Origin of the sequence: Streptomyces rhizosphaerihabitans (assembly GCF_025399795.1) — a bacterium.
GTDB lineage: Bacteria > Actinomycetota > Actinomycetes > Streptomycetales > Streptomycetaceae > Streptomyces > Streptomyces rhizosphaerihabitans.
The window spans coordinates 1-57,671 of record NZ_JAODTZ010000052.1 but is presented as its reverse complement, the minus strand read 5'-3'; the positions used below and the strand labels follow the sequence as shown (position 1 = coordinate 57,671).

The 57,671-nt window shown below is 70.9% G+C and carries 47 protein-coding genes and 1 pseudogene (1 of these 48 running past the window's edge); 31 read left to right on the top strand and 17 right to left on the bottom strand.

Annotation, left to right across the window (positions count from 1 at the left end; all coding sequences use genetic code 11):
• A protein-coding gene (locus N4G66_RS36310; protein ID WP_261708568.1) for an ATP-dependent helicase crosses the window boundary here: on the bottom strand, positions 1–3,693 show its 5' portion. 1,374 nt of this gene lie to the left of the window's left edge; only the first 3,693 of its 5,067 coding nucleotides appear in the window; the start codon lies at positions 3,691–3,693; the stop codon falls past the left edge of the window.
• Between the two features lie 251 nt (positions 3,694–3,944).
• On the opposite strand from N4G66_RS36310, the gene N4G66_RS36305 reads away from it, so the two are divergent.
• From N4G66_RS36305 to N4G66_RS36295, 3 genes are read left to right on the top strand one after another with little or no spacing between them, the layout of a single operon-like run.
• Positions 3,945–4,937, top strand: coding sequence for an AraC family transcriptional regulator (locus N4G66_RS36305; RefSeq protein ID WP_261708567.1), 993 nt, complete (start codon positions 3,945–3,947; stop codon positions 4,935–4,937).
• Complete coding sequence (locus N4G66_RS36300) at positions 4,838–5,629, top strand: AzlC family ABC transporter permease (RefSeq protein ID WP_261708586.1); 792 nt, start codon at positions 4,838–4,840, stop codon at positions 5,627–5,629. Before N4G66_RS36305 ends, N4G66_RS36300 begins: the two co-directional genes overlap by 100 nt.
• Positions 5,626–5,934, top strand: a complete 309-nt coding sequence (locus N4G66_RS36295) for an AzlD domain-containing protein (RefSeq protein ID WP_261708566.1) — start codon at positions 5,626–5,628, stop codon at positions 5,932–5,934. Before N4G66_RS36300 ends, N4G66_RS36295 begins: the two co-directional genes overlap by 4 nt.
• 103 nt (positions 5,935–6,037) lie before the next feature.
• Here the strand turns inward: N4G66_RS36295 and N4G66_RS36290 are convergent, their stop codons facing one another.
• Positions 6,038–6,982 (bottom strand): hypothetical protein, encoded by a 945-nt coding sequence (locus tag N4G66_RS36290; RefSeq protein WP_261708565.1) that lies wholly within the window; start codon positions 6,980–6,982, stop codon positions 6,038–6,040.
• Between the two features lie 80 nt (positions 6,983–7,062).
• Between N4G66_RS36290 and N4G66_RS36285 the strand changes: the two genes are divergently transcribed.
• Positions 7,063–7,257: a DUF3046 domain-containing protein gene (locus N4G66_RS36285; RefSeq protein WP_261708564.1), complete on the top strand. Its 195-nt coding sequence runs from the start codon at positions 7,063–7,065 to the stop codon at positions 7,255–7,257.
• 61 nt (positions 7,258–7,318) lie between these two features.
• Positions 7,319–8,530, top strand: coding sequence for an AI-2E family transporter (locus N4G66_RS36280; RefSeq protein ID WP_261708563.1), 1,212 nt, complete (start codon positions 7,319–7,321; stop codon positions 8,528–8,530).
• 19 nt (positions 8,531–8,549) lie between these two features.
• Here the strand turns inward: N4G66_RS36280 and N4G66_RS36275 are convergent, their stop codons facing one another.
• Entirely contained in the window at positions 8,550–9,338 is a 789-nt protein-coding gene (locus tag N4G66_RS36275; protein ID WP_261708562.1) for a hypothetical protein, read from the bottom strand.
• 391 nt (positions 9,339–9,729) lie between these two features.
• On the opposite strand from N4G66_RS36275, the gene recA reads away from it, so the two are divergent.
• On the top strand, positions 9,730–10,854 hold the full coding sequence (recA, locus tag N4G66_RS36270) for a recombinase RecA (RefSeq protein WP_261708561.1): 1,125 nt from the start codon (positions 9,730–9,732) through the stop codon (positions 10,852–10,854).
• A gap of 3 nt (positions 10,855–10,857) precedes the next feature.
• Entirely contained in the window at positions 10,858–11,790 is a 933-nt protein-coding gene (gene recX, locus N4G66_RS36265; RefSeq protein ID WP_261708560.1) for a recombination regulator RecX, read from the top strand.
• Between the two features lie 207 nt (positions 11,791–11,997).
• Here the strand turns inward: recX and N4G66_RS36260 are convergent, their stop codons facing one another.
• From N4G66_RS36260 to N4G66_RS36230, 8 genes are all read right to left on the bottom strand, one after another.
• On the bottom strand, positions 11,998–12,408 hold the full coding sequence (locus N4G66_RS36260) for a rhodanese-like domain-containing protein (RefSeq protein ID WP_261708559.1): 411 nt from the start codon (positions 12,406–12,408) through the stop codon (positions 11,998–12,000).
• Positions 12,405–12,968, bottom strand: a complete 564-nt coding sequence (locus tag N4G66_RS36255) for a cysteine dioxygenase (protein ID WP_261708558.1) — start codon at positions 12,966–12,968, stop codon at positions 12,405–12,407. The genes N4G66_RS36260 and N4G66_RS36255 overlap by 4 nt, the downstream gene beginning before the upstream one ends.
• A gap of 76 nt (positions 12,969–13,044) precedes the next feature.
• Positions 13,045–13,116: a putative leader peptide gene (locus N4G66_RS46050; protein ID WP_355987938.1), complete on the bottom strand. Its 72-nt coding sequence runs from the start codon at positions 13,114–13,116 to the stop codon at positions 13,045–13,047.
• A gap of 185 nt (positions 13,117–13,301) precedes the next feature.
• Positions 13,302–15,059 (bottom strand): FAD-dependent monooxygenase, encoded by a 1,758-nt coding sequence (locus N4G66_RS36250; RefSeq protein ID WP_261708557.1) that lies wholly within the window; start codon positions 15,057–15,059, stop codon positions 13,302–13,304.
• Between the two features lie 198 nt (positions 15,060–15,257).
• Positions 15,258–16,151 (bottom strand): amino acid ABC transporter permease, encoded by an 894-nt coding sequence (locus tag N4G66_RS36245; protein ID WP_261708556.1) that lies wholly within the window; start codon positions 16,149–16,151, stop codon positions 15,258–15,260.
• The gene (locus N4G66_RS36240; RefSeq protein WP_261708585.1) at positions 16,148–16,816 is read right to left on the bottom strand and encodes an amino acid ABC transporter permease; all 669 of its coding nucleotides are present in this window, start codon (positions 16,814–16,816) and stop codon (positions 16,148–16,150) included. The genes N4G66_RS36245 and N4G66_RS36240 overlap by 4 nt, the downstream gene beginning before the upstream one ends.
• Positions 16,817–17,003: 187 nt before the next feature.
• Positions 17,004–17,846, bottom strand: a complete 843-nt coding sequence (locus tag N4G66_RS36235; RefSeq protein ID WP_261708555.1) for a glutamate ABC transporter substrate-binding protein — start codon at positions 17,844–17,846, stop codon at positions 17,004–17,006.
• A gap of 104 nt (positions 17,847–17,950) precedes the next feature.
• Positions 17,951–18,727, bottom strand: a complete 777-nt coding sequence (locus N4G66_RS36230) for an amino acid ABC transporter ATP-binding protein (RefSeq protein ID WP_261708554.1) — start codon at positions 18,725–18,727, stop codon at positions 17,951–17,953.
• A gap of 281 nt (positions 18,728–19,008) precedes the next feature.
• Here N4G66_RS36230 and N4G66_RS36225 point away from each other — a divergent pair, with 281 nt between their 5' ends.
• Together N4G66_RS36225 and N4G66_RS36220 are read left to right on the top strand one after the other, a co-directional pair.
• Positions 19,009–19,695 (top strand): response regulator transcription factor, encoded by a 687-nt coding sequence (locus tag N4G66_RS36225; protein ID WP_261708553.1) that lies wholly within the window; start codon positions 19,009–19,011, stop codon positions 19,693–19,695.
• Between the two features lie 9 nt (positions 19,696–19,704).
• Entirely contained in the window at positions 19,705–21,111 is a 1,407-nt protein-coding gene (locus tag N4G66_RS36220) for a HAMP domain-containing sensor histidine kinase (protein WP_261708552.1), read from the top strand.
• A gap of 159 nt (positions 21,112–21,270) precedes the next feature.
• Here the strand turns inward: N4G66_RS36220 and N4G66_RS36215 are convergent, their stop codons facing one another.
• Complete coding sequence (locus tag N4G66_RS36215) at positions 21,271–22,269, bottom strand: TAXI family TRAP transporter solute-binding subunit (protein ID WP_261708551.1); 999 nt, start codon at positions 22,267–22,269, stop codon at positions 21,271–21,273.
• Positions 22,270–22,351: 82 nt separating this feature from the next.
• Here N4G66_RS36215 and N4G66_RS36210 point away from each other — a divergent pair, with 82 nt between their 5' ends.
• From N4G66_RS36210 to N4G66_RS36195, 4 genes are all read left to right on the top strand, one after another.
• Complete coding sequence (locus N4G66_RS36210; protein WP_261708550.1) at positions 22,352–22,816, top strand: pyrophosphohydrolase domain-containing protein; 465 nt, start codon at positions 22,352–22,354, stop codon at positions 22,814–22,816.
• A gap of 80 nt (positions 22,817–22,896) precedes the next feature.
• On the top strand, positions 22,897–23,775 hold the full coding sequence (locus N4G66_RS36205) for an alpha/beta fold hydrolase (RefSeq protein WP_261708549.1): 879 nt from the start codon (positions 22,897–22,899) through the stop codon (positions 23,773–23,775).
• 124 nt (positions 23,776–23,899) lie between these two features.
• Complete coding sequence (gene miaB / locus N4G66_RS36200) at positions 23,900–25,426, top strand: tRNA (N6-isopentenyl adenosine(37)-C2)-methylthiotransferase MiaB (protein WP_261708548.1); 1,527 nt, start codon at positions 23,900–23,902, stop codon at positions 25,424–25,426.
• A gap of 127 nt (positions 25,427–25,553) precedes the next feature.
• Complete coding sequence (locus N4G66_RS36195; RefSeq protein WP_261708547.1) at positions 25,554–26,345, top strand: class III extradiol dioxygenase subunit B-like domain-containing protein; 792 nt, start codon at positions 25,554–25,556, stop codon at positions 26,343–26,345.
• A gap of 168 nt (positions 26,346–26,513) precedes the next feature.
• Here the strand turns inward: N4G66_RS36195 and N4G66_RS36190 are convergent, their stop codons facing one another.
• Together N4G66_RS36190 and N4G66_RS36185 are read right to left on the bottom strand one after the other, a co-directional pair.
• Positions 26,514–26,777: an antitoxin gene (locus N4G66_RS36190; RefSeq protein ID WP_261708546.1), complete on the bottom strand. Its 264-nt coding sequence runs from the start codon at positions 26,775–26,777 to the stop codon at positions 26,514–26,516.
• Between the two features lie 24 nt (positions 26,778–26,801).
• Complete coding sequence (locus tag N4G66_RS36185) at positions 26,802–27,092, bottom strand: hypothetical protein (protein ID WP_261708545.1); 291 nt, start codon at positions 27,090–27,092, stop codon at positions 26,802–26,804.
• Between the two features lie 181 nt (positions 27,093–27,273).
• Here N4G66_RS36185 and miaA point away from each other — a divergent pair, with 181 nt between their 5' ends.
• The 6 genes from miaA to hflX all read left to right on the top strand — a co-directional run bounded on the left by miaA (position 27,274) and on the right by hflX (position 36,320).
• On the top strand, positions 27,274–28,212 hold the full coding sequence (gene miaA, locus N4G66_RS36180) for a tRNA (adenosine(37)-N6)-dimethylallyltransferase MiaA (RefSeq protein WP_261708544.1): 939 nt from the start codon (positions 27,274–27,276) through the stop codon (positions 28,210–28,212).
• A 107-nt stretch (positions 28,213–28,319) separates the two neighbouring features.
• Positions 28,320–28,859: a hypothetical protein gene (locus N4G66_RS36175; protein ID WP_261708584.1), complete on the top strand. Its 540-nt coding sequence runs from the start codon at positions 28,320–28,322 to the stop codon at positions 28,857–28,859.
• A gap of 371 nt (positions 28,860–29,230) precedes the next feature.
• Positions 29,231–30,100 carry a diaminopimelate epimerase gene (dapF, locus tag N4G66_RS36170; protein WP_261708543.1) on the top strand — a complete coding sequence of 290 codons (870 nt, stop codon included), beginning with the start codon at positions 29,231–29,233 and terminating at the stop codon, positions 30,098–30,100.
• 429 nt (positions 30,101–30,529) lie between these two features.
• A complete protein-coding gene (locus tag N4G66_RS36165; RefSeq protein ID WP_261708542.1) occupies positions 30,530–32,722 on the top strand; it encodes a RelA/SpoT family protein in 2,193 nt (730 codons plus the stop codon).
• A 327-nt stretch (positions 32,723–33,049) separates the two neighbouring features.
• On the top strand, positions 33,050–34,555 hold the full coding sequence (locus N4G66_RS36160) for a M1 family metallopeptidase (protein ID WP_261708541.1): 1,506 nt from the start codon (positions 33,050–33,052) through the stop codon (positions 34,553–34,555).
• 268 nt (positions 34,556–34,823) lie between these two features.
• Positions 34,824–36,320: a GTPase HflX gene (gene hflX, locus N4G66_RS36155; protein ID WP_261708540.1), complete on the top strand. Its 1,497-nt coding sequence runs from the start codon at positions 34,824–34,826 to the stop codon at positions 36,318–36,320.
• A 475-nt stretch (positions 36,321–36,795) separates the two neighbouring features.
• Here hflX and N4G66_RS36150 read toward each other — a convergent pair whose 3' ends face one another.
• Positions 36,796–38,025: a trypsin-like serine peptidase gene (locus N4G66_RS36150; protein ID WP_261708539.1), complete on the bottom strand. Its 1,230-nt coding sequence runs from the start codon at positions 38,023–38,025 to the stop codon at positions 36,796–36,798.
• Between the two features lie 447 nt (positions 38,026–38,472).
• Between N4G66_RS36150 and N4G66_RS36145 the strand changes: the two genes are divergently transcribed.
• The 5 genes and pseudogenes from N4G66_RS36145 to N4G66_RS36125 all read left to right on the top strand — a co-directional run bounded on the left by N4G66_RS36145 (position 38,473) and on the right by N4G66_RS36125 (position 45,690).
• Positions 38,473–39,945 carry a diaminobutyrate--2-oxoglutarate transaminase family protein gene (locus N4G66_RS36145; RefSeq protein ID WP_391858945.1) on the top strand — a complete coding sequence of 491 codons (1,473 nt, stop codon included), beginning with the start codon at positions 38,473–38,475 and terminating at the stop codon, positions 39,943–39,945.
• Between the two features lie 336 nt (positions 39,946–40,281).
• On the top strand, positions 40,282–42,294 hold the full coding sequence (locus N4G66_RS36140) for an IucA/IucC family protein (protein WP_261708538.1): 2,013 nt from the start codon (positions 40,282–40,284) through the stop codon (positions 42,292–42,294).
• A gap of 58 nt (positions 42,295–42,352) precedes the next feature.
• Positions 42,353–43,168, top strand: coding sequence for a GNAT family N-acetyltransferase (locus N4G66_RS36135; protein WP_261708537.1), 816 nt, complete (start codon positions 42,353–42,355; stop codon positions 43,166–43,168).
• A 166-nt stretch (positions 43,169–43,334) separates the two neighbouring features.
• Positions 43,335–43,583 (top strand): annotated as a pseudogene (locus N4G66_RS36130) (IucA/IucC family C-terminal-domain containing protein); the annotation flags it as partial.
• A gap of 88 nt (positions 43,584–43,671) precedes the next feature.
• Complete coding sequence (locus N4G66_RS36125) at positions 43,672–45,690, top strand: ATP-dependent DNA helicase (protein WP_261708536.1); 2,019 nt, start codon at positions 43,672–43,674, stop codon at positions 45,688–45,690.
• Between the two features lie 511 nt (positions 45,691–46,201).
• On the opposite strand, the gene lexA is transcribed toward N4G66_RS36125, so the two are convergent.
• Entirely contained in the window at positions 46,202–46,978 is a 777-nt protein-coding gene (gene lexA / locus N4G66_RS36120) for a transcriptional repressor LexA (protein WP_261708535.1), read from the bottom strand.
• Between the two features lie 518 nt (positions 46,979–47,496).
• Between lexA and nrdR the strand changes: the two genes are divergently transcribed.
• The 3 genes from nrdR to N4G66_RS36105 all read left to right on the top strand — a co-directional run bounded on the left by nrdR (position 47,497) and on the right by N4G66_RS36105 (position 52,036).
• On the top strand, positions 47,497–48,048 hold the full coding sequence (nrdR, locus tag N4G66_RS36115) for a transcriptional regulator NrdR (protein WP_261708534.1): 552 nt from the start codon (positions 47,497–47,499) through the stop codon (positions 48,046–48,048).
• 161 nt (positions 48,049–48,209) lie between these two features.
• Positions 48,210–51,107, top strand: a complete 2,898-nt coding sequence (locus N4G66_RS36110; RefSeq protein ID WP_261708533.1) for a vitamin B12-dependent ribonucleotide reductase — start codon at positions 48,210–48,212, stop codon at positions 51,105–51,107.
• Between the two features lie 251 nt (positions 51,108–51,358).
• Positions 51,359–52,036, top strand: coding sequence for a DUF6215 domain-containing protein (locus N4G66_RS36105; protein WP_261708532.1), 678 nt, complete (start codon positions 51,359–51,361; stop codon positions 52,034–52,036).
• Positions 52,037–52,180: 144 nt separating this feature from the next.
• Here N4G66_RS36105 and N4G66_RS36100 read toward each other — a convergent pair whose 3' ends face one another.
• A complete protein-coding gene (locus N4G66_RS36100; protein ID WP_261708531.1) occupies positions 52,181–52,714 on the bottom strand; it encodes a TerD family protein in 534 nt (177 codons plus the stop codon).
• A gap of 154 nt (positions 52,715–52,868) precedes the next feature.
• Between N4G66_RS36100 and N4G66_RS36095 the strand changes: the two genes are divergently transcribed.
• The 4 genes from N4G66_RS36095 to N4G66_RS36080 all read left to right on the top strand — a co-directional run bounded on the left by N4G66_RS36095 (position 52,869) and on the right by N4G66_RS36080 (position 57,537).
• Positions 52,869–53,474, top strand: a complete 606-nt coding sequence (locus N4G66_RS36095; RefSeq protein ID WP_261708530.1) for a YdbC family protein — start codon at positions 52,869–52,871, stop codon at positions 53,472–53,474.
• 106 nt (positions 53,475–53,580) lie between these two features.
• Complete coding sequence (locus tag N4G66_RS36090) at positions 53,581–54,240, top strand: histidine phosphatase family protein (RefSeq protein ID WP_261708529.1); 660 nt, start codon at positions 53,581–53,583, stop codon at positions 54,238–54,240.
• 12 nt (positions 54,241–54,252) lie between these two features.
• The gene (locus N4G66_RS36085) at positions 54,253–55,182 is read left to right on the top strand and encodes an ADP-ribosylglycohydrolase family protein (RefSeq protein WP_261708528.1); all 930 of its coding nucleotides are present in this window, start codon (positions 54,253–54,255) and stop codon (positions 55,180–55,182) included.
• 891 nt (positions 55,183–56,073) lie between these two features.
• Entirely contained in the window at positions 56,074–57,537 is a 1,464-nt protein-coding gene (locus tag N4G66_RS36080) for a DUF4153 domain-containing protein (RefSeq protein ID WP_261708582.1), read from the top strand.
• The last annotated feature ends 134 nt before the right edge of the window (positions 57,538–57,671 follow it).

Below are 57,671 nucleotides of genomic sequence, written 5' to 3'. Positions count from 1 at the left end.
GTAGCCCCCGGAGAGGGTGCCGAGGACCGACTGATGCAGCGCGGTCGGCTCCAGGGGGTGTGCGTCCGGAAGGAGCAGGGGGGCGGCGTCCGCCAGATACAGCGAGACCCAGCCGTCCTTGCCCGGCAGCGAACCCGCCCCGGCCCAGACCACCTCCCCGGCGGCCGTGAGCTCGTCGAGCAGCGCGGGCGTGTACCCGGCGACCCGGGACGGCAGCACGAGCTTCTCCAACGCGGACGCCGGCACGGACGCGCCCTGCAACTGTTCGACGGCGCGCACCAGTCCGTCGATGCCGCGCAGCCCGTGACCGCTGCCCACGTGCTGCCACTGCGGCAGGAACTGGGCGAGCGCGGCGGGCGGGACCGGCTCGAGTTCATGACGCAGGGCCGCGAGCGAACGGCGACGCAGCCTGCGCAGCACCGCCGCGTCGCACCACTCCTGGCCGATGCCCGCCGGATGGAACTCCCCCTGGACAACCCGGCCGCTCGCGGCGAGCCGGTGCAGCGCGCCGTCGGTGACGGCCGTACCGAGACCGAAACGGGCTGCGGCCGTCGTCGAGGTGAACGGCCCGTGGGTGCGCGCGTACCGGGCGAGGAGATCGCCGAGCGGATCCTTGACCGGTTCGGTGAAGGCTTCCGGTACGCCGACGGGCAACGCCGTGCCGAGCGCGTCGCGCAGCCGGCCGGCGTCCTCGATGGCCGCCCAGTGGTCGGCTCCGCCGATCCGGACCTGGATGGCGCGGCGGGCGGCGGCCAGCTCCTTCGCCCACTGCGGCTCGGCGCCCCGCTCGGCCAACTCGGCCTCCGTGAGCGGCCCCAGCAGACGCAGCAGGTCGGCGACACCCTCCACGTCCTTGATGCGGCGGTCTTCGGTGAGCCACTGGAGTTCGCGCTCCAGCTCGGTCAGGACGTCGGCGTCCAGGAGTTCGCGCAGTTCGGCCTGGCCCAGGAGCTCGGCCAGCAGACGCGAGTCCAGCGACAGCGCGGCGGCCCGCCGCTCGGCGAGGGGTGAGTCGCCCTCGTACAGGAACTGGGCGACGTATCCGAAGAGCAGGGAGCGGGCGAAGGGGGAGGGCTCGGGTGTGGTGACCTCGACGAGTCGCACCTTGCGGGACTCGATGTCGCCCATCAGTTCCGTGAGGCCGGGGACGTCGAAGACGTCCTGGAGGCATTCGCGCACGGCTTCCAGGACGATCGGGAACGAACCGAACTCGCTTGCCACCTGGAGCAGTTGGGCGGCGCGCTGCCGCTGCTGCCACAGGGGGGTGCGCTTGCCGGGGCTGCGGCGCGGCAGGAGCAGGGCGCGGGCGGCGCACTCGCGGAAGCGGGCGGCGAACAGGGCCGAACTCCCGACCTGGTCCGTGACGATCTGGTTGACCTCGCCCTTGTCGAAGGCGACGTCCGCCGCGCCGACCGGCGCCTGCTCCGCGTCCCACTCCGTGCCCGCTTTCGTGGGCGCCTGGTCGAGCAGGTCCAGGCTCATCAGGTCGGCGTCGGGCAGCCGCAGCACGATGCCGTCGTCGGCGTGCATGACCTGGACGTCCATGCCGTACCGCTCGGAGAGCTTGGCCCCCAGGGCGAGGGCCCAGGGGGCGTGGACCTGGGCGCCGAAGGGTGAATGCACGACGACACGCCAGTCGCCCAGCTCGTCGCGGAAGCGCTCGACGACGATCGTGCGGTCGTCCGGGATGTGGCCGCACGCCTCGCGTTGTTCTTTCAGGTACGCGAGTACGTTGTCGGCGGCCCAGGCGTCCAGGCCCGCGGCGAGCAGGCGCAGTCGGGCGTCGTCCTCGGGGAGCGAGCCGACCTCGCGGAGGAACGCGCCCACCGCGCGGCCCAGTTCGAGCGGACGCCCGAGCTGGTCGCCCTTCCAGAAGGGCAGTCTGCCGGGGACGCCGGGTGCCGGGGAGACCAGGACCCGGTCCCGGGTGATGTCCTCGATGCGCCAGGAGCTGGTGCCGAGGGTGAAGACATCGCCCACCCGGGACTCGTAGACCATCTCCTCGTCGAGCTCGCCGACCCGGCCGCCGCCCTTCTTGGGGTCGGCTCCCGCGAGGAAGACCCCGAAGAGCCCGCGGTCGGGGATCGTGCCCCCGGAGGTGACGGCGAGACGCTGGGCGCCGGGGCGACCGGTCACCGTACCCGCGACGCGGTCCCACACCACGCGGGGCCTCAGCTCAGCGAAGGCGTCCGACGGATAGCGGCCGGCGAGCATGTCGAGCACGGCGGTGAACGCCGACTCCGGGAGCGAGGCGAAGGGGGCCGCCCGGCGGACCGTGGTGAGCAGGTCGTCGACCTGCCAGGTGTCGAGCGCGGTCATGGCGACGAGCTGCTGGGCCAGCACGTCCAGCGGATTGGCGGGAACCCGCAGGGACTCGATGGAGCCGGTGCGCATCCGCTCGGTGACCACGGCCGCCTGCACCAGGTCACCCCGGTACTTCGGGAAGACGACACCGGTGGAGACCGCTCCGACCTGGTGACCGGCGCGGCCCACGCGCTGGAGTCCCGACGCCACGGACGGCGGTGACTCGACCTGGATGACGAGGTCGACCGCGCCCATGTCGATGCCCAGTTCGAGGCTGGAGGTGGCGACCACGGCGGGGAGACGGCCCGCCTTCAGGTCTTCCTCGACTTGCGCCCGCTGCTCCTTGGAGACGGAACCGTGGTGGGCACGCGCGATCACCGGCGGCGCCCCCTGAGCCGCGCCCGAGCCGCCCATCAGTTCGGCCGGCGCATGCGCCTCCTCCAGGGGTTCGCCGGTCGCCCTCTCGTACGCGATCTCGTTCAGCCGGTTGCACAGACGCTCCGCCAGGCGACGCGAGTTGGCGAACACGATCGTCGAGCGGTGGGACTGGACGAGGTCGGCGATCCGCTCCTCGACGTGCGGCCAGATGGAGGGCTTCTCCGCGCCCTCCTTCCCGTCGGCGGCCGGGGATCCGCCCAGCTCGCCCAGATCCTCCACCGGGACGACCACGGAGAGGTCGAACTCCTTGCCGGACGGCGGCTGGACGATCTCCACCTTGCGCTGCGGCGAGAGATAGCGCGCCACCTCGTCCACGGGACGCACCGTCGCGGAGAGCCCGATACGCCGGGCGGGCTTCGGCAGCAGCTCGTCGAGGCGCTCCAGGGTGAGCGCGAGATGGGCGCCGCGCTTGGTGCCCGCGACCGCGTGCACCTCGTCCAGGATCACCGTCTCGATACCCGTCAGCGCGTCGCGCGTGGCCGAGGTCAGCATCAGGAACAGCGACTCGGGGGTCGTGATCAGGATGTCCGGCGGGCGGGTGGCCAGCGCCCGGCGCTCGGCGGGCGGGGTGTCGCCGGAGCGGATGCCCACCTTCACCTCCGGCTCCGGCAGCCCGAGCCGCACGGACTCCTGCCGGATGCCGGTCAACGGGCTGCGCAGATTCCGCTCCACGTCGACCGCGAGCGCCTTGAGCGGTGACACGTACAGAACCCGGCAGCGCTTCCTCGGGTCCGCCGGCGGTGGTGCCGAGGCCAGCTGGTCGAGCGCGGCGAGGAACGCGGCCAGTGTCTTGCCGGAACCGGTGGGGGCTACGACCAGCACGTCCGAGCCCGCACCGATGGCCGCCCATGCCCCGGCCTGGGCCGCGGTGGGCGCGGGAAAGGCCCCCGTGAACCAGCCGCGGGTCGCGGGGGAGAAGCCGTCGAGGGCTCGGTGTGCGGAGCTGACCATGCGTCCATCCTGCACCCGCCCACTGACAATCACTCTGACCTGCGAGAAAGCCTCGGCGGAGCCGCGCAGGGCTGTGCAGGGCTGTGCGGAGCCGCGCAGGGCTGTGCGAAGTCGGGCAGGGCCACGCGGCTCCGCCGAGGCGTGCGGAGGCCGTGCGGAGCAGAGCCGGACAGGGAGGCAGGGCGGCGGGGTGGGACGGTGCGGGGCGGGCGTCGGAGGTGGGTCCTGGAGCGGTGGCGGAGAATGAGGACGTGGCAGGTTCGGGGCAGGAGCGGGCACGGCACTGGCAGTACGCGGAGCTGCCCGGTGTCGATCTGCTGCGGGCCCGCTACGTCGAGAAGATCTTCGTTCGGCACACCCACGAGAACTTCGTCATCGCCGCCGTCACCGAGGGCGTCGAGGTCTTCCACCACGGCGGCGTCGACCAGTACGCGGGTCCCGGCTCCCTGGCACTCGTCAACCCCGACACTCCGCACACCGGGCGCGCGGGCGTTCCCGAAGGCTGGAGGTACGGCGCCGTGTACCCCTCGCCGGACATGGTGGCCGAGATCGCCGCCGAGACCACCACCCTTCGCGGCACCCCCGGATTCACCCGTCCGGTACTGGACGACCCCTACGCGGCGGGCCTGGTCAACCAGGTGCTCAGGGCCGCGGAGGAGGGCAACGCACTGGCCGCCGACACCCTGCTGCGGGTGGCCGTGACCCGGCTGCTGCGGTTGAACGGAGGGCCGCTGCCGCAGCGGGCCGTGCGCACCGCGGGCGCCAGGCTCGCCGCACGCGCGCGTGGCGTACTGGAGGAGCGGATGGCCGAGCCACCGACCCTTGAGCGGCTCGCCGTCGACCTCGGCACCAGCTCGTTCGCGCTGCTGCGCGCGTTCCGGGACGCCTACGGCATGCCACCCCACACCTGGCTGACCGACGCGCGGGTACGCCGGGCACGCCACCTTCTGGACGCCGGTTCCGCGCCCGCCGAGGTGGCCGTCGCCGTCGGCTTCACCGACCAGCCGCACCTCAACCGCCATTTCGGCCGGATCGTGGGCGTCCCTCCGGGCGCCTACCAGCGGGAGCGCAAGAACGTACAAGACGCCGAGGGGGGACTCCTCGTACCGTCCGGTGCGTGGCACAACAGACAGCTCTCGCAGACATACGCAGTGAAGAAGGCGGAAAACCCGACGCCGCCGTCGTCCGCGACGCCCTTGGAGTCGGGGTCGCCGTCGGACTGTCCGGTTTCGCCTTCGGGGTGACCTCGGCAGGCAGCGGGCTCACCCTGCTCCAGACCTGCGCCCTCAGCCTCCTGGTGTTCACCGGGGCGTCGCAGTTCGCGCTCGTGGGCGCCCTCGCGGCCGGGGGCAACCCGCTCACCGCGGCCGCGGGCGCGTTCTTCCTCGGGGTCCGCAACGCCTTCTACGGGCTGCGTCTGTCCCAGCTCCTCGCCCTCCCGCGCGCGGTGCGCCCGTTCGCCGCGCAGTGGGTGATCGACGAGACCACGGCCGTCGCGCTCTCCCAGCCCACCCGACGCAGCGTCCGGATCGGCTTCACCGTCACCGGCCTGTCCCTCTACCTGTTGTGGAACCTCACCACCCTGCTCGGCGCGGCCGGGGCCGAGGCCATCGGCGACACCGACGCGTGGGGCCTGGACGCGGCCGGGCCCGCCGTGTTCCTGGCTCTGCTCGCACCGATGCTGAAGACCACCACGGAACGTGCGGTCGCGGGAATCGCCGTCCTTCTGGGGCTCGGTCTGCTGCCCGTGCTGCCCGCCGGCGTTCCCGTGCTGGTGGCCGCCCTGGCCGCCCCCGCCGTGCTCTACGTGACAGGGCGCCGCGGCACGAAGACCGCCGACGACGTCTTTGTTGGAGTGGCGAACGAGGCACCGGCCGGTGCGGTGAACGAGACACCGGCCGACGCGCAGAACGACGTGTCAGGGGAAGACCGTTGAACATCTGGATCGCCATCGGCGCCACCGCCGTCGGCTGCTACGCCCTCAAACTCATCGGCCTGCTGATCCCCGCGGGCGTACTGGAGCGGCCGCTCGTGCAGCGCCTCGCCGCTCTGCTGCCCGTCGCGCTCCTCGCCGCCCTCACGGCCCAGCAGACCTTCGCCGACGGGCGCGTCCTCGTCGTCGACGCGAAGGCCGCCGGGCTCGCCGCGGCGGCCGTCGCACTGATCCTGCGTGCCCCGTTCCTGTTGGTGGTCGCCGCGGCCGTGGTGGTGACGGCCGGGGTCCGCGCGATGACGGGCTGACACCCCGGCACGCGGGGCCGACACCCGGACACACCGGCAAGCCACCCGACAGGCCCCCCGGACACGCCGGTCTGGCGTCCAGGCGCCAGGGTCGGCGGTCGCCTCAGTTGATGGACCGGCCGTACGCCCGCAGCGTACGCAGCGCCTCGATCGTCACCATGGGACGGCACTCCAGGGCGGTGCCCGGTGCCCACTGACGCCATCGGATCGGCCAGCCGCCGTCCTCCCGCTGCTCGTGCGCGAGGTGGTCCAGCGAGCGCGTCATCTCCTCGTCGGTGAACCACGCGCGCGCGAGCGAGTCCGGGGTCCGCGCGTAGTCGTGGGGGAAGTGGCGCTCCCCCGGCGCGTAACCCGGCGGGACGGGGTACGCCTCCAGGCGGTCGGGGTCCAGCGCGGCGAGCCGCTGCTCACGGACGAGGCGGCCCAGCCGGTCGGCGCTCGCCTCCGCCCGCGGGCGGTCGGCCGCGGAGTCCAGGAAGGCGACCGCCGCCTCCACCTCGTACGGATGGGACTTCTCCAGGGACTCGACCGCCTGCCAGCAGAAGTCGGTGGCCCGGAACAGCCAGGCGTTCCACACCGCGTTGCGGTGCAGCAGGCCGACCACCGGGCCGGTGGCGAGGAGTTCGCTCGGCGGGTCGTCGACGATCGGCACGAACGGGGCCGTCGGATACCCGCGCTGGCTGGGACGGATGGCGGGCAGGGCGCCGTCCGCAGCCGACACGGAGGTCAGATAGCGGCACACCCGCTCCACGCGCTGTCCGCCACAGCGGCCGATCGAGTCGAGCACACGCAGCGCGTGCCCGGTGTGCAGCGGCTGGCTGACGGGGCCGCGCAGATCCGGTTCGAGCGCGTGACCGTACCCCTCGTCGTCGTTGCGGTAGGCGGCCAGCGCGGTCTCCACCGCGTCGGCGCCGCCGCCCAGGAAGTGGTAGGCGAAGCGGCGCTGTTCCAGTACGCGCGCGGTGAGCCAGACGAAGTGCTCGGCGCGCGCGAGTGGGGAGTACGCGGGGGGCGTCTGGGGGAGTGGAGATGCTCCGGTTTCGGCCATGGGTCAGACCGTAGGACGGAAAGCGGTCTCGGCACGCGGTCCCGGCTCGGGCCCACTCTCAGGGGCGGGATACTGGGGTCATGCGGTTGACGGTCTTCTGGCAGCGAATGGCTGATCACTTCGGCGCGGGGTACGCCGAGACGTTCGCGCGCGATCATGTGATGACGGAACTGGGCGGGCGCACCGTCCACGAGGCGCTGAACGCGGGCTGGGAGGCCAAGGACGTGTGGCGCGTGGTGTGCGCGACCATGGACGTTCCGTACGAAAACCACTGACGGGGACAGAAGTCCGGGGGCACGTGGACCCGGTGTCGGTGGCGTGGGCCAGACTTGCCGGGTGGCCCCGACAGACGAGAACACGCAGGTCGATCAGCAGGCATCACCGTTCGGCACGACGCCACCCGCCCCACCGGGCGGGGACGCCGCCGGGCAGGGCGCGCGCATGCCGCGCTGGCTGCCGCGTGCCATGGTGCTCGCCCTCACGCTCATAGCCGTGTTCCAGCTGGGCAGTTGGGCGTTCCACCAGCTCACCGGCCTGCTGATCAACATCCTGATCTCGTTCTTCCTGGCGCTCGCGATAGAACCCGCGGTCAGCTGGATGGCATCACGGGGTGTGCGCAGAGGGCTGGCCGCCTTCCTTGTCTTCCTGGGCTCGTTGATCATGATCGCCGGGTTCGTCACCCTGCTCGGCTCGATGCTCGCGGGCCAGATCATCAAGATGATCGAGGGCTTCCCCGACTACCTCGACTCGGTCATCAACTGGGTCAACACGCACTTCCACACCGACCTGAGGCGGGTCGACATCCAGGAAGGCCTGCTCCACTCCGATTGGCTGCGGAAGTACGTGCAGAACAGCGCCACCGGCGTCCTGGACGTGTCCGGGCAGGTGCTGGGCGGCCTCTTCCAGCTGCTGACGGTCGCGCTGTTCTCGTTCTACTTCGCCGCCGACGGACCGCGGCTGCGGCGCGCGCTGTGCTCGGTGCTGCCGCCGGCCCGGCAGGCCGAGGTGCTGCGCGCCTGGGAGATAGCCGTCGACAAGACCGGCGGCTATCTGTACTCACGTGGTCTGATGGCGCTGATCTCGGGCGTGGCGCACTACATCCTGCTGGAGGCGCTGGGCGTGCCCTACGCGCCCGTGCTCGGCGTGTGGGTGGGGCTGGTCTCGCAGTTCATCCCGACCATCGGTACCTATCTCGCGGGCGCCCTGCCGATGCTGATCGCGTTCACGATCGACCCCTGGTACGCGCTGTGGGTGCTCGTCTTCGTCGTGGTCTACCAGCAGTTCGAGAACTATGTGCTCCAGCCCAAACTGACCTCCAGGACGGTGGACATCCACCCCGCGGTCGCCTTCGGGTCCGTCATCGCGGGCACCGCGCTCCTCGGGGCCGTCGGCGCGCTGATCGCCATCCCCGCCGTCGCCACCCTGCAGGCGTTCCTGGGGGCGTATGTGAAGCGCTACGACGTCACGGACGACCCGCGGGTGCACGGGCACCGTACGCGCAGCTCGGCCGGCCTCCTCGCGCGCGTGCGGCGGCAGTTCGGCCGGTGAGCGGGTGCCCGCCGCGCGTTCACCAGGTGAGGGCGGCGTGGACACCGGCGACGACGACGGCCGTCGCGTAGCAGCCGACCGCTCCCTGTACGACCCGCTGTCTGACCGTTTCGCTCCAGTCGGTGCGCGACAGCAGCCAGGCCAGCGCGGGCAGCACCAGGACGGCGTGCAGGCTCACTCCGTGCAGCGGCTTGAGCGGAGCCGTCGAGTGGTACGCGGCCTCCTGGTGGCCGGTCCGGGTGAGGACGACCCCGCGCGCGATCATCGCGGCGCCCGAGGCCAGTGCGACGAGCAGGATCGCGAACCCCGAGCGCACGGCGAGCGGCATGCCGAGGGGGCCCGTGGGCCGCCTCCGGAACGAGGCGACGGCGAACAGGGTCAGCACCACGACCAGAACCCCGCCACCCACTGCGAGCGTCATGGACACAGCCGTGTCGAAGCCGGTCTCCATGTTGAGATGCGAGGGCACCCGGCGCCATGCCTGGAGGGTGATCCCGCCGACCTCCACCACACAGTCCGCGGCGAACACGACGAGCAGCGCGGTGCGCCACCTCGCCTCGACCCGCACGTACGACGTGACCCAGGTGATCGCGATCAGGGTCAGTCCGAAGGAAAGCCCGAAGGTGACGGGCTTGCGCCAGGAGACGGGACCGTCCCACGGGCCGCCGTCGACGGCGAAGACCAGCAGATGCAGACAGCCCGAGAGGACGAGCAGGGCGCCCGTCGCGCGGCAGAGCCGCTCGGCCGGCCGGAGCGAGGGCTTCGGCGGTATCAGCGGTATCAGGGGACGGGACCTCGTCGTTCGCATGGCCCACAGCCTGCCGTGCGGGCCGGGTGGAGTCGTCGTACGGCCGAAGACACCGGCGGTACGCCCGGGAGAGTAGCCCAGGTCCCGGGGCAGGTGCCGGGTACGGGAGAGGCGCCGAGGCGGGTGCGGGGCCTCTCCCGGTGGGATCTTCGGGGCGTTGTCGGAGCGTGAACGTAGTCTCGGAGGTGTCGCGTGGTGCGCTTGACACGAAAATCGAACATCCATTCTCATGGAAGTTCCGGCGGAGCTCTCGACGGGGAATTCGGCACGGTTTCGACGGAGATGTGCCCGAGTTATCCACAGGCCGGACGGGCGTCGGGGCGCATTGTCAGTGGCAGGCGTTAGCGTCTTTGACGTGAAGCGATCGACTCAAGCAAACCGGGTGGAACCCATGGCAGGAACCGACCGCGAGAAGGCGCTCGACGCCGCGCTCGCGCAGATTGAACGGCAGTTCGGTAAGGGTGCAGTGATGCGCCTGGGCGAGCGGCCGAATGAGCCCATCGAGGTCATCCCCACCGGGTCGACCGCGCTCGACGTCGCCCTCGGTGTCGGCGGCCTGCCGCGCGGCCGAGTGGTGGAGGTGTACGGCCCGGAGTCCTCCGGTAAGACGACCCTGACCCTGCACGCGGTGGCGAACGCGCAGAAGGCCGGCGGCCAGGTGGCGTTCATCGACGCCGAGCACGCCCTCGACCCCGAGTACGCGAAGAAGCTCGGCGTCGACATCGACAACCTGATCCTGTCGCAGCCGGACAATGGCGAGCAGGCCCTGGAGATCGTGGACATGCTGGTCCGCTCCGGTGCCCTCGACCTCATCGTCATCGACTCCGTCGCCGCCCTGGTGCCGCGCGCGGAGATCGAGGGTGAGATGGGCGACTCGCACGTGGGTCTGCAGGCCCGTCTGATGAGCCAGGCGCTCCGCAAGATCACCGGCGCGCTGAGCCAGTCCCAGACCACCGCGATCTTCATCAACCAGCTCCGCGAGAAGATCGGCGTGATGTTCGGCTCCCCGGAGACCACCACGGGTGGCCGGGCGCTGAAGTTCTACGCCTCGGTGCGACTCGACATCCGCCGCATCGAGACGCTGAAGGACGGCACGGACGCGGTCGGCAACCGCACGCGCGTCAAGGTCGTCAAGAACAAGGTCGCGCCGCCCTTCAAGCAGGCCGAGTTCGACATCCTCTACGGGCAGGGCATCAGCCGCGAGGGCGGCCTGATCGACATGGGTGTCGAGCACGGCTTCGTCCGCAAGGCCGGCGCCTGGTACACGTACGAGGGCGACCAGCTCGGCCAAGGCAAGGAGAACGCGCGCAACTTCCTGAAGGACAACCCCGATCTCGCCAACGAGATCGAGAAGAAGATCCTGGAGAAGCTGGGCGTCGGGGTGAAGCCCGTGGCGCCCACCGCCGAGCCGGGCGCGGACGCGGCGGTCTCGGCTGCCCCGGACGACGCCGCGAAGACGGTGCCCGCTCCGGCCGCCAAGACCACCAAGGCCAGGGCCACGGCGGCAAAGAGCTAGTCCATGACACGACGAACCGACTGGGCCGAGTACGCCTACCCCCTCATCCCAGAGGGGCAGGGGCAGGAGTACGGCGGGGGAGACGGCGGCCCGGCCGGAGACGGTGACAGGTCGTACGGCGGTGCCGGGGGGTACGGCGGTCAGCCGTACGGCACCGACGACGGGCTCCACAGAGCCGACGGTTTCCACGGCGTCGGTCCGGACGACGGTGGTCCGGACGGTGGCGGTTCGACGGGCGGTGACGTGCGGTGGGGTGACGGCCTGCCGGGCGGTCACGGTTCGCCGGACGCGGCCTCCCGGCGTGGTGGACGCGGTGAGGGCGGACCGCGTGGTGGACGAGGTCGTCGAAGGCGTGGCGGTTTCGGTGAGCCGTCCGGCGACCCGCAGGACGGAGGCGCCTCCTCCTCGTCGAGGGCCGAGAAGGGGGAGTCCCCAGGGGACCCGGCTGAGCGGGCGCGCGCGATCTGTCTGCGCCTGCTCACCGGGACCCCGCGCACCCGGAAGCAGCTGGCGGACGCGTTGCGCAAGCGCGAGATCCCGGACGAGGTGGCGGACGAGGTGCTGTCACGGTTCGAGGAGGTCGGGCTGATCAACGACAGCGCCTTCGCGGACGCCTGGGTCGAGTCCCGCCACCACGGCCGGGGGCTGGCCCGACGGGCGCTCGTCCAGGAGCTGCGGACCAAGGGCGTGGAATCGACACTGATCGACGAGGCCGTCGGACAGCTCGATTCCGAGCAGGAGGAGGCGACCGCGCGTGAACTGGTCGCCCGCAAGCTGCGCTCCACACGCGGACTCGACCGCGACAAGCGACTGAGGCGCCTTGCGGGCATGCTCGCCCGCAAGGGCTACCCCCAGGGCATGGCCCTGCGTGTGGTCCGCCAGGCGTTGGAGGAAGAAGGCGAGGACACGGAGGGGCTCGGGGACGAGGGGTTCTGATCCCACGGGCTTCGGTGTGAGCGATCCCGCGGGGTTCGGCATGAGGGGCGGTTCGTCCGGCACAAGACCGCCGCCGGCTCGCTCGGTCACCGGTGTACGAGTCGGCTCGCTCGGTCACCTGTGCACGGGCCGGCTTGATACGTCACCTGTGCACGAGCCGGTGACCGTCCTTCGTTAGTGCGAGCCCTTCGTGAGCGTGAGCGGTGGTCAGCTCTCCGTGCCGGCTGCCGTCACCGGAAGGCCGGCGTTCTTCCACGCCTGGAAGCCACCGACCAGATCGGTGGCCCGGTGCAGTCCCAGTCGGCGCAGGGAATCAGCGGCGAGGCTGGAGGCGTACCCCTCGTTGCAGAACACCACGATCCGCAGGTCATGGCTCGTGGCCTCCGGGGCGCGGTGGCTGCCCGTGGGGTCGAGCCGCCACTCCAGTTCGTTGCGTTCGACGACGAGCGCGCCGGGGATCAGGCCGTCGCGTTCGCGCAGGGCGGCGTACCGGGTGTCGACCAGGAGCGCTTCGCCACTTCGTACGGCCTCGAACACCTCCTCGGCCTCCACCCGGTCCAGACCCGCGCGGACCTGTTCCAGCAACGCGTCGATGCCCACGGGCGGCCGGGTGCTCACTGCCAGTCCTCCGGACGCTCGACGTGCTCCAGACGCAGGATCTGGCCCGTACGGCTGTAGCGGCGGATCTGCGGGAGCGGCGGATAGTAGGCGTGGACCGAGATCGCGTGCGCCTCGGTGGACTCGTTGAGTACCTCGTGCACGTGATGACGGCCGAAGCCGCGGCCGGTTCCCGCGGGCAGCTTCCGCTGCCGGTCGATCTCCTCGGTGAGTTCCAGGGTCTTCCAGCCGTCGGCGGGCAGCCGGGCGGCGAGTGAGTTCTCCTTGAGTTCGCCCGACGCGGTGAGGAAGGCGCCCACCGATTCGGCGTGGTCGTGCCAGCCGGTTCCGGTGCCGGGTGGCCAGCCGATGAGCCAGGCCTCGCTGCCGCCAGGGCCTTCGAGCCGCACCCAGGTGCGGCCCTCGGGGTCGAGGGGGAGCGAGGCGATCAGCCCGGCATCGGCCGCCGTACGGCGTACGAAGGCGAGCAGGTCGGCCTGGGTGGGGGTACGCGGTGCGGCGGAGACAGCGGAATCGGCTGAAGCGGCGGCAGACGTCGAGACAGAGGGTGACACAGACACTCGGACCGTCCTGAGAGTTCGCGTGAGGAGCGCGCGGTGGCACGAGAGCGGCGCGCGGGATGACGAGGATGCGAAGTCAGAGGGACGGACGACACACGCAGCCCGCATAGCGGACGAGGTCCATATGGACCCTCCGCCACAGGCGCACACAGGTGTCGGTCACGATCCGGAGTACACCATGGTGGCGCAGACCGGTCAACTAACCGTCACCATATGGACCATGGAGACCCCAGGAACTGGGAAACCCCAGGCCGGACGGTTACCGAGTGTTCCACTCGCCCCTGTGGCCGTTCAGCTTCCGTCCGCCGTCGTTCAGCTCCCGCCCGTGGCCGTTCAGCGCCTGCCCGCCGTCGCCTCCGCGGCGGTCTCCGCCTGCGCCTGCGCCGGTCCGCCGAGGGTCGCCTCGGCCGCCTCGTACAGGTCGGCCGGGCGGACCCCGCCGAGCGCGGTGACCAGGTGTCCGTCGGGGCGGACCAGGAGCACGGTGTGCGCCGCCGCACCCGGGTAACCCTCCGCGACGAGCAGTTCGGCGGGGTGCGGCAGCGCGGTCACGGCGGCGGCGAGCCGGGGCATGATGCCGGCCGTAACCCAGTGCTTGCGCTCCCACACCCCCGTACCCGGAGCGATCAGCACGACGAGCAGGACCCCGCGCCCGAGCCGCTCCCGCAGCGGTACGAACGAGCCGTCCTCCGCGGTCACCCGCACATCGACGACCGGTGCGCCGGGCTCGGTGTCGACAGGGGCGTGCGACTCGACAGGCGGAGGCGTGAGCGGGGAGTCGGCGTACGCCCCCGGCGCGCCCAGCGGGCCGCGACCCAGGTGGCCGTCCGTGAGCAACGCGTCGTGACCCCGCGCGGACCCGGGGACATAGGCACGCAGGCCGCCGCCGCTCCGCAGCAGGGGCAGCGCCTGATCGGCGGCGCGCAGCCGGGCGGCGACCACGGCGCGCCGCTCCGCCTGGTAGCTGTCGAGGAGTGTTTTGTGCGGGCCGTGGTGCCAGGCCAGGGCCAGTTTCCAAGCGAGGTTGTCGGCGTCCCGCAGCCCTTCGTCCAGGCCCTGGGTGCCGAGGGCACCGAGCAGATGGGCCGCGTCCCCGGCGAGGAAGACCCGGCCGGCGCGCCATCGGCGGGCGAGCCGGTGGTGGACGGTGTGGACTCCGGTGTCGAGCAGTTCGTACGCGGGTGTGGTGCCTCCGCTCCAGGCTCCGAGGGTCTCCCGGATCCGCGCCACCAGCAGGTCGGGCGTGACCAGGTCCTTGCCCGGGGGCAGCAGCCAGTCCAGACGCCACACGTCCTCGGCGAGCGGGCGCGCGCTCACCTCGCCCGCGGAGGGGCCGGAGGTCCGCCACGGCGTCATCCGGTGCAGCAACGCCTCGCCGGGCCAGGGAAGTTCCGTGCGCAGGGCCGCCACGGCGTGCCGCTCGACGGCGGTACGCCCGGGGAAGCGGATGTCCTGGAGCTTGCGCACCGTCGAGCGCGGTCCGTCGCAGCCGACCAGGTAACTGCCGCGCCACCAGGTGCCGTTGGGGCCCCGGGTGTGTGCCGTGACGCCGGAGGTGTCCTGCTCGACGGAGTCGAGGCGGCTGTGCACGGCGACCTTGACGAGCCGCTCGTGGATGATGGCCTCGCGCAGGGCGCCGGTCAGCGCGTGCTGGGCGATGTGCAGCGGGGCGGTGAACTCCTCACCCTCCGCCGGGCCTTCCGCGCCCCGGGCAACGCCGGTGCCGCGCGCGGCGACGGCCCCCCGAGGACCGTCGCCCCACGTGGTCTCGGCGGCCCGGGAACCGGCGGCGCCGTTCGTGCTCTCCGCGCTCCCGGAGCTCTCCTCGCCGAACGAGATCGCGCGCGTCACCTGCTTGCGCCGCATCGACCGCCATCCGGCCCAACGGAAGCCGGCGTCGTCCAGAGGGAGACCTGTCAGCCGCTCGACGAGCGCGACCGTGTCCTCGCGCAGCACGACGGTCCGCGCGAGCCGCAGTTCGTCCTTGCCGGGCCCTTCGTCGAGCACCACGGAGGGGACCTCCTGGCGGGCCAGCGCAAGGGCGAGCGTGAGCCCCACGGGCCCTGCTCCGACGATGATCACCGGGTCCACGGCGCGGTGCCCCCTGCCCGGAGCTGTGTCCTGAGGGACGTACGGGAACAGGCAGGTGGAGCGGGGTGCACGATCACAGAACGTATGCAACCCATTGCCGCTGCTTGCGTCAAGTGACGGGGTCAGCGGCGATCATGCCACTGGCCCCGCCGGTCACACCGGTCGACTGTTCTTCGGACGATTCGTCGGACCGCGCGCCTATTCGCCGCCCCCACCCGCCCCCGTCGCCGCCGTACCGGCGATGGTCGCGTCGTTCGCGGAGAGCACCGCGCCGGTCGTCTTCTTGCCGCGGCGCAGCCGGCCCTCCAGCCAGGAGGCGAAGCTGGTGATCGCGAAGTTCACCACGATGAAGATGACGGCGACCACGATGAAACTCGGGACGACGTTGGCGTAGTTGGCCGCGAGCGTGCTGCGCGCGGTGAGAAGTTCCCCGTAGCCGATCATCACACCGCCCAGCGCGGTGTCCTTCACGATGACGACGAGCTGGCCGACGATCGCCGGGAGCATCACGGTGACCGACTGCGGCAGCAGGATGCTGGTCATCGTCTGGCCCTTGCGCAGACCGATCGCGTACGCGGCCTCGGTCTGTCCCTTGGGGAGCGCGAGGATGCCCGCCCGTACGACCTCGGCGAGGACCGAGGAGTTGTAGAGAACCAGCCCGGTGACGACCGCGTAGAACGGGCGGTCCTCGCTCGCGATGTTCGCGGACTTGGCGTAGAGCTCGTTCGCGAACAGCATCAGCAGCAGGACCGGGATCGACCGGAAGAACTCGACCACGGCGCCCGCGGGAACGCGCACCCAGCGGTGGTCGGACAGGCGCGCGATCCCGAGGACGGCGCCCAGCGGAAGGGCGATCACCATGCTGAGCGCGGCGGCCTTCAACGTGCCGACAAGCCCCGGCCACAGATACGTGCTCCAGGCGTCCGCCGTGGTGAACGGCTCCCACAGGGCCCATTTCAGCTGGCCCTTGTCGTCCATCGTCAGCCAGATCCACCACAGGAGCAGCGCGAGCAGGACGACGAAGACCACCGAGAGGAGCACATTGCGACGCTTGGCGCGGGGGCCGGGGGCGTCGTAGAGAACGGAGGTCATCGCTTCACCGCCAGTCGCTTGCCCAGCCAGCCGAGAATGAGGCCGGTGGGGAGGGTCAGGACCACGAACCCGAAGGCGAAGAACGCGGCGATGAGGACCGTCTGGGCCTCGTTCTCGATCATCGTCTTCATCAGGGTGGCGGCCTCGGCCACACCGATGGCGGCGGCCACGGTCGTGTTCTTGGTCAGCGCGATGAGCACGTTCGCCAGCGGGACGATGACGGAACGGAACGCCTGCGGCAGCACGACGAGCCGGAGGGTCTGCCCGAAGCTCAGCCCGATCGCGCGTGCCGCCTCGGCCTGCCCGACCGGCACGGTGTTGATGCCGGAGCGCAGCGCCTCGCAGACGAAGGCCGCGTGATAGCCGACGAGACTGAGCACCGCGAGCCGGAAACCCTGGAGATCGAAGTTGTCGGGCGCGCCGAGCGTGACACCGAAGATGTCCGCGAGACCGAGCGAGCTGAAGACGATGATGACCGTCAGGGGGATGTTCCGGACGATGTTCACGTAGGCCGTGCCGAACCCGCGCATGAGCGGGACCGGGCTGACCCGCATCGCGGCCAGCAGGGTGCCCAGGACCAGGGAGCCGAGGGCGGAGAAGACGGTGAGTTTCACCGTCATCCAGAACGCCCCTAGGACGTCATAACCTTGAAGAAAGTCGAACACGATCTCCCGCGCTTCCGGGTGGTGGCGTAATGGGCGGACGGGGTGGACGCGGTGTGCCGCCGCCGTGATCGCGGTGGGCGACGGCACACCTGCGCAGCCCCGCGGGAACCGCGGATCCCTGCGTTGCCCGAGGGTCCCTGCGTGACCTGGTGATCCCCTGCGTTACTCGACGATCACGTCCCCTGCGTCACTTGACGATCACGCCGATCTTCGGGGCCGGCTCGTACTTGTACTTCGCCGGGCCGAAGTTCTTCTCGACCGCCGTCTTCCAGGCGCCGTCGGCCACCATCTTCGTCAGCGCGGCGTTGATCTTCTTCTCCAGCTCGGTGTCGCCCTTCTTGATACCGACGCCGTAGTTCTCGTTGCTCAGCTTGAGCCCGGCGAGCTTGAACTGACCCTTGTACTTGTCCTGCGCGGCGAAGCCCGCGAGGATCGAGTCGTCGGTGGTCACCGCGTCCACGGCGCCGCTCTGCAGGCCCGCGATGCACTCCGAGTAGCCGCTGTACTTGCGCAGGTTGGCCTTCGGAGCGATGGAGTCCTTGACGTTCTGCGCCGAGGTGGAGCCGGTCACGGAGCAGAGCTTCTTGCCGTTGAGGTCCGTGCCCTTGGTGATGTCCGAGTCGGTCTTGACCAGCAGGTCCTGGTGCGCCAGCAGGTACGGGCCGGCGAAGTCGACCTTCTGCTTGCGCTCGTCGGTGATCGAGTAGGTGGCCGCGATGAACTTCACGTCGCCGCGGGCGAGCGCGTTCTCGCGGTCGGCGCTCTTGGTCTCGACGAACTCGATCTGGTCGGGGTTGTATCCGAGCTGCTTGGCCACGTAGGTCGCGACGTCCACGTCGAAACCGGCGAACGAACCGTCAGGCTGCTTCAGGCCGAGACCGGGCTGGTCGAACTTGATGCCGACCTTGATCTTGCCGCCGCCCGAGGGCGAGGACCCGCTGTCGTTCTTGTCGCTCGAACCGCACGCGGTGGCGGTCGCGGCGAGCGCGAGTACGGCGGCCGAGGCGGCGGCTGCCTTGCGGAGCTTCATGGTGAACATCCTTTGAGTAAGGGCGAAGTGCGTTCCGTCGGCGGGCGGGTGACGAGAGTGGTCCCCCGCGCGCGGGGATGTCAGGGTCCCCACGCGCGGGGACGTCAGTGGTGCAGGATCTTCGAGAGGAAGTCCTTGGCACGGTCGCTGCGCGGATTGCTGAAGAACTGGTCCGGCACAGCCTCTTCGACGATGCGGCCGTCGGCCATGAAGACGACCCGGTTGGCAGCCGAACGAGCGAAGCCCATCTCATGGGTGACGACGATCATCGTCATGCCGTCCCGGGCGAGCTGCTGCATGACTTCGAGGACCTCGTTGATCATCTCGGGGTCCAGCGCGGAGGTCGGCTCGTCGAAGAGCATGACCTTGGGGTCCATCGCCAACGCCCGCGCGATGGCGACGCGTTGCTGCTGGCCGCCCGACAACTGTGCCGGGTACTTGTCCGCCTGCGTGCCGACGCCGACGCGGTCGAGCAGCCCGCGGGCCTTCTCCTCCGCCGCCTTCTTGTCGGTCTTGCGGACCTTGATCTGCCCCAGCATCACGTTCTCGAGCACGGTCTTGTGTGCGAAGAGGTTGAAGGACTGGAAGACCATGCCCACATCGGCCCGCAGCCGGGCGAGCCCCTTGCCCTCCTGGGGCAGCGGCTTGCCGTCGATCCGGATGTCACCCGAATCGATCGTCTCCAGGCGGTTGATGGTGCGGCACAGGGTGGACTTCCCGGACCCGGAGGGCCCGATGACCACGACGACCTCGCCACGGGTGATCGTCAGGTCGATGTCCTGGAGCACGTGCAACGCGCCGAAGTGCTTGTTGACGCTCTTCAGGACGACCAGTTCGTCGGTCGCGGCCATGGCGTCCTTGGCCGCCGATACTTCGGTCATCGCTTTTGGGCTCCGTCCTCCTCGGTTTCGGAGGACAGTAGTAACGCCGCATGACCAGCGTCATTACATCTGAGGGGAACTTGAGCATCACGATCCGGTAGCAATCGGACACGTGTCGTAGCAGCCTGTACAGATGTGCGTACCGGCTGGGTAACGGAAGCCCCGGGCAACCCGAAGCCCCTTGACGCCGTCCTTGTCCATCGGCGTGACTTCCATGGTGCACGCGCGTGTACCGCGCTCATGAAACAGATCGTACGACCGATGAACCGGAGGGGGTCGGAATGAGACTGCTCCTCGTCGAGGACGACAATCACGTCGCCGCCGCCCTGTCCGCGGTGCTGGCACGGCACGGCTTCGACGTCACGCACGCACGCAGCGGCGAGGAGGCCCTGCGGGCGCTCGTCCCGGAGAGCGACGGCTTCGGTGTCGTCCTGCTCGACCTGGGACTGCCCGACCAGGACGGCTACGAAGTCTGCGGCAAGATCCGCAAGCGGACCGCCACGCCGGTGATCATGGTCACCGCGCGCGCGGACGTACGGTCCCGCATCCACGGCCTCAACCTCGGTGCCGACGACTATGTGGTGAAGCCCTACGACACCGGGGAACTGCTCGCCAGGATCCATGCAGTCAGCAGGCGCACCGCCCACGACGACGCGTCGGCCCCCGGCGAGACCATGCTGCTGCTCGGCTCCGTACGCATCGAACTCCCCAACCGCCAGGTCACCGTGGACGGTTCTGCGGTCCAGCTGACCCGCAAGGAGTTCGACCTGCTCGCGCTGCTCGCCCAGCGCCCCGGCGTGGTGTTCCGCCGGGAGCAGATCATCAGCGAGGTGTGGCGCACCAGCTGGGAAGGAACCGGGCGCACCCTGGAAGTGCATGTCGCGTCGTTGCGCTCCAAACTGCGCATGCCGGCGCTGATCGAGACCGTACGCGGCGTCGGGTACCGGCTCGTCGCCCCGGCTTCGTAGCGGGCACGGGTGCGCACACGTCTTCTCCCGCTGCTCATCGTCCTGATGGCAGCCGTGCTGCTCGCGCTCGGTGTCCCGCTCGCGGTGAGTGTCGCGGCGGCTCAGCAGCAGCGCGTGGTCGTCGACCGCATCGACGACACCGCACGCTTCGGGGCCCTCGCCCAGTACGTCACCGAGCCCCCGAGCAGCTCCCAGGGGGGCTTCCCGGACGAGCGAGGCGAGACCCTGCGCACCGAACTCGCCCGCTACTACGAGGTGTACGGCATCCGGGCCGGCGTCTTCTACCGCAACGACAAGCCCATGGCCAACGCACCGGACAACTGGCTCCTGCCCAAGGCGGGTGTGGCCCGCGACGCCTTCAACGAGGCGCTCGTCAGCCGCCGCAGCCACGACCCCGAACAGGTCTGGCCCTGGCAGCAGCGCCGTCTCGTCGTAGCCTCGCCCGTCATCAGGGACGGCGACGTCATCGCCGTCGTCGTCACCGACTCGCCCACCGGGCAGATGCGTTCCAAGACCCTGCACGGCTGGCTGATCATCGGCGCGGGCGAGATCGCCGCGATGCTCCTGGCGCTCGGCGCCGCGCTGCGCCTCACCGGCTGGGTGCTCAAACCCGTGCGCGTCCTCGACGCCACCACCCACGACATCGCGACCGGCCGCCTCAAGTCCAGGGTCGCGCCCGCCGGCGGACCTCCCGAACTCCAGCGCCTGGCCCGGTCGTTCAACGAGATGGCGGACAACGTCGAGGACGTGCTGGAGCAACAGCGCGCCTTCGTCGCCGACGCCTCGCACCAACTGCGCAACCCGCTCTCGGCGTTGCTGCTGCGCATCGAGCTGCTCGCCCTCGAACTCCCCGAGGACAACGAGGAGATCGCGTCGGTCCGCACCGAGGGCAAGCGTCTCACCCAGGTGCTCGACGACCTGCTCGACCTGGCGCTCGCCGAGCACGCCGAGGCCGATGTGCGCCTCACCGACATCGGCGCGCTGGCCGCCGAGCGCGTGGCGTCCTGGCAGCCGGTCGCCGAGAGCAGGGGCGTGCGACTGGCGGGGAACTGTCCGCCCACCACCGCGTGGGCCGACCCCGTCACGCTGTCCAGCGCCCTGGACGCCGTGATCGACAACGCGGTCAAGTTCACACCCGAGGGGGAGGGCGTCGAGGTGACGGTCGCTTCGAACGGGGAGTCCTCGACCGTCGTGGTCACCGACGGCGGCCCCGGCCTCGGCGACGAGGACCTGGCCCGCATCGGCGACCGCTTCTGGCGCAGCGCGGTCCACCAGAACGTCAAGGGCTCGGGTCTCGGCCTCTCCATCTCGCGGGCCCTGCTCGCCGCGGGCGGCGGCTCCATCGCGTACGACCGCCACGAACCGCACGGCCTGCGGGTGACGGTGACGGTACCGAGGTCGGGGCCGGTGACCTGAGGGATCACGCGGGAGCGCGTCGCACCGTGGGGCGGCCTGTGCGGGAACGGGTGGCCCGCCCAGGCCTCGGCCACCGGTGGCACCGAGGCGTCGGCGGCCGGTGGAGCTGTGGCTTCGGAGCCCGGTGGCGCCTCTCGGCTTCGGAGCCGCGGAGTACGGCTACGGCTTGATCGACCGGTAGTAGCGGCTCGCGCCCTCGTGCAGGGGCAGCGGGTCCGTGTAGATCGCAGTGCGCAGGTCCACCAGCTGGGCCGCGTGCACCACACCGCCGATCCGGTCGCGGCTGGTGATCACCGTGCGGGTGAGCTCCTCGGTGAGCTTCGCGTCCGCGTCCTCACGGGTGATCAGGTAGTTGGCCACGGCCAGGGTCTGCACGGGGGAGCCGCGCTGTGCCTCGGGATAGGCGTCGGCGGGCATCACCGCGGACCGGTAGTAACGGGAGGCGCCGCCCTGCTCGTGCAGCTTCTCGACGAGGTCGCTGCCGATCGGCACCAGCCTGATGTCGTCGGTCTTGGAGAGGTCCACCACGGCGTTCGTCGGCAGGCCGCCCGACCAGAAGAAGGCGTCGATCTTGTGTTCCTTGAGCAGGTCGGGCATGGTCGCGATGCCGTCGTCGAGAGGCTCGATGTCCGTGTCGGGGTCCAGCCCCGCCGCCTCGAGCACATGGTTCGCGATCAGCCGCACCCCGGAACCGCTCGGCCCGAGGGCGACCCTCCGGCCCTTCAGGTCCGCCACGGACCGTACGGACGACGAGCGCGGGACCACCAGGTGCACATAGTCGTCGTAGAGCCGCGAGCAACCGCGCAGCCGGCCCGATCCCGGCTTGTTCTGGAGGATGTACGTCTCCACGGCATCGGCCGCCGCGATGGTGTAGTCGGCCTCGCCCGTGGCCACGCGCCGGACGTTCTGCTGCGATCCGTCGCTCTTCTTCAGCTGGACGTCCAGGCCCGGCAGGTCCTTGGCGATGGCGCCCTGGAGGAGCTTGCCGTACATCTGGTAGACCCCGGTCCGGGTGCCCGTGCTGAAGATGATCGTCCCGCTCGGGGACTCCTCGCCCAGCGGCAGCAGCCACCACAGCAGCAGGCCGACGACCGTGAGAGCGGTCGCCGAGCCGAACAGCGCGCGGCGCCGGCCGATACGGGGGAGTGCCTGGAACATGCGCGCGATCCTGCCAGCCCCGGGCGGTCCTGGCCAGGGCCGGTCCCGCAAGGGGGTTCCGGCGGATCGGTAGGCTCGCCGAATGCAGCCGTCCTCCCCGTCGCGGGTCCCGCCGTCCACCGCTCCGGTATCTCCCGGCTCCCCGGCACCTTCCCCGGCTTCCCTGGTCCGTGCGTTCCATCTCGCCTTCGGCCTCGACGTCCGCGGCACCCCGGCCGAGGTCTCCCCGGAGCTCGCCGCACACCGCGGAGAGCTGCTGGCCGAGGAGGCGGCCGAGGTCGCCGAGGTCTCGGTCGACGGCCCGCTCGACCGGCTGGCGCACGAGCTCGCCGACGTCGTGTACGTGGCGTACGGCACGGCCCTCGTCCACGGGATCGACCTCGACGCGGTGATCGCCGAGATCCACCGGGCCAACATGACGAAGCTGGGCCCCGACGGGCACATCACCCGCAGGGCCGACGGAAAGGTTCTCAAGGGCGAGCACTACCGGGCACCGGACGTGTCGGAGGTGCTGCGGCGGCAGGGATGGAGCGCACCGGACGCATGACCCCCCGGGGCGCCCCGACGGGGAAGCCGCACGGCCGCCGTCACCGTCGGGGCGCTTACCAGCGACGACCAGGAGAGCGCATGAACCAGCCGGACGAACTCGATCTGCCCGTCGAGGGCGGAACCCTCCGTGTCCTGCGGTTCGGCAGGGGACCGCGGATCGCTCTCGCGGCACACGGCATCACCGGGTCCGGGATGGCCTTTCGTGCCATGGCCGCTCGACTCCCCGAAGAGTGGAGCCTGTTCGCACCCGACCTGCGGGGCCGCGGCGGCAGCGCCGGCACCCCGGGCCCGTACGGTCTCGAACGGCATGCCAAGGATCTGTGCCGCCTGGCGGAGGACCTGGGCGCGGGCGGGCCGGTCGCCCTGACCGGGCACTCGATGGGCGCGTACGTCGCGCTGCGCGCGGCCGCGCGCCAGCCCGGGCTGTTCGACCGGCTGCTGCTCGTCGACGGCGGTCTGCCGCTGCCCGTGCCGCCCGGCGCCGACCTCGACGCGATCCTCGACGACACCCTCGGCCCCGCGCTGGCCCGCCTCGGTCGGACCTACGAGACCGACGTGGCCTACGTCGACTTCTTCCGCGCGCATCCGGCGCTCGGCCCCTACTGGAACGCGGACATGGAGGCCTACGTGCGCTACGACGTCACCGGCCCCCGGGGAGCCCGGCGTTCGAAGGCGCGCGAGGAGGCCGTACGGCACGACGGGCGCGATCTGCTGACGTCCGCCGACCTGTTCGCCGCCGACCTCACAGGGCTCCGCGTCCCCGCCCTGCTGCTGCACGCGCCGCTCGGACTGCTCGGACAGGAGCCGCCCATGCTGCAGGCGTCCGTCGTCGAACGCTGGACCGGCCGGTCCGGGAGCCTCCCCGCCGAGCTGACCGAGGGCTCCAACCACTACACGATCCTGCTCGGAACCGCCGCGAGGACGGTCGCGGACCGGTTCGTCGGCCTGGGCGGGTGATCAGCCTCACCTCACACGCCGGGTACCGGAGGCCGTACGTCGCGTGACGGGTGACGGGCAGCCGGGGACGGGTGCAAAGGCTCCGGCGTCCGGACGTACTCCCGGTACCGCCTACCCTTGTCACATGAGCAGCGGCGACCGGAGTCAGGCAGTGGACGTTCAGGAATCCAAGACGTACGAAGTGCGCACCTACGGGTGTCAGATGAACGTCCATGACTCCGAACGGCTCTCCGGGCTCCTCGAGGACGCCGGTTACGTGCGGGCGCCCGAGGGCTCGGACGGCGACGCGGACGTCGTCGTCTTCAACACCTGCGCCGTACGCGAGAACGCCGACAACAAGCTCTACGGCAACCTCGGCCGCCTCGCCCCGATGAAGACGAAGCGCCCCGGCATGCAGATCGCCGTCGGCGGCTGCCTCGCCCAGAAGGACCGCGACACCATCGTCAAGAGGGCGCCCTGGGTGGACGTAGTCTTCGGCACGCACAACATCGGCAAACTGCCGGTCCTCCTGGAGCGCGCCCGCGTCCAGGAAGAGGCGCAGATCGAGATCGCCGAGTCCCTGGAGGCCTTCCCCTCCACGCTGCCGACCCGCCGCGAGAGCGCGTACGCGGCCTGGGTGTCGATCTCCGTCGGCTGCAACAACACCTGCACCTTCTGCATCGTCCCGGCGCTGCGCGGCAAGGAGAAGGACCGCAGGACCGGCGACATCCTGGCCGAGATCGAGGCACTGGTCGGCGAGGGCGTCTCCGAGATCACCCTGCTCGGCCAGAACGTCAACGCGTACGGCAGCGACATCGGCGACCGCGAGGCCTTCAGCAAGCTGCTGCGCGCCTGCGGGAAGATCGAGGACCTGGAGCGCGTGCGCTTCACCTCGCCGCACCCGCGCGACTTCACCGACGACGTCATCGCCGCCATGGCGGAGACGCCGAACGTGATGCCGCAGCTGCACATGCCGATGCAGTCCGGATCGGACGTCGTCCTGAAGGCGATGCGCCGCTCGTACCGTCAGGACCGCTTCCTCGGGATCATCGAGAAGGTCCGGGCCGCCATCCCGCACGCGGCGATCACCACCGACATCATCGTGGGATTCCCCGGCGAGACGGAGGAGGACTTCGAGCAGACCCTCCACGCGGTCCGCGAGGCCCGTTTCTCGGCGGCGTTCACGTTCCAGTACTCCAAGCGCCCCGGGACCCCGGCGGCCATCATGGAGGGGCAGATCCCCAAGGAGGTCGTCCAGGCGCGCTACGAGCGTCTCGTCGCCCTCCAGGAGGAGATCTCCTGGGGTGAGAACAAGAAGCAGGTCGGCCGCGTCCTGGAGCTGATGGTCGCCGAGGGCGAGGGCCGCAAGGACGGCGCCACCCACCGTCTCTCCGGCCGCGCCCCGGACAACCGGCTGGTCCACTTCACGAAGCCCGACGAAGAGGTCCGTCCCGGCGACGTGGTCACCGTCGAGATCACGTACGCCGCTCCGCACCACCTGCTCGCCGAGGGCGCCGTCCTGGACGTGCGCCGCACGCGCGCGGGGGACGCCTGGGAGAAGCGCAACGCCGCCGAAGCCGCCAAGCCGGCGGGCGTCATGCTGGGCCTGCCGAAGATCGGCGCCCCGGAGCCGCTGCCGGTCGCCGCGGGCAGCGGCTGCGGCTGCGACTGACGGACCGGGACGGCAGCGGGACGCCGAACGCCCGTCGGGCGGGCGGTGGCGTGTTCACGCCCGCACGTCCACAGAAACGGAGTGGGGCCAGGGCAGATCGTCGGGGTGCGGCGTTACGCTGCGGCTCATGCTTGTAGCCGCCGCAGTCTGCCCCTGCCCTCCGCTGCTCGTCCCCGACGTCGCCGCCGGAGCGGCACCCGAACTGGACGCCGCGCGCGCGGCCTGCACGGACGCGCTGGGCGTGCTCGCCGCCTCCCGTCCCGACCTGCTGGTGGTCGTCGGCCCCGCCGACGAGAGCGGTCGCGGACCGTATCCCGAGGGCACGCGCGGTTCCTTCAGCGGCTTCGGGGTCGACCTCGGCGTATGCCTCGGCCGCCCGGCCGCGGCGCGCTTGAACCCCGGCGGGGCGAGCCTGAACCCCGGCGGGGCGAGCCTGAACCCCGACGCGGCAGGGGCGAGCCCCGATGCCTCGGAGCGCGAGCTGCCGCCCTCCCTCGCCGTCGCCGCCTGGCTGCTGGAGCGCACCGGCTGGTCCGACGCCCCGGTGGAGGGGCTCGGAGTCGGAGAACCCCTGGAGGCCGAGCGGTGCGTCCGGGCGGGGGAACACATCGGCGGGCGGGCCGGGCGGGTGGCCGTGCTGGTGATGGGTGACGCCAGCGCGTGCAGGACGCTCAAGGCGCCGGGCTATCTCGACGAGCGTGCGGCGGGCTTCGACGCGGAGGTGGCGCGGGCGCTCGGGGCGGCGGACGTCGCTGCCCTCAAGTCGCTGGACACCTCGCTGGCGTACGAGCTGAAGGTCGCGGGGCGCGCCCCCTGGCAGGTCCTCGCGGGCGCGGCCGAGGGCGCGGGGCTCGGCGGCGCCCTGCTCTACGACGACGCTCCGTACGGGGTGGGATACCTGGTGGCGGCCTGGTCGTAGGAACCGGAGCACGAGCATGGCGGCTCGGACGATTCGTCGGCCGTAACCGCCCGGATGAGGCGTCAGCCGTGTACCGGCTCGGACCTGCGGTCAGGCACGGCGGCCCGACACGGGGACGGCCGGAAGCAGCCTGAGCGCTTCGCGGCCGTGCGCCGATGTGCGGGTTGTTCAGGACGTCCGAGGCGGGGCCGGGATGTCCGGCGGGCTCGCGGCTCCGCCGCCGTCCTTGTGCGCGAGGCGGTCCATGGCGTCCTTCGCCTTGCCCGTGCCCGTCTGGATCTTGTCGCTGTACTTGTGCCCGGTCTTCTCGTCGACCACCTTCGCGGCCTTGTCGAGGCCGTGAGTGACCTTGTGCCCGTGCTGCTGCGCGAGCCCGGAGACCTTGTCCTCGGCGGGCTCCAGCCTGGCTTTCAGATTGTCCATCAGACCCATGGTTCGCCTTCCCTCGCGGGGCGGTTACGTGGGGGAGCCCTTGCCGGCCTCGTTGTCGGCGGCCTGTTCGGCGGTCTGCTGCTTGGGGATGTCGACGTCCTCGGTGGTGACGGCCCCGGCGGTCCCCGCCGTCGCCTCGCCCTCGTTCACGGGCGAGTCCTTCGTCTCGGACGAACCCTTCGCCTCCGTCGTCACCTCCGCCTCCGTCGTCATCTCCGCCTCGGCGGCGACCGGCTGCGCGGCGGCCCGCACCTCGGCGGTCGGTGCCTTCTCCGTAGCCCTTGACCTCCGGAGAAGTCGTTCAAAAACGCCCATATCCGCTCCATACGTTCTCGTGGGGGCGACATTCCGCGTTGCCCGGTGCGTCCCATTGCGTCATCCGGGTCACCGGTTCTCGAAACCGGCGGCTGGAACCTCGCAAGGGGGAACGAACCCGGACCCCTGGCGTCACGTAGCTCGTTGGAGAAGAGGTCCCCGGGTTTGCGAGACTGGGGCCGTGAGTAGCGCACCCCCCACCCCCCGGGTCATCGCCGTCGTCGGACCGACCGCGGCAGGAAAGTCCGATCTGGGCGTTTTCCTCGCCAGGCACCTCGGAGGCGAGGTGGTCAACGCCGACTCCATGCAGTTGTACCGAGGGATGGACATCGGCACCGCCAAGCTGACGCCCGACGAGCGCGGCGGCGTCCCGCACCACCTCCTGGACGTCTGGGACGTGACGGTCACCGCGAGCGTCGCCGAGTACCAGCGGCTCGCCCGCGCCCGCATCGACGCGCTGCTCGCCGAGGGGCGCTGGCCGGTCCTGGTGGGCGGCTCCGGACTCTACGTCCGCGGGGCCGTCGACAAGATGGAGTTCCCCGGCACCGACCCCGAGGTGCGCGCCCGCCTGGAGGAGGAGCTGACCCTGCGCGGTTCCGGGGCCCTGCACGCGCGGCTCGCCATGGCCGACCCCGGGGCCGCCCAGGCGATCCTGCCCAGCAACGGCCGCCGTATCGTCCGCGCCCTCGAAGTCATCGAGATCACCGGCAAGCCGTTCACCGCCAATCTGCCCGGCCACGAGTCCGTGTACGACACCCTCCAGATCGGTGTCGACGTGGCGCGCCCCGAGCTCGACGAGCGCATCGCGCGCCGGGTGGACCGGATGTGGGAGGCCGGGCTCGTGGACGAAGTCCGCACTCTGGAGGCGCACGGCCTGCGCGCGGGGCGCACGGCGTCACGCGCGCTCGGGTATCAGCAGGTCCTCGCGGCGCTCGCCGGGGAGTGCACCGAGGACGAGGCCCGCGCCGAGACCGTTCGCGCCACCAAGCGCTTCGCGCGCCGTCAGGATTCATGGTTCCGGCGCGACCCCAGGGTGCATTGGCTCAGTGGGGCTGCGGCGGATCTCACAGAACTTCCGGAACTCGCACTGGCGTTGGTCGAACGACCGGTCACAGCCTGATCACGTCATGGCATCGGGACGCTCCGGCCGCCATCCGGGCCTCCGGTGCCGTGCCATCATCAAGCTTCGATCGACCAGTGAAGTCCGAGTTGGGAGGGCGCGTGGCGATGGAGGCCGGCCCTCGCGACACTGCACGAGGCACTGAGTACGGTGCTGATCCGGACGGAGTTCGTCTGAGCATCGATCCGGACGCCGATCCCGGCGTCGAGCCGGAGCTGGGCGGAGAGCGTCTGAGCTCCGACGGCCCCGAGGACACCCCCGGAGGGGTGATCGCCGACGGCCCCGAGCCCGGTGCGATGTCCCCGGAGCCGGAGGTCGAGGTCGAGCTGCGCCCGCAGCGTCTGCTGCGCATCTGGCAGCTCGCGCCCATCATCGCGCTGGCCGCGACGGGCTCTCTGATGTTCGCCTTCCCGCTCGCCTTCGAGTTCGGTGACGGCGGTGCCGTGGTCGCCATGCTCGGGCTGCTGATCTGCCTGTGCGCGGCCGGCTGGGGCATGATGGCCGCCCGCCGGGTCGGCTACGCCCTGCCCGGCCTTCCGCCGCGCGGCTCCGGACGACGCGCCGACTGGCGGGTGGTGATCGCGTACGTCGTGGTCGTCGCCGCGGTCGCCGTGCTCGCCGTGTGGCGCGTGGCCCGACTGCGCTGACCCCACGGGCCGGTGTCCACCAGGACATGGGCCCGGTCCGGGTCCCTCGCCCGGCACGGACGGGCGTGACGAACCGACACCGCCAGGTGTGGACGAGTGGGGGGTCGTAGCCGACTGGGCCCGGCGCTGACGGGACGGCCGTAGCCGCCTGTGCCTGGTGCCGGTGCGGACGAGGGTGTCGTGCCGACGCCGTCCGACGCTGACGCTTGTGTCCCAGCGACCTCGTCCGGGTGCGGCCGGGACGGGCGTCGTAGCTCCTCGGCCCGGCGTGGACGGGAGTGCCGTGCCACCTGGGCCGGCGCTGACCGGAGTGTCGCGCTGCCCCGCCCCGCGCCGGCCGGACTGTCGTACCGACCCCGTACGATCGAGGAATGAGCACGCGGATCGCCTTCCTCAAGGGGCACGGGACCGAGAACGACTTCGTGATCATCCCGGACCCGGAGAACGTCATCGACCTTCCTCCCGCCGCTGTCGCCGCCCTGTGCGACCGCCGCGCGGGCATCGGCGGCGACGGGCTGCTGCACGTCGTGCGGTCCGCCGAGCACCCCGAGGCCAAGGGGATGGCGGCCGAGGCGGAGTGGTTCATGGACTACCGCAACGGCGACGGCTCGGTCGCCGAGATGTGCGGCAACGGAGTGCGTGTGTTCGCCCGCTACCTCCACCGCGCCGGTTATGTGGCCGAAGGTGACAGCGCGATCGCCACGCGCGGGGGCGTGAAGCCCGTGCACATCGCCAAGGACGGAGATGTCACCGTCGGCATGGGCAAGGCGCTCCTCCCCGAGGGGGAGGTCACGGTGAGCGTCGGCGAGCGCAGCTGGCCCGCGCGCAACGTGAACATGGGCAACCCGCACGCCGTCGCCTTCGTGGACGACCTCGCGCACGCCGGGAACCTGTTCACGCCGCCGCCGTTCACCCCGGAGTCGGCGTACCCGGACGGGGTCAACGTCGAGTTCGTGGTCGACCGCGGGCCACGCCATGTCGCCCTGCGGGTCCATGAGCGCGGCTCCGGCGAGACCCGCTCCTGCGGCACGGGCGCGTGCGCCGTGGCCGTCGCCGCGGCCCGCCGCGACAACGCCGACCCCGCCGTGACCGGCACCCCGGCGACGTACACCGTCGACGTGCCCGGCGGACGCCTGGTGATCACCGAGCGCGCGGACGGCGAGATCGAGATGACGGGCCCCGCGGTGATCGTCGCCGAGGGCGAGATCGACGCGGAGTGGCTGGACGGCACCCTGCGCTGAGCCGCGCAGCGGGGCCGGCGCGCTCGGCCTCACTGCCGACACGCTCCCTCTCCGCACACCGGCCGCGAAGTCGTACGCCTGCGCCGGTCCGACGGCACGCGAATACACGGCTGCACGGACACGGGGCCGGCTGCACGAATACGGGATCGGCCGCAGCGGTTCGACGGCGGCCGTACAGGTTCGATGCTGTTCGGCGTCACTGGTCGGACGTCGTACGTCCATGCCGTCCGTTCCAGGAGTTCGAAACTGTAAACCCCAAAACCTTCGCTCGAATGGGTGATCCGTTTCACGCTCGGCGAGAGGCGGTCAGCCGGGCGTGGTGGGGTCGGTAGCATCAAGCACCGGCCCGGACGGGGGATCGACACCATCCCCTGAGCCGAGTACGCCATGGGGCACCCGTCCGCCGGTCTTACGCAGCCGGAGGTGCCCATGAGTGCGGAGGCGACGAATCCCGCGACGCCAGGCCCTGCAACGCCCGCCCCCCAGCGCTCGGCGCCGCTGGAGCCGGCGGTGCCCCCGGCGTACCGTAGGAAGTCGCGTCCCCGGATCGACCTGCGCCGGCTGGGACGGGCCGCACTGCTCGGACCCGCGACCCGCGACCGGCTGCCGGACGCGATCGGGCATGTGGCCGACGCCCACCGTGCCCACCACCCCGACGCCAAGCTCGAGCCCCTGCGCCGGGCGTACGTGCTCGCGGAGTCCTCGCACCGCGGCCAGATGCGCAAGAGCGGCGAGCCGTACATCACGCACCCGCTCGCCGTGACGCTGATCCTCGCCGAACTCGGCGCCGAGACAACGACGTTGACCGCATCTCTGCTCCACGACACCGTCGAGGACACGGAGGTGACGCTCGATCAGGTACGGGAGCAGTTCGGCGACGAGGTCTGCTATCTGGTCGACGGCGTCACCAAGTTGGAGAAGGTCGACTACGGCGCCGCCGCCGAACCGGAGACCTTCCGCAAGATGCTCGTCGCGACGGGCAACGACGTCCGGGTGATGTCGATCAAGCTCGCGGACCGCCTGCACAACATGCGGACCCTCGGCGTCATGCGCCCCGAGAAACAGGCGCGGATCGCCAAAGTGACCCGGGACGTGCTGATCCCGCTCGCCGAGCGCCTCGGTGTGCAGGCACTCAAGACCGAACTGGAAGACCTCGTCTTCGCGATCCTGCACCCCGAGGAGTACGCGCACACCCGGGAGCTCATCTCCGAGAACGCGAGCCGCGACGGCGACCCCCTCGCGGAGATCGCGGAAGAGGTACGCGTGGTGCTGCGCGATGCCGGGATCCAGGCCGAAGTCCTCATAAGGCCACGGCACTTCGTCTCCGTGCACCGGGTGTCGCGCAAGCGCGGCCCGATGCGCGGCGCCGACTTCGGACGTCTGCTGGTGCTCGTCAACGAGGACGCCGACTGCTACGGCGTCCTCGGCGAACTGCACACCTGTCTCACCCCGGTGGTGTCGGAGTTCAAGGACTTCATCGCCGTCCCCAAGTTCAACCTGTACCAGTCGCTGCACACGGCCGTCACCCGCGGTGACGGCCAGGTCGCCGAAGTCCTCATCCGCACACACCAGATGCACAAGGTCGCCGAGGCCGGAGTCATCGCGCTCGGCAATCCCTACGCTGCGCCGTCGGATGATCAGCCGGACGGCGGCGGGGGCCCCTTCGACGGCGAGCGCGCCGACCCCACCCGCCCCGGGTGGCTCTCCCGGCTGCTCGACTGGCAGCAGGGCGCCCCGGACCCGGACACGTTCTGGTCGACGCTCCGCGAAGACCTCGCCCAGGACCGCGAGATCACCGTCTTCCGCGCCGACGGGGGCTCGTTGGGCCTTCCGGAGGGCGCCAGTTGTGTCGACGCGGCGTACGCGCAGTACGGCGAGGACGCGCACGCCTGCATCGGCGCCCGCGTCAACGGCCGCCTGGCGACGCTGAGTACGGTCCTGAAGGACGGCGACACCGTTCAGCTCCTCATGGGCCAGGATCCCGCCTCCGAGCCGTCCAGGGAGTGGCTGGAGCACGCCCACACGGCCGCCGCGCGGATCGCCATCCAGCGCTGGATGGCCACGCACCCGGCACCCGGCGACGAGGAGGCGTCCAGAACCTCCGCCACGGGCCCCAGGCCGTCCGTCGAGGCCCCGGCCCGCCCCGCCGAGGCGCAGGTCACCCGCCCCGCCAGTGCCGTCGCCGACCCGCCCAGCGCGTCCGTACGCATGGCCGGCTGCTGTACGCCCGTACCGCCCGACGAGGTGACCGGCTTCGCCGTCCGCGGGGGAGTGGTCACCGTGCACCGCGTGGAGTGCGCCGGAGCGGCGCGCATGAAGAGCGCAGGGCGCCCCGAGGTCGGCGTGCGCTGGGGGGACACCACCGAGTGCCGCGTCACCCTGGTCGCCGAGTCCTTCGGACGCCCGCATCTGCTCGCCGACCTCACCGAAGCCATCGCGGCGGAGGGCGTCGCCATCGTCTCCGCGACCGTCGAACCCCCGAGCCAGCAGCGCGTGCGCCACACCTACACGCTCCAACTCCCGGACGCGGCCCGCCTCCAGGTCCTGATGCGCGCGATGCGCAATGTGCCCGGCGTGTACGACGTGAGCCGGGCCCAGCATCCGGCGACGGCAGCCCAGTAGACACCGGGCGACGGCGGCCCCGGAGACACCGGGCGACGGCGACTCGGTAAGTGCCGGACGATGGCGGCCCGGTGGACGTCGGGCGGCGGCGGCCCTGTGCCTACCGGACGCCGGCGACCCGGTAGGCACCGTACGAATGTAGCCCCGGGGCACCGGCCGACGACGGCCCGCTGGGCAACAGGCGACGGCGGCCCGGCCGACGTCGGATGCCGGGCGCCCGATGCCGGCTCCGCGCGCTGGCCCCAATGAGTCTCCGGACCGACCCGTTCGGGTGGGCCGGACGCGAGTCGTCAGCGCGGGACCGGCGCGCGCTGATAGCGGTGGTCCATGCCGCTCAACCCCACCCCCACGCCCGCACGCCCGAGGAGCCGCCGCGTCACGGCGGCCCTGCTCTCCTCGGCCGTATCCGTCTGCCTGATCGCCGCGAGCGCCCCGGATCCGGCCGTGCCCCTGGGGGTCGGTGACCGCCTCTTCCCCACCCTCGGCAACCCCGGGTACGACGTCGAGTCGTACGACCTCGACTTCGTCTACCGCGGCAGCAACGACAAGCCGCTCACGGCCGTCACCACGATCGACGCCCTGACCACCGCCCCGCTCGACCGCGTCAACCTCGACTTCGCGCACGGCACGGTGCGATCGGTCGAGGTCAACGGAGCCTCGGCCGGCTTCGCGAAGGCCGGCGACGACCTGGTGGTGACGCCGGCCGAACCGCTGCCCGCCGGGAGTCCGCTGCGTATCACCGTGCGTCACACCAGCGATCCGGTCAGCGCGAAGGGCCAGGACGGCGGCTGGGTACGGACCAAGGACGGGCTCGCGATGGCCGGCCAGGCCGACGCCGCGCACCTGGTCTTCCCGTGCAACGACCACCCCTCCGACAAGGCGATGTTCACCATCCACGTGACGGCCCCCGACGCGTACACGGCCGTCGCCAACGGTCTGCCCGAGGGCACCCACCGGGCCCGGGGGGCCACGACCTGGACGTACCGGACCGAGCACCCCATGGCCACCGAGCTGACCCAGGTGTCCGTCGGCCGCTCCGCCGTGCTGCACCGGCAGGGGCCGCACGGACTGCCCGTACGCGATGTGATCCCCCGCGCCGACCGCGCGGCGCTCGAACCGTGGCTCCGCAAGACCCCCGGCCAGATCGCCTGGATGGAGAGCAAGGTCGGGCGGTACCCCTTCGAGACCTACGGGCTGCTGATGGCCCAGGCGCAGACCGGCTTCGAGCTGGAGACGCAGACGCTCTCGCTCTTCGAGAAGGAACTCTTCACCGAGCCCGCGTACCCGAAGTGGTACGTCGATTCGATCATGGTGCACGAGCTGTCGCACCAGTGGTTCGGCGACAGTGTCACCCCCCGCGCCTGGTCCGACGTGTGGCTCAACGAAGGGCACGCCACCTGGTACGAAGCGCTATACGCGGAGGAGAAGGCGAACAAGCCCATGGAGAAGCGGATGAAGGCGGCCTACCGGCTGTCCGATTCCTGGCGCGCCACCGGCGGGCCGCCCGCGAAGCCCAAGGGACCCAAGCCCGGCCAGAAGATCAGCATCTTCCGGCCGAACGTCTACGACGGCGCGGCCCTGGCCCTGTACGCGCTGCGCCAGGAGATCGGCCGCCCGGCCTTCGAGCGCCTGGAGCGGACATGGGTCGGCGTCAACCGCGACGGCGTGGCCTCGACGGCCGACTTCGTGGACCTCGCCTCCGCCGTCGCGGCACGCGATCTGAGCGGGTTCTTCAAGGCGTGGCTGTACGACGAGAGGACACCGCCGATGCCGGGGCACCCGGACTGGAAGAGCGACGCCCCGAAGGCACGCAAGGCACACAGGAGCGCGTGAGGAAGCGGCGCCCGCGGGCCCCTGAACCGACGGGGCCTGGCGCACGACGGCACCCCGCGGGAGTGATGCCCGCGGGTGTCCGGCGGGTCCCGATAAGTCGCGTGACGAGACAGGCCGTACCGTGCGACCATCTTCGAGCCGGCGGCGCGGTGGCCCCTTCGGAGGGTTGGCCCGGCCGGAACCGGGAATCTCCCGGTGGCCTCGGGCGTTGTTCTCTGTGACGGACGACATTCGTCGGTCCGGCTCTCCCCAGCTACGTAAGGATCCAATGACCTCCTCTTCTTCCCCTTCCCAGGACGCGCAGGGTTCCGCGCAGAACTACCCCGAAGGTCTTCGGGCCGATGCCCTGATGGAAGAGGACGTCGCCTGGAGCCACGAGATCGACGGAGACCGGGACGGCGAGCAGTTCGAACGCTCCGAGCGCGCGGCGTTGCGCCGTGTGGCGGGCCTCTCCACCGAGCTCGAGGACGTCACCGAGGTCGAGTACCGCCAGCTCCGCCTGGAGCGGGTCGTCCTCGTCGGTGTCTGGACCACGGGGACCATCCGGGACGCGGACAACTCGCTGGCCGAGCTGGCCGCGCTCGCGGAGACCGCGGGAGCGCTCGTGCTCGACGGCGTCGTCCAGCGCCGTGACAAGCCCGACGCGGCCACGTACATCGGTTCCGGCAAGGCCAACGAGCTCCGGGACATCGTGATCGAGACCGGCGCCGACACCGTGATCTGTGACGGTGAGCTGAGCCCCGGCCAGCTGATCCACCTCGAGGACGTCGTCAAGGTCAAGGTCATCGACCGTACGGCCCTGATCCTCGACATCTTCGCCCAGCACGCCAAGTCCCGAGAGGGCAAGGCGCAGGTCGCGCTCGCGCAGATGCAGTACATGCTGCCGAGGCTGCGCGGCTGGGGTCAGTCGCTGTCCCGTCAGATGGGCGGCGGCAAGGGCGGCGGCCTCGCCACCCGTGGTCCCGGTGAGACCAAGATCGAGACGGACCGGCGCCGCATCCGCGAGAAGATGGCGAAGATGCGCCGGGAGATCGCGGACATGAAGACGGGCCGCGAGATCAAGCGCCAGGAGCGCCGCCGCAACAAGGTGCCCTCGGTCGCCATCGCCGGTTACACCAACGCCGGCAAGTCGTCGCTGCTCAACCGCCTCACAGGCGCGGGCGTCCTCGTCGAGAACGCGCTGTTCGCGACCCTCGACCCGACCGTGCGCCGGGCCGAGACCCCGAGCGGGCGGCTGTACACGCTGGTCGACACGGTCGGCTTCGTACGCCATCTGCCGCACCACCTGGTCGAGGCGTTCCGCTCCACCATGGAGGAGGTCGGCGACTCCGACCTGATCCTGCATGTGGTGGACGGTTCGCACCCGGCTCCGGAGGAGCAGCTGGCCGCGGTGCGCGAGGTCATCCGTGACGTCGGCGCGACCAAGGTGCCCGAGATCGTCGTGATCAACAAGGCGGACGCGGCGGACCCGCTGGTCCTCCAGAGGCTGATGCGGATCGAGACGCGCTCCATCGCGGTCTCGGCACGCACGGGCCAGGGGATGGACGAGCTGCTCGCGCTGATCGACAACGAGCTGCCGCGTCCCTCGGTCGAGATCGAGGCACTCGTGCCGTACACGCACGGTAAGCTGGTCGCCCGCGCCCACACCGAGGGTGAAGTGCTCTCCGAGGAGCACACCGGGGAGGGCACGCTGCTCAAGCTGCGGGTCCACGAGGAGCTGGCTGCGGACCTCGCTCCGTACGTCCCGGCGCCCGCGCTCCGGTAAGCACTTCGGCAGGCAATCGCTCCGGATGCACGAAGGCCCGTCCCCTGCACGAGGGGGCGGGCCTTCGCCGTTCGACGCGCGTACGTTTCGGCGGGTGTTCGTACGCCCGTACGGGCTCGGGCTGCCTACCGGCCGCCGTGCTCCTTGCTCATCCGCTCGTGGAGCGGCTGGGCGCCCTCGCCCAGCCGCGGTCCCGCCGGTCAGATGTGACCGGCCGGGCCGATCGAGGTGTTCGAGACGAGTTCGGTCCCGCCGTCGGCCATCCAGAACCAGCCGCCGCGGGACGAGCCGCCGGTCTGGGACGGCTTCCCAGGGAGCCCGCCCGAACACGAAACCCCACGGTGTCCGCCTGGTTGAGGACGGACCTGCCGTCCCGGCCGAGGACGGACGGCGGCGGTCCGGAGGCAGTTCCCGTGCCCCGTCCCACCGCCGTCCGCCGTCCGCCGTCCGTCCGAAACCTGTTACGTCGTGCGCGTCACCGTCCGGCGTACTTCGCGCTGACCGAGTCGTACACACCCTTGGCGACATCGCCCAGCCGCGGACCCGCCAGCCAGCCGAACTTGACCGGGCCGATCGAGGTGTTGGACACCAGCGCCGGCTTGCCGTCCGAACCCGTGGCCACCCAGCCGCCGCCCGAGGAGCCGCCGGTCATGGTGCAGCCGATGCGGTACATCGTCGGGTCGGCCTGCGCGACGGACAGCCGTCCCGGCTTGTCCGTGCACTGGTACAGCTTCTGGCCGTCGAACGGCGCCGCGGCCGGGTAGCCGGTCGCCGTGATGCTCGACACCTTGGGAACGGCCGGAGCGTTGAAGTTCACCGGCAGGGCCGAACCCACGGTCTCCTCGAGGGACTTGCCGCCACTGCCCTTCTCCGGTGTCACATGCAGCACGGCGTAGTCGTACGAGGCTCCCTGGCCGCCCGTGGAACCGCCCCGCTCGATCCACTGGTCAGAGGTCTGCGCCCAGTCGCTCCACCAGACGCCGTACGGAGCGACCTCCGCACGCGGGGCGCTCTCCAGCTCCGCCGCCGTCCTGCCGGAGTCGTTGTACGAGGGCACGAAGGCGATGTTGCGGTACCAGCCGCCCTTCTTGCCCGCGTGCACGCAGTGGCCCGCGGTCCACACCAGGTTGGACTTGCCCGGGTGGGCCGGGTCCTCGACCACCGTCGCCGAGCAGACCATCGTGCCCTCGGGGGAGTCGAAGAACACCTTGCCCGCCTCGGGCACGTTGGCGTGGTAGGACGTCTTCACGGCCTGCGCCGTCACCGGGGCCGGTTCCGGGTCGGTGACGCCCTGGTCACCCGTGAGGTCGGCGTTGTCGACGCCCTTGTTCTTGTCGGGGTCGTCGGCGCCGCGCATCCGGGCCGGATCCCAGAGGCCCTTGATGATCGGGTTGATGAAGTCGTCGGCCTGGCGCAGCCATTCGTCCCGGTCCCAGTTCTTCCAGGCGCCCTTCTTCCATTTGTCGACATCGATGCCGTGCTCTTTGAGCTTGTTCTTGATGTCGTCCGGGATCTGGATCTTTCCGTCACCGCCCTGGGACGCGGAGGCGGTCGGCCCGCCGCTCGCCGTGTCGCTGCCCGAGTCACAGGCGGTGGCCGTCAGGGCCAGGGCCGCGGCGAGCCCGACGGCGGCCAGAGCGGGGGACGTTCTGCGGCGCGCGCTCCTGCCTCGACGGGCGGCGAAGGGCGGGCGTATGGATCGCATGGTGTAACTCCCCCTGAGCGTATGGGAACTGTGCGGTGCGTCTGCGGGTGCCTGAGCGGTTCGTCCGGTACGACCGAACGGCATCAAAGACTATGCGGTCGCTGTGCGGGACGTCCGACGGAACGGCAACGGTTCAGCTACGGGGGGTGCGTCCGCCGGACCTGCTGTCCTGGCGGAACGTCATCAATGGCCACGCCGGGCGCCGTACCCCTGACCGCGGTCCGATGCGGGGCCTGCCGCCGTGCCGGGGCCTGGCCAGGGCGGGGCGGGGCGGTAACGGTTCCGGCCGGCAAGGAACCCGCAAGGAACGCGCGAGGAACCGGCGAGGAACCTCGAATTCACCCGCTTCCCAACGCGAGCGGCGTCGTTGGTAGGTACGGGGGGCCTGACGCCTGCGTTCGGACCCTCTTGCCAACTCGCCTCTGGACAGCGGGAGGACCTGAAGTCGTGGCCGTGACCGAGTCAGCGGTGGTGCCGGTGGGGGCGCATGGGGAATCCGAGGGGGCGCGGGATGGCGGCGCCGGAGCGGCCGAGCGGGCGCGCGCGGCGCACGAGGGGATTCTGCGGCGCCAGTCGGCGCGCGAATCGGCGGCACGAACCTACGCGCGTGCCCTTCCGATCGTTCCCGTGCGGGCCCGCGGGCTGACGATCGAGGGCGCCGACGGGCGCCGCTACCTCGACTGCCTCTCCGGAGCCGGGACCCTGGCCCTCGGGCACAACCATCCCGTCGTCCTGGAGGCGATCAGAAAGGTCCTCGACTCGGGGGCGCCCCTGCATGTCCTGGACCTCGCGACACCGGTCAAGGACGCCTTCACCACCGAACTGTTCCGCACGCTTCCCCCGCGATTCGCCGAGCGCGCGAGGGTCCAGTTCTGCGGACCGGCCGGGACGGACGCCGTGGAGGCCGCGTTCAAACTGGTGCGCGCGGCCACCGGCCGCACCGGCATGCTCGCGTTCACCGGCGCCTACCACGGGATGACCGCGGGCGCGCTCGAAGCCTCCGGTGGCGCGACCGACGTACGCGTCGCGCGACTGCCCTATCCACAGGACTACCGCTGTCCGTTCGGTATCGGCGGCGAGCGCGGCGCCGAACTCGGCGCGCGCTGGACGGAGTCCCTCCTCGACGACACCAAGTCGGGCGTACCGATCCCCGCCGGGATGATCTTCGAACCCGTCCAGGGCGAGGGCGGGGTCATTCCCGCGCCGGACGCCTGGACACGGCGGATGCGCGAGATCACGGCGGCCCGGTCCATCCCGCTGATCGTGGACGAGGTCCAGACGGGCGTGGGCCGGACCGGCACCTTCTGGGCGGTGGAACACAGCGGGATCACCCCGGACGTGATGGTCCTGTCGAAAGCCATCGGCGGCAGCCTGCCGCTGGCCGTCGTCGTCTACCGCGACGACCTCGACGTCTGGCAGCCCGGTGCCCACGCCGGCACGTTCCGCGGCAACCAACTGGCCATGGCTGCCGGTACGGCCACCCTCGCGTACGTCCGCGAGCACGGCCTGGCCGAACGCGCGGCCACCGTCGGGGCCCGCATGATGGCCCAACTGCGCTGTCTCGCGGCGGAGTTCCCCTGCATCGGCGACGTGCGCGGCCGCGGCCTGATGATCGGCCTCGAACTCGTCGACCCCGAAGGGCCACCGCATCCCACCCCCGACGGCCTCACCCCGGACGGACCCCGCCCCGCCGCCCCCGAACTCGCTGCCGCCGTCCAGCGGGAGTGCCTGAGCCGGGGCCTGATCGTGGAACTCGGGGGCCGCCGTTCGAGCGTCGTACGTCTCCTTCCTCCGCTGACGATCAGCGACGAACAGACGTCCGCGGTGCTCGACCGGCTCGCGGACGCGGTGAGCGCGGTGGCACAGGGGGAGCACCGACGGGGGCGGGGCGGGGCACGGGGTGCCGACGGTCCGCGGTGACGGCCGCCTCGGCACGGGGCGTACGCCTTCGGGCGGGACTCACCGGAACCTTGGCCGGCGGATGTCATGGCCTCGGCGCGCGTTCGTCGGCGATGGACCGCCCCAGCCGATTCCCGTCCTCCTCCACGGTTTCCGGCGGCGTCGTCTCCGCACTCCCGGTCCGTGTCGTCTCCGCAGTCCACACCGGCGTCGCCTCGGCCTTCTTCCCCACCGGCGTCACCACCGCCGTCCCCTTCCCGGCGACAGCAACCGACCAGGAACGCCAAGAGCCCAACGCATCCCGGTTCCGCCCCGGTTCGTCGCCGAACGAGCCCGAACGACCCGCAAGGAATTCTCGTGAACGCCACCCCCGCACCCGACAGCTCCCCCTCCCCGTACGAGCGAACGGCCGTCGGATCACCGACCCCGCGCCTGTCCGGATCGGAGTCCGTTCCCCGGCAGAAGGAGGCGTCGCCGGCACCCGAACGGTCACGCGGGGCCACTGTCGACCTGCTCGACCTGTTGGATCACCCCGACACCCGGACGGCGGCACAGGCCGCGGCGGTCGAGAACCTGCTGCGCTGCTGGGTCCGGGAGAACAACCTGCCCGCCCCCGAAGACGGCACCCTTCGCATCACCCTGGCGGCCAGCGGCGCGACCCTGCTCGTTCCCGTCCGCCACTGGTCCCCCTCCGGCTGGCACCGCTTCGGCTTTCCCCTTCTCGCGGACACGCCCGACCAGGCACCGGCCGTCGACGCGGTGACCGTGGCTGCCCTCTTCGCACAGCAGACGGCCGCCGGGACACCGACCGCGGACACGACCTGCCCGGCCCCCATCGACGAGCGGGCGGTCGTCGTACCGGGCGCCCACGGTCCCCGGCACTCGGACAGCCCGGCCGGCGAAGGAGCCGACCTGGTCGGCCGCGTCGCCGACTCGGTTCGGCGCACCGCGGTGTTCATCAGGGACCGCAGGGAGCACCCCGCCGACACCCCCGACCTCTTCCTCGCCGCCGAGCAGGCACTTCTCCTCGGTCACCCGCTGCACCCGACACCGAAGGGACGCGACGGCCTCTCCGACGCGGAAGGCAGGCTCTACTCCCCGGAGTTGCGCGGCGCCTTCCCTCTGCACTGGATGGCGGTCGCCCCCTCGGTGCTGGCGTCCGACTCGGCATGGACGGAGCGCGGCCGCGCCGTACCGGCGGAGCAGCTGACCATGCGGCTGGCCGGGCCCGGCCTGGCGCTCCCCGACGGGTACGCCGCCGCTTTGCCGCTGCACCCCTGGCAGATGCGTGAGATCCAGCACCGCCGGGAGACCGCGGCCCTGCTGGATGCCGGGCTGCTCCAGGACCTCGGTCCGCACGGCACGCCGTGGCACCCCACCTCCTCCGTCCGCACCGTCTACCGCTCAGGCGCCCCAGCGATGCTGAAGCTCTCGCTGGGCCTGCGCATCACCAACTCCCGTCGTGAGAACCTCCGCAAAGAGCTCCATCGTGGCGTGGAAGTCCACCGCCTGTTGCGCGGCGGCCTGTTCAAGCAGTGGCAGGCCGTCCATCCCGGCTTCGACATCGTCCGCGACCCGTCCTGGCTCGCCGTGGACGGCCAGGACGGCGAACCGCTTCCCGGGCTCGACGTGATGATCCGCCACAACCCGTTCGGGCCGACGGACGACGTCGGCTGCGTCGCGGGGCTGGTCTCGCCCCGGCCGTACGCGCGGCTCGGCACGCACAACCCGGCGGAGCGCGGCCCCTTCATGCGGTCCCGGCTCACCGAGATCGTCACCGGGCTCGCCGGCCGTACCGGCCGCGCGCGCGGCGCCGTCGCCACCGAGTGGTTCCTGCGCTATCTCGAACAGGTCGTACGCCCCGTGCTCTGGCTGGACAGCGAGGCGGGCATCGCTCTGGAGGCGCACCAGCAGAACACCCTGCTCCTGCTCGACGCGGAAGGCTGGCCCACGGGCGGCCGCTACCGCGACAACCAGGGGTACTACTTCCGCGAGTCACGGCGCGCCGAACTCGACGCCCGGCTGCCCGGCATCGGGGCGCACAGCGACACCTTCGTCTCCGACGAGGTCACCGACGAACGCTTCGCCTACTACCTCGCCATCAACAACGTGCTCGGCCTCGTCGGAGCGTTCGGCTCCCAACGACTCGCCGACGAGAGGCTGTTGCTCGCCGCGTTCCGGCGCTTCCTCACCGGTGTCGCCACCGGTCCCGCCCGACTGCGGACGCCGCTGCCCGCCCTCCTGCTCGACTCACCCGTCCTGCGCTGCAAGGCCAACCTGCTCACCCGGCTGCACGGCCTCGACGAACTCGTCGGTCCCGTCGACTCCCAGTCCGTCTACGTCACCATCTCCAACCCCCTTCATTCCTGAGGAACATGCCCCACCCCCACCCCCACCCCCACCCCCGTCTCCTGAGAGGAGCGTCGTCGTGCCTCCCACCGATGCGAGCACCGACGCCGGCACCGCCCGCGCCGCCCGACTCGATCCCGGATCCGGCCCCGGATCCCGCGCGGGCACCGGCTCCGACCCCGGTGCCGGCACGGACTGCGAGGACACGCTCGACCTGCGCCTCCCCGACGAACTGATCGCCTTGTTCGCCGGGGACACCGGATCCCGGGACGGGAATTCGGCCGGGATTCCGGGCGGGATTGCGGATGGGATTCCGGATGGGGACGATCTGCTCGACCGTGTCGGCGGCTGGGGGCCGGCCAAGACACCCGCGGGCGTCCTCCACCTCGTCCCCGTGCGTGCCGAGCGGGACCTCCCGTTCATCCACCGCTGGATGAACGACCCCGCCGTCGCGGCGTTCTGGGAACTGGCGGGACCCGAGTCCGTGGTCGAGGACCATCTGCTCCGGCAGCTGGACGGTGACGGACGCAGTGTTCCGTGCCTCGGGGCGCTGGACGGTATTCCGATGAGCTACTGGGAGATCTACCGCGCGGATCTCGACCCTTTGGCCCGCCACTACCCCGCCCGGCCCCACGACACCGGAATCCACCTGCTCATCGGCGGTGTCGCCGACCGTGGACGGGGGCTCGGCTCCACCCTGCTCAGAGCCGTCGCCGACCATGTCCTGGACAAGCGTCCTTCGTGCGCCCGTGTCATCGCGGAACCCGATCTTCGCAACACCCCCTCGGTGTCCGCCTTTCTGAGCGCCGGCTTCCGGTTCTCCGCCGAGGTCGACCTGCCGGACAAGCGGGCGGCCCTCATGATCCGGGACCGGGCCCTGCGCGATCTGTTGTAGAGCCGTCACTCCTGGTTCACTGCTCGCCCCGATCCGGTTCCCCGTCGAGGAGTCCCCGTGTCGAATCCATCCGCCCCCCGCCACCCCCGCCGCCCGGGAGACGCCCACCCTGTACGACCTGCCCGAACTGCCCGCAGAGCACAGGGAGCGGGCGAGCCGCCGTCTGCTCTGCGAGGAACAGCTGGGCGTTCCCGAGGATGAATTCTGGTCCCTCGTACGAGGGGAGATCATCCGCCACCAGACCCGCTTCCCCGAGCTCAAGGACCGTCACGAGATGTTCGACCTGCTCACTCCCCGTATCGAGCGGCTGTGCCTGAACCGCAGCCGGCCGCATCTGGACGGCTACCGCGACCGTCCGGCACGCCCGCACGCCGTCGTCCACGGCACCCTCCCGAACCCCCTTCACCAGCCGTGATCCCCCGGCCCGCGCTCGGCTTGATCACGTCTTCGGTTCCGGCCTTGATCGCTCGGTTGTCAGTGGCGCCCCGTAGGCTGGCAGCGCTATGACGAAGCCCTCACTCCCTGAACTCCTGCATGCTGCCGTCACTGCCGTCGGCGGTACGGAGCGCCCTGGCCAGGTGACGATGGCCGAAGCCGTCGCCGGTGCCATCGACGACAGTTCCCACCTGCTGGTCCAGGCGGGCACCGGTACCGGAAAGTCGCTCGGCTATCTGGTGCCCGCGCTCGCGCACGGCGAGCGGGTGGTCGTGGCGACCGCGACCCTGGCGCTCCAGCGGCAGCTCGTGGAGCGGGACCTGCCGCGCACCGTCGACGCGCTGCACCCGCTGCTGCGCCGCCGCCCCGAATTCGCGATGCTCAAGGGCCGGTCGAACTACCTGTGCCTGCACCGCCTGCACGAGGGCGTGCCGCAGGACGAGGAGGAGGGCCTCTTCGACCAGTTCGAGGCGGCCGCGCCCACCAGCAAGCTGGGCCAGGACCTGATGCGGCTGCGCGACTGGTCGGACGAGACCGAGACCGGTGACCGCGACGACCTCACACCCGGTGTCTCCGACCGGGCCTGGGGCCAGATTTCGGTGTCGTCCCGGGAGTGTCTCGGCGCCACCAAATGCGCCTACGGAGCGGAGTGCTTCGCCGAGATGGCCCGCGAGCGGGCCAAACTCGCCGAGGTGGTCGTGACCAATCACGCGCTGCTCGCGATCGACGCCATCGAGGGCGCGCCGGTCCTCCCGCAGCACGAGGTGCTGATCGTCGACGAGGCCCACGAGCTGGTCTCCAGGGTCACCGGCGTCGCGACCGGCGAGCTCACGCCCGGACAGGTCAACCGAGCGGTGCGCCGCGCCGCGAAGCTCGTCAACGAGAAGGCCGCCGACCAGCTCCAGAGCGCCGCCGAGGGTTTCGAACGCCTGATGGAGCTCGCGCTGCCGGGACGCCTGGAGGAGATCCCGGAGGACCTCGGGTACGCGCTGATGGCGCTGCGCGACGCCGCCCGCACGGTGATCTCCGCCATCGGGGCCACCCGCGACAAGTCCGTCCAGGACGAGGACGCCGTACGGAAGCAGGCCCTGGCGTCCGTCGAAGCCGTGCACGCCGTGGCGGAGCGCATCGCGAACGGCTCGGAATGGGATGTCGTCTGGTACGAGCGTCACGACCGCTTCGGAGCCTCGCTCCGGGTGGCTCCGATGAACGTGTCCGGGCTCCTCAGGGAGAAGCTCTTCGCCGACCGCTCCGTTGTCCTGACGTCGGCGACCCTCAAGCTCGGCGGCGACTTCAACGGCGTGGGAGCTTCGATGGGGCTCGCCCCGGAAGGCACGGAGGGCGAGGACCTTCCCCAGTGGAAGGGCGTCGACGTCGGCTCGCCCTTCGACTATCCCAGGCAGGGCATTCTCTACGTCGCCAAGCACCTGTCGCGCCCCGCGAGGGACGCCGACCGCGGTGACATGCTCGACGAGCTCACCGAGCTGATCCAGGCTGCCGGCGGTCGTACGCTCGGCCTGTTCTCCTCGATGCGCGCGGCCCAGCTCGCGGCGGAGGAGCTGCGGACCCGCATCCCCGAGTACCCGATCCTGCTGCAGGGCGAGGAGACGCTCGGCGAGCTGATCAAGAACTTCGCGGCCGACCCGAAGACCTGCCTCTTCGGCACGCTCTCGCTCTGGCAGGGCGTGGATGTGCCGGGCCCCAGCTGTCAGCTGGTGGTCATGGACAAGATCCCCTTCCCCCGCCCCGACGACCCGCTCATGAGCGCGCGCCAGAAGGCGGTCGAGGACAACGGAGGCAATGGCTTCATGGCCGTCGCCGCCACCCACGCCGCACTCCTCATGGCCCAGGGCGCCGGCCGCCTCGTACGGGCTTCCGGGGACCGAGGTGTGGTGGCGGTACTGGACCAGCGTCTGGCCACGGCTCGCTACGGCAGCTATCTGAAGGCCTCGCTCCCCGACTTCTGGTACACCACGGACCCGAACCAGGTCCGCAGGTCCCTCGCCGCGATCGACGAGAAGGCGAGGGCGATCGAGGAGACGGCAGGGCAGGCCGCCGAACCCGCGAGTGAGCCGGAGGACGCGTAGCGCCCAAGGGCCCGGCTCATGGCCCCCTGGACCTGGCACACGAGCCGCACGGAGCCCGAGCCCCATACCCACGAGCCACGTGCCCGGGAGCCACGCGGAGCCCGTGCCCGTACCCACGAGCCACGTGGAGCCTCGTGCCCGGGAGCCACGCGGAGCCTTGAGTCTCGCGCCCGGCGGGAGCCGCACGGAGCCCCAGCCCCGTACCCACGAGCCACGTGGAGCCTCGTGCCCGGGAGCCACGCGGAGCCTTGAGTCTCGCGCCCGGCGGGAGCCGCACGGAGCCCCAGCCCCGTACCCACGAGCCGCACGGAGCCTTGGACCGTGTGTCCAGGAGCCGCTGGGGCCCCTGGCCCGGGTCTATGAGGTGTCTGGAACCCAGGGACCCCACGGTCGAAGGACCAGTGGAGTCCGGTCAAGGCCCCCGGCCAGAAAACGCACAGGACCCCGGAACCGGCGCAGTTGGTTCCGGGGCCCGGTCAGGGGCGGGGGCGGTGGACCGCCCGTCGCGGCGTCACACCCGGCGCAGTACGGCGACGACCTTCCCGAGGATGGTCGCCTCGTCGCCGGGGATCGGCTGGTAGGCGGAGTTGTGCGGCAGCAGCCACACGTGTCCGTCCTCGCGCTTGAAGCGCTTCACCGTGGCTTCGCCGTCCAGCATCGCGGCGACGATGTCGCCGTTCTCGGCGACCGGCTGGCGGCGGACCGTCACCCAGTCCCCGTCGCAGATGGCGGCCTCGATCATCGAGTCACCGACGACCTTCAGGACGAAGAGCTCCCCGTCGCCGACCAACTGGCGTGGAAGAGGGAAAACGTCCTCGACCGACTCCTCGGCGAGGATCGGGCCACCCGCGGCGATACGGCCGACGAGCGGCACATAGGACGCGGCCGGTTTGCCCGCCGTGTCCGTCGGCTGCACCGAGGACTGGTCGGAGCCCCTCACCTCGTACGCGCGCGGGCGGTGCGGGTCCCGCCGTAGGAAGCCCTTGCGCTCCAGTGCCATCAGCTGATGTGCGACCGAGGAGGTGCTGGAAAGGCCGACGGCCTGCCCGATCTCCCGCATCGACGGCGGGTAGCCGCGCCGCTGCACGGAGTCCCGGATCACCTCGATCACCCGGCGTTGCCGGTCCGTCAGTCCCGAGCTGTCGGCCCGGATGCCTGGAGGTCGGCCAGGCAGGGAGCGCTTGGGCCCCTCATGGTTCGCGGGTTCGTTCATCACATGCACCGGCTCGAGTCGGCCCTGGGAGCGGTCCTGGGCGGTGATGGTGGCGCTGTCTGCGGTGGTGGTCACGTCGGCCCCTCTCGATGGTCTCCCTGCTGGACAACGGTAGTTGCTTTCGAAAGGTTGCGCCAAACACACGTTCGAGTGAAAAAACGCGAATTGCCTGACGTGAGCATGTGTCTGGGTGTATGGCTGGCGACGTGCCTGGCGGACAAAAGGGCTCATTGCTGTACCCTTCACCGCCGAAGGCGGCAGCCGTGCCGGCTGACCTGGGCCGCCGCCCAGTCTGCCATCCGATGGCCGACCGGCCGGGAACCGGCCCCCTTCCGTGCGTCGACCACGCTATCCCCGGGTGTCCGGGATGGGTATGCCTGTGCGGCACGTGCCCTTACGTGTACGACACGCGCGCCGTGGGCGATTTCATGGGTCGATCCCCACATCTAGTGGTTGGATTGCGGTGGCATCCCAGAAGTTGTGGTCCCCCGGGTCTTCAGGCCCTCGGGTATCGCCTATGCTTGAGGCTGCTTCGAGGGGCCCGTGAGGTCCCGCGAGGTCCCTGAGTCGTGCTGTGAAGGAGGGTCGGAGACATGCACTGCCCCTTCTGCAGGCACCCGGACAGCCGCGTCGTCGACAGCCGTACGACCGACGACGGCACGTCGATCCGCAGGCGCCGCCAGTGCCCCGACTGCTCCCGTCGTTTCACGACCGTGGAGACGTGCTCGCTGATGGTGGTGAAGCGCTCCGGTGTGACCGAGCCCTTCAGCCGGATCAAGGTCATCAACGGCGTGCGCAAGGCCTGTCAGGGGCGGCCCGTCACCGAGGACGCGCTCGCCCAGCTCGGCCAGCGGGTCGAAGAGGCCGTGCGAGCCACCGGAAGCGCCGAGCTGACCACCCACGACGTGGGACTGGCCATACTCGGACCCTTGCAGGAACTCGACCTGGTGGCCTACATGAGGTTCGCGTCCGTGTACCGGGCCTTCGACTCGCTCGACGACTTCGAAGCCGCCATCGCGGAACTCAGGCAGGTGGATCAGCGCCCCGCCGTGGACGACGACGACCCGGACGTGGTGCGCCAGGAGACCGATCGCGAGCGCGGAGGAACCGTGGAGGTTCCCGTGCCCGCCACCGCCGCCGACTGACCGCGGGCCGGACCCCTCGGGGCGTCCGGCCCCGCCCACGGGCGGCGACCACAGACCTGCTGCGTCAGGCCGTATCAGCGGCACCCGCAGCATCAGACACAGACCGTGCCACGGGAAGTTCGCGGCACTTCAGCGCGTTTTAGCTGTTACTGGGAGGCGGCATGACAGAGACGGCGAGCGGTCCGGCACGAGGTTCCCGCGCAAAGAGCGGAGCCAAGGCCAGCAAGGGACTGCGCATCGAGCGCATTCACACCACCCCCGGCGTGCACCCGTACGACGAGGTGGAGTGGGAGCGCCGTGACGTCGTCATGACCAACTGGCGCGACGGCTCGGTCAACTTCGAGCAGCGTGGCGTCGAGTTCCCCGGCTTCTGGTCGGTGAACGCGGTCAACATCGTCACCAGCAAGTACTTCCGCGGCGCTGTGGGCACCCCGCAGCGCGAGGTGAGCCTCAAGCAGCTCATCGACCGCATCGTGAAGACGTACCGGCAGGCCGGCGAGGACTTCAAGTACTTCGCCTCGCCCGCCGACGCCGAGATCTTCGAGCACGAGCTGGCGTACGCCCTCCTGCACCAGATCTTCAGCTTCAACAGCCCTGTCTGGTTCAACGTCGGGACGCCGCAGCCCCAGCAGGTCTCCGCCTGCTTCATCCTGGCCGTCGACGACTCCATGGAGTCGATCCTCGACTGGTACAAGGAAGAGGGCATGATCTTCAAGGGCGGCTCCGGCGCCGGCCTGAACCTTTCCCGCATCCGCTCCTCCAAGGAGCTCCTCTCCTCGGGCGGCAACGCCTCGGGTCCCGTCTCCTTCATGCGCGGTGCCGACGCCTCCGCAGGAACGATCAAGTCGGGCGGCGCCACCCGCCGCGCGGCCAAGATGGTCATCCTCGACGTCGACCACCCCGACATCGAGGACTTCATCGAGACCAAGGTCAAGGAGGAGGAGAAGATCCGCGCCCTCCGTGACGCGGGCTTCGACATGGACCTGGGCGGCGACGACATCACGTCCGTCCAGTACCAGAACGCCAACAACTCGGTCCGCGTGAACGACACGTTCATGAAGGCCGTGGAGTCGGGCGGAACGTTCGGCCTCACCTCGCGCATGACCGGCGAGGTCATCGAGGAGGTCGACGCCAAGTCGCTCTTCCGCAAGATGGCCGAGGCCGCCTGGGCCTGCGCCGACCCGGGCATCCAGTACGACGACACGATCAATCAGTGGCACACGTGCCCGGAGTCCGGCCGTATCAACGGCTCGAACCCGTGCAGCGAGTACATGCACCTGGACAACACGTCCTGCAACCTCGCCTCGCTGAACCTGATGAAGTTCCTCAAGGACGACGGCAAGGGCCGCCAGTCCTTCGAGATCGAGCGCTTCGCCAAGGTCGTCGAGCTGGTCATCACCGCGATGGACATCTCCATCTGCTTCGCGGACTTCCCGACCGAGAAGATCGGCGAGAACACCCGCGCCTTCCGTCAGCTGGGCATCGGCTACGCCAACCTCGGCGCCCTCCTGATGGCGACCGGCCACGCGTACGACTCCGACGGCGGCCGCGCGCTCGCCGGCGCCATCACCTCCCTGATGACGGGTACGTCGTACAGGCGTTCCGCCGAGCTCGCCGCGGTCGTCGGCCCGTACGACGGCTACGCCCGCAACGCGCAGCCCCACCAGCGCGTCATGCAGCAGCACGCCGACGCCAACACCACGGCCGTCCGCGTGGACGACCTGGACACCCCGATCTGGGCCGCCGCCACGGAGGCCTGGCAGGACGTCGTCCGCCTCGGCGAGAAGAACGGCTTCCGCAACGCGCAGGCCTCCGTCATCGCCCCGACCGGCACCATCGGTCTCGCGATGTCCTGCGACACCACCGGTCTTGAGCCCGACCTCGCGCTGGTCAAGTTCAAGAAGCTGGTCGGCGGCGGCTCGATGCAGATCGTCAACGGCACCGTGCCGCAGGCCCTGCGCCGCCTGGGCTACCAGGAGGAGCAGATCGAGGCCGTCGTCGCCCACATCGCCGAGAACGGCAATGTCGTCGACGCCCCGGGCCTCAAGCACGAGCACTACGAGGTCTTCGACTGCGCCATGGGCGAGCGCTCCATCTCCGCGATGGGTCACGTCCGCATGATGGCCGCGATCCAGCCGTGGATCTCCGGCGCGCTCTCCAAGACGGTCAACCTGCCGGAGACGGCGACCGTCGAGGACGTCGAAGAGGTCTACTTCGAGGCGTGGAAGATGGGCGTCAAGGCGCTCGCGATCTACCGCGACAACTGCAAGGTCGGCCAGCCCCTCTCCGCCAAGACCAAGGAGAAGGAGAAGGTCGAGGTCACGGCGAAGGCCGAGGGCACCATCCGTACCGCGGTCGAGAAGGTCGTCGAGTACCGCCCGGTGCGCAAGCGCCTGCCCAAGGGCCGTCCCGGCATCACCACCTCCTTCACGGTGGGCGGCGCCGAGGGATACATGACCGCCAACTCCTACCCGGACGACGGTCTCGGCGAGGTCTTCCTGAAGATGTCGAAGCAGGGCTCCACCCTCGCGGGCATGATGGACGCCTTCTCGATCGCCGTCTCGGTCGGTCTGCAGTACGGCGTGCCCCTGGAGACGTACGTCTCCAAGTTCACCAACATGCGCTTCGAGCCGGCCGGCATGACGGACGACCCGGACGTGCGGATGGCGCAGTCGATCGTCGACTACATCTTCCGCCGCCTGGCGCTGGACTTCCTGCCCTTCGAGACGCGCTCCGCACTCGGCATCCACTCCGCCGAGGAGCGTCAGCGTCACCTGGAGACGGGCTCCTACGAGCCCTCCGACGACGAGGTCGACGTCGAGGGTCTGGCCCAGTCCGCGCCCCGCGCGCAGGAGCTGAAGGCCGTCGCAGCCCCCAAGGTCGAGGCCGTCGCGGCCGAGCCCGCCCCGAGGCAGGTCCACACCAGCGCCGAGCTGGTGGAGATGCAGCTGGGCATCCAGGCAGACGCCCCGCTGTGCTTCTCCTGCGGCACGAAGATGCAGCGGGCCGGGTCCTGCTACATCTGCGAGGGTTGCGGTTCGACCAGCGGTTGCAGCTGACACCGAGCGCCTCACGGGCGTGAAGTAGCTGGTCAGGGCGGTGCGGTTGATGTTCGACCGCATCGCCCTTGGCGTTGGCCGAGCGGGGGCCGAAGTGCCCGGAGGCGGGCCCGGCGTGCGGGGGCGTGTCCCGGGGGCGTGCGCGCCGCGGTGCGACGGTCAGGGCATCGGCGGAATTCGGGTTTCCCGCGAAACGATCAACGGCTAGTCTCCCTCCGCGCGCACGGAGCGCGATGGGGAGGGCGGGGGACATGGCCGACGAGAAGGCCGGGTCGAAAAAGGGTATGGGCGCGGGGGCTCAGGCCGTCGCGGCGGTGGTGCTCGTCGCGGGCGTCACGGGAGGCATATGGGGAGTGTCGCGGGTCTTTCCGCAGAATAACGCCGATAAACCGGCCACCTGCTCCAAGGAGCACGCCACCCGGCCCACGAAGCACGTCTCCGGTGCGAAGCTGTGCCAGGCGCTGAACCGCGCGGACCTGCCGGCCCTCCTCGGGACGCCCGACGAGCACCCGGAGACGGCCGACGGCGGCGACAGCGTGATCACCCTCGACGGTGGCACCAAGATCGCCAGCCCTGAAGCGACCGTCACGCTGAAGACCTACTCCGTGAGGCTCTCGGCTTCCGAGGACCGGTTTTCCGTCACCCAGGGTGTCCGTCTGCTGCCGTCGGCCGAGCCGAGGCAGATCCTGGGCCACCCTGCGGTCCTCTACTCGGACCGGACGATCGCCCTCAGCTTCGGCTCAGGCAAAGGCGAGACCGGCCCCGGCGGCATAGCCCGCGGTCTGCTGGTCGCCAGGGACGCGAAGGACGGGGGCGGTTCGTTCGAGCTCGTCATCTGGCGTCAGGACGATGTGACGCCCGACGACGCGGCTCTGTTCCGCGTCGCCGAAGCGGTGCTGCCGACGCTGCCGGGCTGGAAGAACGGCTGAGCAGGCGCCGACGGGACCCGAATCCGACGAGACCCGAATCCGACGAGACCCGAAGTCGACGACCTGAATCCGACGAGACCTGAGGTCGACGAGGCCGAAACCGAAGGCCGGCGCAGCGCGGGAACGAAGAATCTCCGCTGCGCCTCACGCCTCCTGGGGGCTGCCCATGACCCTGGCGAAGGTCGCCGGGTCGGTGTCGTAACCGCGGATGCCCGCGTGGAACGTCCACTCCCCGGAGTGGTCGCGTACGAACTCCCCGATGGTCGCGGCCGTCGCGCCCAGGACGTCGCCGAAGTCGCCCTCCGTCAGGACGGTGTAGCCCTCACGCAGGCGGAAGCCGGGGTTGAGGACACCGACGAAGGTCCTCGCCTCGGTACGCTGCTGAATGAGGACACCGACGACCACGCGCGCGTAACGGCTGTCCAGGCGGTCGAGCTCCAGGGTCATGACCTCGTCCCAGCCGAAGCCCTTGCCGTCCTTGCTGTCGCGGTTCAGATAGATGGTGCCGTCCGGCGAGCGGCTGCCGAAATACACCACATAGGCGGGATTTCCCTGCGGGGCGGACGCCAGATACGTCGCCGCGATGATGTCGAGATCGGTCGCCGGCTCACCCACGGGACTGGGATCCCACTTGATCGCCAACTCGACTTTGCGGATGCCCTTGTTGAGACCGTTCACCGGATGTCCTCTTCCCGTTCCCCGACAGCCACCGGACCAACTCCCCTGAGAGCAGGGCTGGTTGCCCATCGTGCCACGCGGTTCGGGGCGTTCGCCCGGATCCACTGCCCCGGAGCGTGACCGGCGCCACGTTCCGGGGCCTTACGATGGCGCGGTGCTGGTCAAGTGGATTCGCTGCACCGTGGTCGATCGCCGCGGTTTCGAACGGGGGCAGCGAAAGTGGGCGGGGCTTCTGGGGGAGCCGGGATTCCGGGGACAGGGCGGAGGATGGAGTGTGGGGCGGTCCGGCGTCGCGCACATCTTTGCCTTCTGGGAGAGCCGTGCCTTCTACGACTCCTTCATGGCCCGGTCCCATGACCGGCTGGCCGCCGCGCAGTCGGGCACCTTCAAGAACTCCCAGGCCAAGCTGTTCGACTACCGCTTCGACGTGAAGACCGGCTTCGAGCCGCGCTTCACGGACTCCGACGTGGTCCGGGTCGCGCACTGCCGTGTCCACGAGGACCGCGCCGAGCACTTCGCGCTCATGCAGGAGAAGGTCTGGAACCCCGCGATGGCCGGTTCGCCCGGCATGGTGCGGGGCATGTTCGGCGAGGCTCCCGGCAGCGAGTTCCTGGTCCTGTCCATGTGGCGGTCGGCCGCCGAGCACGGCAAGTACCGTGCCGAGCGAGTGGAGAGGCTGGCGCTGCGCGCCCAGATCGAGGCCGACATAGCCGCCCTCGCGGGCGACATCGTGCAGTTGGAACCCGGCTGGATCGTCTGACGGCACCCTCCCGCCGAGGGTCCTGATGTGCGGGATCGGTGTGACCTGCGCCGTATGCGGCCCGTACGACTGCTCGAACAACGCCGACACGATCTAGGGTCTTGGCATGGCACGACCACGGCGCATCGTCCTTGTCCGGCACGGCGAGTCGGTGGGCAATGCCGATGACACCGTGTACGAACGCGAGCCCGACCACGCTCTGGCGCTCACCGAGACGGGGTGGCAGCAGGCGGAGGACACCGGCAAACGGCTGCGCGAAATCTTCGGCAGAGAGCGCGTAAGCGTTTACGTCTCCCCGTACCGCCGTACGCACCAGACCTTCCGCGCCTTCCACCTCGACCCCGGGCTCGTCCGGGTGCGCGAGGAGCCGCGACTGCGGGAGCAGGACTGGGGCAACTGGCAGGACCGTGACGACGTACGCCTCCAGAAGGCTTACCGCGACGCGTACGGGCACTTCTTCTACCGGTTCGCGCAGGGCGAGTCCGGCGCCGATGTGTACGACCGGGTCGGCGGCTTCCTGGAGAGCCTGTACCGGAGCTTCGAGGCCCCCGACCACCCGCCGAACGTGCTCCTGGTGACGCATGGCCTGGCCATGCGGCTGTTCTGCATGCGCTGGTTCCACTGGACGGTCGCCGAGTTCGAATCGCTCTCCAATCCGGGGAACGGAGAGATGAGGATGCTCGTTCTGGGGGAGGACGGCAGATACACCATCGACCGTCCCTTCGAGCAGTGGCGTGATCCTGAATCGTACGGAGCCACCGGATAGAGTGGCAGGGCGATGATCGCTGACTCCTCTCCCGACGGGCGCTTCGAGCGCGCCCTCGCCAGCCTGCGCGGACTCGCGGTGGGGGACGCGCTGGGCTCGCAGTTCTTCGTGCCCGCGAACTACCCGCTGCTGAAGCGCCGAGAGCTGCCGCCCCACCCCTGGCAGTGGACCGACGACACCGAAATGGCCTGTTCAGTGGTCGCGGTTCTGGCCACGCACCACCGCATCGACCAGGACGAACTGGCGCGCTCCTTCGCCGACCACCACGACTTCGACCGGGGTTACGGCCCGGCGGTCAATCGGCTGCTGCGGCTGATCCGAGAGGGCGGCGACTGGCGCGAGCTGGCGTCGGCCCTCTTCAAGGGACAGGGTTCCTGGGGCAACGGCGCCGCGATGCGGATCGCCCCTCTGGGCGCCTGGTACGCCGACGACCCGGAGCAGGCGACCCACCAGGCGGAGATCTCCGCCTATCCCACGCACCAGCACCGTGAGGCCGTGGTCGGCGCCATGGCCGTGGCCGCGGCCGCCGCGCTGGCCGCCGACCCGGCGGGCCCGCCGAGCGCCGAGGCCCTGCTCGACGGTGTCATCGCGCTCGTACCGCGCAGCGCCGTGGGCGCCGGGCTGCGGCGCGCCCGGGACATGCTCGACTACGGGGACGCGGCGACCGTGGCCGCAGTCCTGGGCTGCGGACGGCGTACGTCGGCTCACGACACCGTTCCCTTCTCCCTCTGGTCGGCCGCCCGCGCTCTGGGTGACTACGAAGAGGGGTTCTGGGTCACCGCCCAGGTAGGCGGTGACGTGGACACGACCTGCTCCATCGTGGGCGGTGTGGTCGCCTCCGGGAAGGCGGGAGCGCCCCCCGGGGCGTGGCTGGAAGCCACGGAGGCGCTGCCGGGATGGCTGCCGGGACTGGCGTCCGGACGTACGGCCGGCGACGCGTAGCGCGCACGGCAGAGGGGTTCCCCGGCCGCTGAGCCGCGGGCGGGGCGTTTCGGTCCTGGTCTCGGGCGTGGTCTCGGGCCGGCTTCAGGAAGGCCTCGTGAGGCCATAACGGCGGTCGTCTCGCGGGGGAGGGCGGGGCGTGTCACAGGCTTGCTACAGCCTCGCAGCCCCATCGTGAGCCGAATTTCCCGTGGATACCCTGTGCGCCACGCCGCCCGTTGATCATGGCGGGCGTGTGCCGACGACACACCGGTCGGCAGCCCCCGCGCCGCAGCGGCGCGTTGTGGGCTGCCCGGTGACCGGCTGGGAGGGGATCCCTTGTCCGACATACGGTCCACGCCAGAGCCCGGAGACGAGGCATCGGCGCAACGGAAGAGCCCGGAGACGAGCAAGGAGGTTCCGGAAGCCGGGAAGCGGCTTCCGGAGGGACTGGAGCCGGAGGATTCCACGGATCCGGTGCCTTCTGGATCCACGAGGCAGCCAGGCTCCGAATCCGACGCCACGGCAAAGGCCGCCGAACCGGGAGGCGAGGACGAGCGCGGGGGCGCGGAAGCATGCGGGGACGCGGCAGAGCGTGAGGGCGCGGAAGCGCCCGGGGGCCGACCCGGCGCGGAGACCGACGAAGACGTCGACGAGGAACCCGCGGGGCCGTCCGCCCGAGGGATCGTCGGAGAGGACGGACCCGGGGGGCGCGGCGTCCGAGGGACAGTCCGAGGCGAACAGCCCGCGGAAGCGGCCGCCCGGGCCGCAGACGGAGGCGTGAAGCCGCGTGCCGAGGGGGCGGGAAGGGCCGGCGGAGGCGTGAAGCCCCAGGGGCAGACGGTCCGATCGCTTCATGGAGGCGTCGGCGGGGCGCATCCGCCGGCCACCCCCGGTCCATGGTCGGCCGGGATTCAGTTCACGTCGCCCGCCCCGGTGCGTACGCCCACGCTGTGGGCCGTGATCGCGACCGGAGTACTGAGCATGCTGCTCCTCGACGGCGGTCTGGCGCTCAACCTCCTGCTGGTCGCGATCCCCGCAGCGTTCGCCGCGTACTTCTCGGGCCGGGCCGCGGGACGCTCCACGCGCGCGTGGAGCCTGGTCTGGGGCATCGGCGGCATCGGCCTGCTGATCGTGCCCGCTCTGCGGGACGCGGACTGGCCGTCGTTCCTCGCTGTCGTGACGGCGATCGCGCTCGGTTCGCTCGCGCTGAACGGCGGACGCACCTGGCCCGCCGTTCTGCTGGGCCCCATCGGCGTGTTCAACTCCTTGGTCACTGGCCCCGCCTGGGGCTGGCGTGGGCTGCGGGAACGATTCGGCGGTGCCCGTCGCAGTGTGGGCGTCGGGCTGCGCGCGTTCGTGGTGAGCGCGGTCCTGCTGCTGGTCTTCGGGGCGCTGTTCGCCGGGGCCGACGCCGCCTTCGCCAACCTGCTCGGCGACCTGGTACCGGACGCCTCTGTCGCCGGTGGACCCTGGCGCGTGGTGCTTCTGCTGTTCGGCCTGGTCGGAGCGCTGGCCGTGGCCCACACGGCAGCCGCGCCGGTGCGGTGGGACCGGGTGGTGGTGCCCGCGGGACGCCCTCGCAACCGCGTCGAGTGGGCCCTGCCGCTCATCGTGCTCACCGTGCTCTTCGCGGCCTTCAACGCCGTTCAGCTCGCTGTCCTCTTCGGCGGTTACGACGCCGTACTGAAGAAGACCGGCCAGACCTACGCCGAGTACGCGCGTCAGGGCTTCTGGCAGTTGCTGGTCGTCACGCTGCTGACCCTGCTCGTCGTGGTGTTCGCGTTGCGCTGGGCGCCGCGGGACGACGCGAGCGACCACAAGCTGGTGCGGGGTGTGCTGGGAACTCTGTGCGGCCTGGCGCTCGTTGTCGTGGCATCCGCTGTGCGACGTATGGACATGTATGTGGAGGCCTATGGGCTGACACGACTGAGAGTGTCGGTGGTGGCCGGGGAGCTCTGGCTGGGCCTGGTCATCGTGCTCATCATGGCGGCCGGTGTGTGGGGAGCCCGCTGGCTGCCCCGCGCCGTCGCGGCCAGTGCGGCAGCCGGTGTGCTCGCCTTCGGGCTGATGTCGCCCGACAGTCTGATCGCCGAGCGCAACGTCCAGCGGTACGAGGACACGGGCAAGTTCGACCTCCTGTACGCCCGCGATCTGTCGGCCGACGCCGTACCCGCCCTGGACAAGCTCAAGGAGCCGATGCGTTCCTGCGTGCTGAGATCGATCGCCGACGACCTGGGCAGGGACGACGCACCCTGGTACGCGACCAGTTGGGGCGAGGTCCGAGCCCGGGACATCCTCCGCGACCGCCCGCCGGCCGCGTCCGCCGACTGGAGTGTGTGCAGCCAGTTGGTGAACGCCCTCACGTACCGCTGAGCGGCTTCCCGTCGGAGGTTCCGTGGGCGACGGGTCCGGCTCACGCGGCCTGGTCCTTGAGCGGCGGGCCGGTTCGCGCTTCCGTACCTCGCCGCATGCCTGTGCGCCCTGTGTCCCGTACCTGCGGCGGGGGT

What these genes read in the sequence shown, in the direction of transcription:
- N4G66_RS36290 (WP_261708565.1), bottom strand. Translation starts at nt 6,982, where the DNA reads ATGGCCGAAACCGGAGCATCTCCACTCCCCCAGACGCCCCCCGCGTAC.
- N4G66_RS36285 (WP_261708564.1), top strand. Translation starts at nt 7,063, where the DNA reads ATGCGGTTGACGGTCTTCTGGCAGCGAATGGCTGATCACTTCGGCGCG.
- N4G66_RS36275 (WP_261708562.1), bottom strand. Translation starts at nt 9,338, where the DNA reads ATGCGAACGACGAGGTCCCGTCCCCTGATACCGCTGATACCGCCGAAG.
- recA (WP_261708561.1), top strand. Translation starts at nt 9,730, where the DNA reads ATGGCAGGAACCGACCGCGAGAAGGCGCTCGACGCCGCGCTCGCGCAG.
- recX (WP_261708560.1), top strand. Translation starts at nt 10,858, where the DNA reads ATGACACGACGAACCGACTGGGCCGAGTACGCCTACCCCCTCATCCCA.
- N4G66_RS36245 (WP_261708556.1), bottom strand. Translation starts at nt 16,151, where the DNA reads ATGACCTCCGTTCTCTACGACGCCCCCGGCCCCCGCGCCAAGCGTCGC.
- N4G66_RS36235 (WP_261708555.1), bottom strand. Translation starts at nt 17,846, where the DNA reads ATGAAGCTCCGCAAGGCAGCCGCCGCCTCGGCCGCCGTACTCGCGCTC.
- N4G66_RS36230 (WP_261708554.1), bottom strand. Translation starts at nt 18,727, where the DNA reads ATGACCGAAGTATCGGCGGCCAAGGACGCCATGGCCGCGACCGACGAA.
- N4G66_RS36225 (WP_261708553.1), top strand. Translation starts at nt 19,009, where the DNA reads ATGAGACTGCTCCTCGTCGAGGACGACAATCACGTCGCCGCCGCCCTG.
- N4G66_RS36215 (WP_261708551.1), bottom strand. Translation starts at nt 22,269, where the DNA reads ATGTTCCAGGCACTCCCCCGTATCGGCCGGCGCCGCGCGCTGTTCGGC.
- N4G66_RS36210 (WP_261708550.1), top strand. Translation starts at nt 22,352, where the DNA reads ATGCAGCCGTCCTCCCCGTCGCGGGTCCCGCCGTCCACCGCTCCGGTA.
- N4G66_RS36205 (WP_261708549.1), top strand. Translation starts at nt 22,897, where the DNA reads ATGAACCAGCCGGACGAACTCGATCTGCCCGTCGAGGGCGGAACCCTC.
- miaB (WP_261708548.1), top strand. Translation starts at nt 23,900, where the DNA reads ATGAGCAGCGGCGACCGGAGTCAGGCAGTGGACGTTCAGGAATCCAAG.
- N4G66_RS36195 (WP_261708547.1), top strand. Translation starts at nt 25,554, where the DNA reads ATGCTTGTAGCCGCCGCAGTCTGCCCCTGCCCTCCGCTGCTCGTCCCC.
- N4G66_RS36190 (WP_261708546.1), bottom strand. Translation starts at nt 26,777, where the DNA reads ATGGGTCTGATGGACAATCTGAAAGCCAGGCTGGAGCCCGCCGAGGAC.
- N4G66_RS36185 (WP_261708545.1), bottom strand. Translation starts at nt 27,092, where the DNA reads ATGGGCGTTTTTGAACGACTTCTCCGGAGGTCAAGGGCTACGGAGAAG.
- N4G66_RS36175 (WP_261708584.1), top strand. Translation starts at nt 28,320, where the DNA reads ATGGAGGCCGGCCCTCGCGACACTGCACGAGGCACTGAGTACGGTGCT.
- dapF (WP_261708543.1), top strand. Translation starts at nt 29,231, where the DNA reads ATGAGCACGCGGATCGCCTTCCTCAAGGGGCACGGGACCGAGAACGAC.
- N4G66_RS36165 (WP_261708542.1), top strand. Translation starts at nt 30,530, where the DNA reads ATGAGTGCGGAGGCGACGAATCCCGCGACGCCAGGCCCTGCAACGCCC.
- N4G66_RS36160 (WP_261708541.1), top strand. Translation starts at nt 33,050, where the DNA reads ATGCCGCTCAACCCCACCCCCACGCCCGCACGCCCGAGGAGCCGCCGC.
- hflX (WP_261708540.1), top strand. Translation starts at nt 34,824, where the DNA reads ATGACCTCCTCTTCTTCCCCTTCCCAGGACGCGCAGGGTTCCGCGCAG.
- N4G66_RS36150 (WP_261708539.1), bottom strand. Translation starts at nt 38,025, where the DNA reads ATGCGATCCATACGCCCGCCCTTCGCCGCCCGTCGAGGCAGGAGCGCG.
- N4G66_RS36125 (WP_261708536.1), top strand. Translation starts at nt 43,672, where the DNA reads ATGACGAAGCCCTCACTCCCTGAACTCCTGCATGCTGCCGTCACTGCC.
- nrdR (WP_261708534.1), top strand. Translation starts at nt 47,497, where the DNA reads ATGCACTGCCCCTTCTGCAGGCACCCGGACAGCCGCGTCGTCGACAGC.
- N4G66_RS36110 (WP_261708533.1), top strand. Translation starts at nt 48,210, where the DNA reads ATGACAGAGACGGCGAGCGGTCCGGCACGAGGTTCCCGCGCAAAGAGC.
- N4G66_RS36105 (WP_261708532.1), top strand. Translation starts at nt 51,359, where the DNA reads ATGGCCGACGAGAAGGCCGGGTCGAAAAAGGGTATGGGCGCGGGGGCT.
- N4G66_RS36090 (WP_261708529.1), top strand. Translation starts at nt 53,581, where the DNA reads ATGGCACGACCACGGCGCATCGTCCTTGTCCGGCACGGCGAGTCGGTG.
- N4G66_RS36085 (WP_261708528.1), top strand. Translation starts at nt 54,253, where the DNA reads ATGATCGCTGACTCCTCTCCCGACGGGCGCTTCGAGCGCGCCCTCGCC.